Annotated in this window: 59 protein-coding genes (2 of these 59 running past the window's edge); 41 read left to right on the top strand and 18 right to left on the bottom strand. The window is 43.9% G+C overall.

Annotation, left to right across the window (positions count from 1 at the left end):
* The 3 genes from ACXADT_RS19640 to ACXADT_RS19630 all read left to right on the top strand — a co-directional run.
* Nucleotides 1-28 carry the 3' end of a sulfatase family protein gene (locus tag ACXADT_RS19640; protein ID WP_474832467.1) on the top strand. 1,781 nt of this gene lie to the left of the window's left edge, so only the last 28 of its 1,809 coding nucleotides appear in the window; the start codon falls outside the window, past its left edge; it ends in the stop codon at nt 26-28.
* A 93-nt stretch (nt 29-121) separates the two neighbouring features.
* The gene (locus ACXADT_RS19635) at nt 122-625 is read left to right on the top strand and encodes a hypothetical protein (protein ID WP_474834597.1); all 504 of its coding nucleotides are present in this window, start codon (nt 122-124) and stop codon (nt 623-625) included.
* A 257-nt stretch (nt 626-882) separates the two neighbouring features.
* On the top strand, nt 883-1,380 hold the full coding sequence (locus ACXADT_RS19630) for a DoxX family protein (protein WP_474834595.1): 498 nt from the start codon (nt 883-885) through the stop codon (nt 1,378-1,380).
* Nucleotides 1,381-1,423: 43 nt separating this feature from the next.
* On the opposite strand, the gene ACXADT_RS19625 is transcribed toward ACXADT_RS19630, so the two are convergent.
* Entirely contained in the window at nt 1,424-2,947 is a 1,524-nt protein-coding gene (locus ACXADT_RS19625) for a BCCT family transporter (RefSeq protein WP_474813385.1), read from the bottom strand.
* 373 nt (nt 2,948-3,320) lie between these two features.
* Here ACXADT_RS19625 and ACXADT_RS19620 point away from each other — a divergent pair, with 373 nt between their 5' ends.
* Complete coding sequence (locus ACXADT_RS19620) at nt 3,321-3,518, top strand: hypothetical protein (RefSeq protein WP_474813383.1); 198 nt, start codon at nt 3,321-3,323, stop codon at nt 3,516-3,518.
* Nucleotides 3,519-3,542: 24 nt separating this feature from the next.
* Here the strand turns inward: ACXADT_RS19620 and ACXADT_RS19615 are convergent, their stop codons facing one another.
* From ACXADT_RS19615 to ACXADT_RS19605, 3 genes are all read right to left on the bottom strand, one after another.
* Nucleotides 3,543-3,989, bottom strand: coding sequence for a hypothetical protein (locus ACXADT_RS19615; protein ID WP_474832466.1), 447 nt, complete (start codon nt 3,987-3,989; stop codon nt 3,543-3,545).
* Nucleotides 3,990-4,084: 95 nt separating this feature from the next.
* A complete protein-coding gene (locus ACXADT_RS19610) occupies nt 4,085-4,534 on the bottom strand; it encodes a hypothetical protein (protein ID WP_474832465.1) in 450 nt (149 codons plus the stop codon).
* A gap of 17 nt (nt 4,535-4,551) precedes the next feature.
* The gene (locus tag ACXADT_RS19605; protein ID WP_474813379.1) at nt 4,552-4,734 is read right to left on the bottom strand and encodes a hypothetical protein; all 183 of its coding nucleotides are present in this window, start codon (nt 4,732-4,734) and stop codon (nt 4,552-4,554) included.
* 219 nt (nt 4,735-4,953) lie between these two features.
* Here ACXADT_RS19605 and ACXADT_RS19600 point away from each other — a divergent pair, with 219 nt between their 5' ends.
* The 9 genes from ACXADT_RS19600 (at nt 4,954) to ACXADT_RS19560 (ending at nt 12,777) form a co-directional block, all read left to right on the top strand.
* Nucleotides 4,954-5,811, top strand: a complete 858-nt coding sequence (locus ACXADT_RS19600; protein WP_474832464.1) for an ABC transporter permease subunit — start codon at nt 4,954-4,956, stop codon at nt 5,809-5,811.
* Complete coding sequence (locus ACXADT_RS19595; RefSeq protein ID WP_474835858.1) at nt 5,808-6,836, top strand: peptide ABC transporter permease; 1,029 nt, start codon at nt 5,808-5,810, stop codon at nt 6,834-6,836. Before ACXADT_RS19600 ends, ACXADT_RS19595 begins: the two co-directional genes overlap by 4 nt.
* A 72-nt stretch (nt 6,837-6,908) precedes the next feature.
* Nucleotides 6,909-7,529, top strand: coding sequence for an NUDIX hydrolase (locus ACXADT_RS19590; RefSeq protein ID WP_474832462.1), 621 nt, complete (start codon nt 6,909-6,911; stop codon nt 7,527-7,529).
* A gap of 15 nt (nt 7,530-7,544) precedes the next feature.
* The gene (locus ACXADT_RS19585; RefSeq protein WP_474832461.1) at nt 7,545-8,108 is read left to right on the top strand and encodes a GNAT family N-acetyltransferase; all 564 of its coding nucleotides are present in this window, start codon (nt 7,545-7,547) and stop codon (nt 8,106-8,108) included.
* A 119-nt stretch (nt 8,109-8,227) separates the two neighbouring features.
* Nucleotides 8,228-8,350 carry a hypothetical protein gene (locus tag ACXADT_RS19580; RefSeq protein WP_270181008.1) on the top strand — a complete coding sequence of 41 codons (123 nt, stop codon included), beginning with the start codon at nt 8,228-8,230 and terminating at the stop codon, nt 8,348-8,350.
* 138 nt (nt 8,351-8,488) lie between these two features.
* Complete coding sequence (locus ACXADT_RS19575) at nt 8,489-9,223, top strand: MerR family transcriptional regulator (protein WP_474832460.1); 735 nt, start codon at nt 8,489-8,491, stop codon at nt 9,221-9,223.
* Between the two features lie 144 nt (nt 9,224-9,367).
* On the top strand, nt 9,368-10,789 hold the full coding sequence (locus ACXADT_RS19570; protein ID WP_474832459.1) for an alanine/glycine:cation symporter family protein: 1,422 nt from the start codon (nt 9,368-9,370) through the stop codon (nt 10,787-10,789).
* 147 nt (nt 10,790-10,936) lie between these two features.
* A complete protein-coding gene (locus tag ACXADT_RS19565; protein WP_474832458.1) occupies nt 10,937-11,635 on the top strand; it encodes an ABC transporter ATP-binding protein in 699 nt (232 codons plus the stop codon).
* On the top strand, nt 11,632-12,777 hold the full coding sequence (locus ACXADT_RS19560; RefSeq protein WP_474832457.1) for an ABC transporter permease: 1,146 nt from the start codon (nt 11,632-11,634) through the stop codon (nt 12,775-12,777). Before ACXADT_RS19565 ends, ACXADT_RS19560 begins: the two co-directional genes overlap by 4 nt.
* Before the next feature lie 96 nt (nt 12,778-12,873).
* Here ACXADT_RS19560 and ACXADT_RS19555 read toward each other — a convergent pair whose 3' ends face one another.
* Nucleotides 12,874-14,349 (bottom strand): flavin monoamine oxidase family protein, encoded by a 1,476-nt coding sequence (locus ACXADT_RS19555; protein WP_474832456.1) that lies wholly within the window; start codon nt 14,347-14,349, stop codon nt 12,874-12,876.
* 220 nt (nt 14,350-14,569) lie between these two features.
* On the opposite strand from ACXADT_RS19555, the gene ACXADT_RS19550 reads away from it, so the two are divergent.
* From ACXADT_RS19550 to ACXADT_RS19540, 3 genes are all read left to right on the top strand, one after another.
* Entirely contained in the window at nt 14,570-15,196 is a 627-nt protein-coding gene (locus ACXADT_RS19550) for a sigma factor-like helix-turn-helix DNA-binding protein (protein WP_474832455.1), read from the top strand.
* 16 nt (nt 15,197-15,212) lie between these two features.
* Nucleotides 15,213-15,794: an ATP-dependent Clp endopeptidase proteolytic subunit ClpP gene (gene clpP, locus ACXADT_RS19545; RefSeq protein ID WP_270181014.1), complete on the top strand. Its 582-nt coding sequence runs from the start codon at nt 15,213-15,215 to the stop codon at nt 15,792-15,794.
* 65 nt (nt 15,795-15,859) lie between these two features.
* Nucleotides 15,860-16,216 carry a hypothetical protein gene (locus ACXADT_RS19540; RefSeq protein ID WP_474832454.1) on the top strand — a complete coding sequence of 119 codons (357 nt, stop codon included), beginning with the start codon at nt 15,860-15,862 and terminating at the stop codon, nt 16,214-16,216.
* A gap of 35 nt (nt 16,217-16,251) precedes the next feature.
* Here the strand turns inward: ACXADT_RS19540 and ACXADT_RS19535 are convergent, their stop codons facing one another.
* On the bottom strand, nt 16,252-17,211 hold the full coding sequence (locus ACXADT_RS19535) for a sodium:calcium antiporter (protein ID WP_474832453.1): 960 nt from the start codon (nt 17,209-17,211) through the stop codon (nt 16,252-16,254).
* A gap of 442 nt (nt 17,212-17,653) precedes the next feature.
* Here ACXADT_RS19535 and ACXADT_RS19530 point away from each other — a divergent pair, with 442 nt between their 5' ends.
* Complete coding sequence (locus tag ACXADT_RS19530; RefSeq protein ID WP_474832452.1) at nt 17,654-18,091, top strand: NUDIX domain-containing protein; 438 nt, start codon at nt 17,654-17,656, stop codon at nt 18,089-18,091.
* A gap of 21 nt (nt 18,092-18,112) precedes the next feature.
* Here the strand turns inward: ACXADT_RS19530 and ACXADT_RS19525 are convergent, their stop codons facing one another.
* Entirely contained in the window at nt 18,113-19,087 is a 975-nt protein-coding gene (locus ACXADT_RS19525; RefSeq protein ID WP_474832451.1) for a DMT family transporter, read from the bottom strand.
* 93 nt (nt 19,088-19,180) lie between these two features.
* Between ACXADT_RS19525 and ACXADT_RS19520 the strand changes: the two genes are divergently transcribed.
* The gene (locus tag ACXADT_RS19520) at nt 19,181-19,762 is read left to right on the top strand and encodes a helix-turn-helix domain-containing protein (protein ID WP_474832450.1); all 582 of its coding nucleotides are present in this window, start codon (nt 19,181-19,183) and stop codon (nt 19,760-19,762) included.
* Between the two features lie 347 nt (nt 19,763-20,109).
* Here ACXADT_RS19520 and ACXADT_RS19515 read toward each other — a convergent pair whose 3' ends face one another.
* Nucleotides 20,110-20,556, bottom strand: a complete 447-nt coding sequence (locus ACXADT_RS19515; protein ID WP_474832449.1) for an RrF2 family transcriptional regulator — start codon at nt 20,554-20,556, stop codon at nt 20,110-20,112.
* Between the two features lie 192 nt (nt 20,557-20,748).
* Here ACXADT_RS19515 and hmpA point away from each other — a divergent pair, with 192 nt between their 5' ends.
* From hmpA to ACXADT_RS19500, 3 genes are all read left to right on the top strand, one after another.
* Nucleotides 20,749-21,963 (top strand): NO-inducible flavohemoprotein, encoded by a 1,215-nt coding sequence (gene hmpA, locus ACXADT_RS19510; protein ID WP_270181021.1) that lies wholly within the window; start codon nt 20,749-20,751, stop codon nt 21,961-21,963.
* A gap of 131 nt (nt 21,964-22,094) precedes the next feature.
* Entirely contained in the window at nt 22,095-22,541 is a 447-nt protein-coding gene (locus ACXADT_RS19505; RefSeq protein WP_474832448.1) for a pyridoxamine 5'-phosphate oxidase family protein, read from the top strand.
* Between the two features lie 48 nt (nt 22,542-22,589).
* The gene (locus tag ACXADT_RS19500) at nt 22,590-23,213 is read left to right on the top strand and encodes an HAD family hydrolase (RefSeq protein WP_474832447.1); all 624 of its coding nucleotides are present in this window, start codon (nt 22,590-22,592) and stop codon (nt 23,211-23,213) included.
* Nucleotides 23,214-23,268: 55 nt separating this feature from the next.
* On the opposite strand, the gene ACXADT_RS19495 is transcribed toward ACXADT_RS19500, so the two are convergent.
* Complete coding sequence (locus ACXADT_RS19495; RefSeq protein ID WP_474813342.1) at nt 23,269-23,415, bottom strand: hypothetical protein; 147 nt, start codon at nt 23,413-23,415, stop codon at nt 23,269-23,271.
* Nucleotides 23,416-23,931: 516 nt separating this feature from the next.
* Here ACXADT_RS19495 and ACXADT_RS19490 point away from each other — a divergent pair.
* Nucleotides 23,932-25,206 carry a histidine--tRNA ligase gene (locus tag ACXADT_RS19490; protein WP_474834593.1) on the top strand — a complete coding sequence of 425 codons (1,275 nt, stop codon included), beginning with the start codon at nt 23,932-23,934 and terminating at the stop codon, nt 25,204-25,206.
* Nucleotides 25,207-25,288: 82 nt separating this feature from the next.
* Complete coding sequence (locus ACXADT_RS19485) at nt 25,289-25,726, top strand: cell wall hydrolase (RefSeq protein ID WP_270181026.1); 438 nt, start codon at nt 25,289-25,291, stop codon at nt 25,724-25,726.
* Between the two features lie 57 nt (nt 25,727-25,783).
* Here ACXADT_RS19485 and ACXADT_RS19480 read toward each other — a convergent pair whose 3' ends face one another.
* Nucleotides 25,784-26,386 carry a cupin domain-containing protein gene (locus tag ACXADT_RS19480; RefSeq protein ID WP_474835856.1) on the bottom strand — a complete coding sequence of 201 codons (603 nt, stop codon included), beginning with the start codon at nt 26,384-26,386 and terminating at the stop codon, nt 25,784-25,786.
* A gap of 148 nt (nt 26,387-26,534) precedes the next feature.
* Nucleotides 26,535-27,083 carry a hypothetical protein gene (locus tag ACXADT_RS19475; protein ID WP_474832445.1) on the bottom strand — a complete coding sequence of 183 codons (549 nt, stop codon included), beginning with the start codon at nt 27,081-27,083 and terminating at the stop codon, nt 26,535-26,537.
* Between the two features lie 190 nt (nt 27,084-27,273).
* Here ACXADT_RS19475 and ACXADT_RS19470 point away from each other — a divergent pair, with 190 nt between their 5' ends.
* The 4 genes from ACXADT_RS19470 to ACXADT_RS19455 all read left to right on the top strand — a co-directional run bounded on the left by ACXADT_RS19470 (nt 27,274) and on the right by ACXADT_RS19455 (nt 28,394).
* Complete coding sequence (locus ACXADT_RS19470; RefSeq protein WP_474832444.1) at nt 27,274-27,531, top strand: hypothetical protein; 258 nt, start codon at nt 27,274-27,276, stop codon at nt 27,529-27,531.
* Between the two features lie 182 nt (nt 27,532-27,713).
* Entirely contained in the window at nt 27,714-27,932 is a 219-nt protein-coding gene (locus ACXADT_RS19465) for a DUF1659 domain-containing protein (protein ID WP_270181030.1), read from the top strand.
* A gap of 37 nt (nt 27,933-27,969) precedes the next feature.
* Nucleotides 27,970-28,185, top strand: a complete 216-nt coding sequence (locus ACXADT_RS19460) for a DUF2922 domain-containing protein (protein WP_474813335.1) — start codon at nt 27,970-27,972, stop codon at nt 28,183-28,185.
* 59 nt (nt 28,186-28,244) lie between these two features.
* Nucleotides 28,245-28,394 (top strand): YvrJ family protein, encoded by a 150-nt coding sequence (locus ACXADT_RS19455; RefSeq protein ID WP_270181032.1) that lies wholly within the window; start codon nt 28,245-28,247, stop codon nt 28,392-28,394.
* Nucleotides 28,395-29,398: 1,004 nt separating this feature from the next.
* Here the strand turns inward: ACXADT_RS19455 and ACXADT_RS19450 are convergent.
* Nucleotides 29,399-29,893, bottom strand: coding sequence for a GNAT family N-acetyltransferase (locus ACXADT_RS19450; protein ID WP_474832443.1), 495 nt, complete (start codon nt 29,891-29,893; stop codon nt 29,399-29,401).
* Nucleotides 29,894-30,251: 358 nt separating this feature from the next.
* Between ACXADT_RS19450 and ACXADT_RS19445 the strand changes: the two genes are divergently transcribed.
* Entirely contained in the window at nt 30,252-30,383 is a 132-nt protein-coding gene (locus ACXADT_RS19445; protein WP_474832442.1) for a hypothetical protein, read from the top strand.
* A 111-nt stretch (nt 30,384-30,494) separates the two neighbouring features.
* Here ACXADT_RS19445 and ACXADT_RS19440 read toward each other — a convergent pair whose 3' ends face one another.
* From ACXADT_RS19440 to ACXADT_RS19430, 3 genes are all read right to left on the bottom strand, one after another.
* Entirely contained in the window at nt 30,495-30,680 is a 186-nt protein-coding gene (locus ACXADT_RS19440; RefSeq protein WP_224877835.1) for a YjzC family protein, read from the bottom strand.
* A 165-nt stretch (nt 30,681-30,845) separates the two neighbouring features.
* The gene (locus tag ACXADT_RS19435) at nt 30,846-31,025 is read right to left on the bottom strand and encodes a hypothetical protein (protein WP_474832441.1); all 180 of its coding nucleotides are present in this window, start codon (nt 31,023-31,025) and stop codon (nt 30,846-30,848) included.
* Between the two features lie 73 nt (nt 31,026-31,098).
* Nucleotides 31,099-32,781, bottom strand: a complete 1,683-nt coding sequence (locus ACXADT_RS19430; RefSeq protein WP_474832440.1) for a M20/M25/M40 family metallo-hydrolase — start codon at nt 32,779-32,781, stop codon at nt 31,099-31,101.
* Nucleotides 32,782-32,956: 175 nt separating this feature from the next.
* On the opposite strand from ACXADT_RS19430, the gene ACXADT_RS19425 reads away from it, so the two are divergent.
* The 5 genes from ACXADT_RS19425 to ACXADT_RS19405 are packed head-to-tail and all read left to right on the top strand — an operon-like array spanning nt 32,957 to nt 35,466.
* Nucleotides 32,957-33,631 (top strand): GntR family transcriptional regulator, encoded by a 675-nt coding sequence (locus ACXADT_RS19425; protein ID WP_474832439.1) that lies wholly within the window; start codon nt 32,957-32,959, stop codon nt 33,629-33,631.
* Between the two features lie 15 nt (nt 33,632-33,646).
* Nucleotides 33,647-34,093, top strand: a complete 447-nt coding sequence (locus ACXADT_RS19420) for a GNAT family N-acetyltransferase (protein ID WP_474832438.1) — start codon at nt 33,647-33,649, stop codon at nt 34,091-34,093.
* Between the two features lie 26 nt (nt 34,094-34,119).
* Nucleotides 34,120-34,356 carry a hypothetical protein gene (locus ACXADT_RS19415; RefSeq protein ID WP_474832437.1) on the top strand — a complete coding sequence of 79 codons (237 nt, stop codon included), beginning with the start codon at nt 34,120-34,122 and terminating at the stop codon, nt 34,354-34,356.
* Between the two features lie 40 nt (nt 34,357-34,396).
* Nucleotides 34,397-34,573, top strand: coding sequence for a hypothetical protein (locus ACXADT_RS19410; RefSeq protein WP_270181041.1), 177 nt, complete (start codon nt 34,397-34,399; stop codon nt 34,571-34,573).
* A gap of 20 nt (nt 34,574-34,593) precedes the next feature.
* Complete coding sequence (locus tag ACXADT_RS19405) at nt 34,594-35,466, top strand: DUF4097 family beta strand repeat-containing protein (protein ID WP_474832436.1); 873 nt, start codon at nt 34,594-34,596, stop codon at nt 35,464-35,466.
* A 77-nt stretch (nt 35,467-35,543) separates the two neighbouring features.
* Here ACXADT_RS19405 and ACXADT_RS19400 read toward each other — a convergent pair whose 3' ends face one another.
* Nucleotides 35,544-36,314: an SDR family NAD(P)-dependent oxidoreductase gene (locus ACXADT_RS19400; protein ID WP_474832435.1), complete on the bottom strand. Its 771-nt coding sequence runs from the start codon at nt 36,312-36,314 to the stop codon at nt 35,544-35,546.
* Between the two features lie 91 nt (nt 36,315-36,405).
* Here ACXADT_RS19400 and ACXADT_RS19395 point away from each other — a divergent pair, with 91 nt between their 5' ends.
* Nucleotides 36,406-36,774, top strand: a complete 369-nt coding sequence (locus tag ACXADT_RS19395; RefSeq protein ID WP_474832434.1) for a MerR family transcriptional regulator — start codon at nt 36,406-36,408, stop codon at nt 36,772-36,774.
* 72 nt (nt 36,775-36,846) lie between these two features.
* Nucleotides 36,847-37,251 carry a VOC family protein gene (locus ACXADT_RS19390; protein ID WP_270181045.1) on the top strand — a complete coding sequence of 135 codons (405 nt, stop codon included), beginning with the start codon at nt 36,847-36,849 and terminating at the stop codon, nt 37,249-37,251.
* Nucleotides 37,252-37,280: 29 nt separating this feature from the next.
* Here the strand turns inward: ACXADT_RS19390 and ACXADT_RS19385 are convergent, their stop codons facing one another.
* Nucleotides 37,281-39,308, bottom strand: coding sequence for a sigma-54 interaction domain-containing protein (locus ACXADT_RS19385; RefSeq protein ID WP_474832433.1), 2,028 nt, complete (start codon nt 39,306-39,308; stop codon nt 37,281-37,283).
* Between the two features lie 184 nt (nt 39,309-39,492).
* On the opposite strand from ACXADT_RS19385, the gene yfcC reads away from it, so the two are divergent.
* The 3 genes from yfcC to ACXADT_RS19370 all read left to right on the top strand — a co-directional run bounded on the left by yfcC (nt 39,493) and on the right by ACXADT_RS19370 (nt 43,841).
* Complete coding sequence (gene yfcC / locus ACXADT_RS19380) at nt 39,493-40,998, top strand: putative basic amino acid antiporter YfcC (RefSeq protein WP_474832432.1); 1,506 nt, start codon at nt 39,493-39,495, stop codon at nt 40,996-40,998.
* An 18-nt stretch (nt 40,999-41,016) separates the two neighbouring features.
* Complete coding sequence (gene iadA, locus ACXADT_RS19375) at nt 41,017-42,183, top strand: beta-aspartyl-peptidase (RefSeq protein WP_474832431.1); 1,167 nt, start codon at nt 41,017-41,019, stop codon at nt 42,181-42,183.
* 128 nt (nt 42,184-42,311) lie between these two features.
* On the top strand, nt 42,312-43,841 hold the full coding sequence (locus ACXADT_RS19370) for an HD domain-containing protein (protein ID WP_474832430.1): 1,530 nt from the start codon (nt 42,312-42,314) through the stop codon (nt 43,839-43,841).
* Between the two features lie 41 nt (nt 43,842-43,882).
* Here the strand turns inward: ACXADT_RS19370 and ACXADT_RS19365 are convergent, their stop codons facing one another.
* Nucleotides 43,883-44,500 carry a CYTH domain-containing protein gene (locus tag ACXADT_RS19365; protein WP_474832429.1) on the bottom strand — a complete coding sequence of 206 codons (618 nt, stop codon included), beginning with the start codon at nt 44,498-44,500 and terminating at the stop codon, nt 43,883-43,885.
* A gap of 217 nt (nt 44,501-44,717) precedes the next feature.
* Here ACXADT_RS19365 and ACXADT_RS19360 point away from each other — a divergent pair, with 217 nt between their 5' ends.
* The 3 genes from ACXADT_RS19360 to ACXADT_RS19350 all read left to right on the top strand — a co-directional run.
* Entirely contained in the window at nt 44,718-46,055 is a 1,338-nt protein-coding gene (locus ACXADT_RS19360) for a cyanophycinase (RefSeq protein WP_474832428.1), read from the top strand.
* Between the two features lie 289 nt (nt 46,056-46,344).
* Complete coding sequence (locus ACXADT_RS19355) at nt 46,345-56,631, top strand: carboxypeptidase regulatory-like domain-containing protein (protein WP_474832427.1); 10,287 nt, start codon at nt 46,345-46,347, stop codon at nt 56,629-56,631.
* Nucleotides 56,632-56,754: 123 nt separating this feature from the next.
* Nucleotides 56,755-57,255: the beginning of an aminoglycoside phosphotransferase family protein gene (locus ACXADT_RS19350; protein WP_474832426.1), read on the top strand. 501 nt of this gene lie beyond the right edge of the window; only the first 501 of its 1,002 coding nucleotides appear in the window; the start codon lies at nt 56,755-56,757; its stop codon lies beyond the right edge, outside the window.

Below are 57,255 nucleotides of genomic sequence, written 5' to 3'. Positions count from 1 at the left end.
AGGTATGCCTTCGTGTGAACAGGGATAGAACGCTTCGAATAAGGGCTCGGTACGAATTTTTTTTATTCATGAGGAGATAGTAAGAGTGATTGAAATAATTACTATCGAGGTCGATGCCCTTATGACATCAAAACGGCACGTTGTATTCAATTTTGCGATGATCCTGATCCCGTGGTTCTCTTTACGATTTATCGGAAAGCGACATATCAAGCGGTTTTTCTTTGCGAGCTTTATCATTTTCCTATTCGAAGTAATCAATCATTTGTACGGCCGAAAGCGGAAATGGTGGAAATTTTATGATAAGCCGAAGTCGTTCTTAAGAGATGAATTTCCATTCGACATTGGTCCATATATGCCCATATCGATGTGGATCTTAAAGCATTCTTACGGTAATTTTAAAAAGTTCGTGGGATTAAATGTTCTTGCGAATGCACTATTCGCTTTTCTGTTCCTTCCCTTTTTGAATAAGATAAAGATCGCTCGGTTGCATAAGTTAACGTACTTTCAGTTCTTTCTCTATATCCACTATAAAGCGTACTTGCTGTACGGATTGCAGGTTTTGTATGAAAAGTTTCGCTTAAGAAAACGAGGAGGAGAGAAAACGCAGCTTGCAGAAGAAGGCTGAGAATGTTCTTCGTGAGAAGCATTTCGCTAGGTTTACGCATAGGCGTAGCGAAATGCTTCTTTTCTATTGGAAATAGAAAACCATTTTAATGGGAGTATTGTCCCGTAGTTCGATGAAATAACGGGGGCTTTTGGATTAACTATAAAAGGTTTTATTGACGAACTATTCTACAGTCGTTATTTTAAAGATAAGAAATGTTTCCTTAGGTCAACTTTTTGTCTTGAGGTAAAAAAGAGAGGAGTAGATAAACTTTGATAATGAACTGGTTTCGAAATAACGTTGTTGCCGCCTCATTACTAACAGTGATTCGCGTTTATGTCGGATATACGTTTTTGATGGCAGGGTGGGGAAAAATTTCAGGTGAGGAGAAATTTGATGCTTCAGGATTCCTACAAGGAGGAATCGAGAAATCGACAGGAGAGCATCCAGCTGTGCAAGGATGGTATGCGAACTTCCTTGAGAACGTTGCTTTGCCGAACGTATCGATCTTTAACGTATTGGTTCCCTGGGGAGAGTTGTTAGTAGGAATTGCATTAATCCTAGGGTTATTAACAACTTTTTCAGCATTTATGGGATTAATCATGAACGTCAACTTTTTACTTGCAGGTGCGATCAGCACGAATCCAAACCTTATGATCATGGAGTTTTTACTATTAGTTGGAGGATGGAATGCAGGAAAGATAGGACTCGATTACTTTCTACTTAAACTGAAAAAGAAACGCTTTGAATGTGAAGAAAGAGGAGTTGCAGCGTAATAAAAAATGAGCAAGGAGACTGCTAGCTCCTTGCTCGTTTTTATTATTTATTGATCCCTTGTTCCTTCGCCATCTTTCGAGCGACTCTCGGTGCGAGCCAAACCATCGGAAGGAGAAGGAGTGAAACCGGAACAGCTGTTACAACGATAAAGTTCTGAAGCTGCGTGATTCCACTGTCACCCGTGATCAATAGGATGACGGCAATAGCGCCGAGAAGCACTGCCCAGAATATACGTAACCAGCTCTTAGGATTGCCTTCACCTGTAACGGCCATCGCGATCGTGTAGGACATGGAGTCCGTCGTCGTCACTACGAATAGGATCGTGAGGATCAAGAACAGTGGTGAAACGATCGCTGCGAGCGGGAACTGCTCCGTGATCGCAAACATTGCGGCTGGATTACCAGCTGCGTTCAAAGCTTCAGAGATCGAGCCAGGGTTTGTCAGTTCAAAGTGAATGCCTGATCCACCAAGAACGGTGAACCAGAACGTTGAGATAACAGGCGCAAAGATCGATACTGCGACGATGATATCTCGGATCGTACGACCGCGAGAAATACGAGAAACGAGTATCGCCATCATTGGACCGTATCCGATGAACCAGCCCCAGAAAAACACTGTCCAGAACGAAAGCCAACCCGTGTCACCACGGAACGTTGACATCGTAATAAACTGATCAACATAGTAACCGAATCCTGAGATGAAGTGGTCGATAATAAATCCACCTGGTCCGAAGATTACGATGAAGACCATCAATACGATTGCGAGCTGTACGTTGAAGCTACTTAGAATTTGGATTCCTTTGTATAGCCCCGTTACCGCAGAAATCGTAGCGATCACAACAACTGCTAAAATGATCGAAAACTGTGTGCTAAACTGATTCGGAATGCCGAAGATCTCCTGCAGGCCATAGCTTGCTTGAAGACCTAAGAATCCGATCGGTCCGATCGTTCCAGCTGCAACAGCGATAACAGAAAACGCGTCGATTACCGTTCCGATCCAGCTGTGTCGAAGTCGTTCGCCGAAGATCGGATAAAGAAGCGTACGAGGCTTCATCGGCATGCCTTTATGATAGTGACCGTACATCATCACGACAGCACTGATCGTACCTAGGATTGCCCATGCGAGGAAACCCCAATGCATAAAGCTTTGTGCGAGCGCTGGGTCGATCGCAGCGTTCGTGCCTGCTTCGATCCCAGATTGAGAAGGTGGAACGGTTAAGAAGTGGTACATCGGCTCAGCCGCTGCCCAGAATACACCGCCACCTGCGAGAAGTGTCGCCATGATGATGGAGAGCCACTTGTATAAACTTAGTTCGGGTTTGTCTAAATTACCCATTTTGATTTTACCGTATCGGGAGAAAGCGAGTCCGATTCCAACGAAGAACGTCGCTAACATAAGGACTTGCCAGAAAGCCCCAAAGTAGGTTGCTGACCATGAGAAACTATTACTAACGATTGCTTCTACAAGACTGATATCGAATAGTGCGAGAACAACGAAGAGAACGAGAATTCCTCCGCTTATACCAAATACCGGCCAGTCGATCCGGCCTGATTCTTTATTTTTCATATCGTACTCCTTTAAATTTTCTAGAAATGCTTTAGGCACAAAAATTTACTCTACCACCTGAATATTGCGGATGCAAGAATTTTGTCGTATTGTGATGTATTTTGTCCAGCTTTCTTCCAAATCATGAGTGAATTGGTAGAGAAATACGGTTTCGCTGATATATGTTGGAATTCGCTGATAAAAGAGTGATTTTCGCTGATATATAGTTTGAAATCGCTGATAAAAATGATATTTCGCCGATAAAATGAAATTTTCGCTGATAAGAGGAGAGGAGATGATCCGCAGTCTGGATTTTTCCTTAAAAAAGAAACTTTTGGTAGGGGATCTACGTAGTAACTAGTAGAAGATGGATAAGATATAGAGGTGAATCACGATGAAAGGGAAATTCTTTTTACTGTATGTGTCGGTTACGATCATTACTATTTTTGGCGGAGGATTTGCGATCAGGTATTTTAGGGATGGCGACTTGTATGTTGATCATCTTATAGCTGCGATAGTCGGGGTGATCGGTGTACTGGTGTTTTTCATCTTGAAGGTGAAAGAAAAGTCTAATGCGACGGAGGAAATGTGAAAGAGGGGGCTCGCTGCCCCCTCTTTACGTGTGTATATGGTCTTTTTTTCTCCATTTACCGTTCTTCAACTCATAGCCCAGGTCTCTGATTCGAATGTAATATCCTAAGAAATAGATGCCGAGCAAAAAGAAGTAAATGAGTGTAAAGGTGAGATATGTCTCAATACCTGCCCCTTCAGATGACGTAACGAAAATCAAGCCGATAAACAAAAAATAGATCGGCAGCCAGATGGTGAAAGGGCGTTTTTTTAGATTGAACGAGCGGTCGATCGGTGCAAGGTAGTTTTCGTCCGTACTTTTTACATATAACTTTTTTATAATGATTGGAATTAAGATGATAAACAACCCTAATAAGCGCGCATAGTTATTGAAGAAGGTTATTGCGATCCAGTATAGCCCTAGAATTGTTACGAACATCGTTGTTAAAAGAAGAATATGCTGCCGAGCAGTTAGTTCTCTTTTCGTTGGCATAATGCACCTCCGGAAGTTTCTTCTTTTACAAGCGTAAAGAAAGCACTAAATTATGTAAATAGAATCACAAAAAAACGAAGGCTCTAATTTGAGCCTTATGCATCCGTTTCTACTCCTTCTTTGTCCCATTTTCCGTTATTCAGGTGATAGCCGAGTTTCTTCATTTTGCGGAAGTGAAGCACTGTTGGTATCCCGAGCAATATGGTGGCGCGAATCAACCCTAAAATGGCGCCAAGTATGACACTCGATCCGATCGTGAATGTATCCCATAGTACGATAAAGATAAAAAGAGGGATAACGAAAAACCAAAAAAGGATTGTTATGTTCAACTTCCGGTCTAGAGGTGCAAGGTAATGTTCATTCGTGACGTCAAAGTATCGTCTGCCGATCAAACCGATGATGACGATCATGATGAGGAACGTGGGAAAGCCAACGGAAAGTCCAAAAAAATAAAAGGCAGTCGTAACGCTGCCTATTAATAATAAAACAAGCCCGATTAATAGAAGTAGCTGTTGCCCAAACGATAAGCCGCTTTTTTTCGACATCTACTAGCCTCCAGATTTCATCGTTTTTTAGGTGTACGTCTGTTCATATTTAGCAGCATGTATCCAACTGCGATGGCGATTGAAATCGAAACGAATGGTGACATCGCTACGTTCCCATGTTGAAGGGAATCCACGTAAACGATGATGGCTGCAGGAAATAAGAAGAGAAATAAAACAAGGTTCAGCACAATTTCTTTCATGATCGTAACTCCTCTCTACCCTCTAAAGTGATAAAAACAGCCGAGAAACTGGTCACCAAAAAGAACAAAAGGTTCTCTATCTTGTTACTATCTTCTTACCTTTTATTTATGAAATATAAACCAAAAAATGTAAGTGTTTTTATTGAAATAACATAATATGGGAACTTTTTCTCGTTTCATTCGTCTTTCCTTTTGTGGAGAATGTTTGGAGGAGATTATATGAGAACGGGAATGAAGTTTGTCTCGATTATAGTGAGTATATTACTGATCGGAAGCTTTGCTGGCATGTTCCAAAATGGAATTGAGATGAGTCTCAAGGAATTTTGGAATCAGTTCGTCCAATTAATAAGAGCAATTCTTAATCCAGGGGAACTAACTTATGAACCATTGTTCGGAAGCACGACGGTATATCCAGTTTTCCCAGGGATATTTGAATACTATGGCTATTCCCTTTTTATCTTGGTTGCAGGATTTTGTATAGCGTTGATCGGAAGCTTAGGGTTAACCTATATCACGTTTTTTCTTCCATATCGATTGAGGAAGATGTTTATTAGAGTAACGGGCATCCTTGAGGCCATACCTGATCTTTTTATCATCGTAATGTTTCAGATTGCGATCGTTTCATTGTACAAAGAGACGGGATTATTAATCTTTGAAGTCGTTGGGGGATTCGAACGTCCAGTCGTTCTTCCGCTTATTACGTACGCGGTCTTGCCGGCTATTCTTCTTTACCGAGTCATGCTGCTCACGTTCGAGGATGAATTAGTTTCGCCTTACGTAGAACTTGCGAGTGGAAAGGGACTTTCAAAGAGTAGAATCTTGTGGAAGCACGTGTTACGAAACGCGCTTTTTACCGTTGTAAATCACTCGCGAACCATCATTGTTCTCATGCTTTCGAACCTGGTGATGCTTGAAATTCTCTTTAATTTATATGGACTAGTGTGGTTTATGGTGAACAACTTAAGAGTTGAAATCGTAATAATCGGCATACTGATGATATTCGTACCGCTCTTTCTTATTGAAGCTTGCTCGAGATTTTTCATTCAGCGTATAACCGGAAAGGAGTTGGCTGATTGATGGGAAAGGCACTGATAAAAAACGCGGAATTTATGATCGGCTCGACTTTCTTTTTCAGTGTACTGGCGGCAAGCTTTCTTTACACGATTTTCTTTCATGATCATATTCCCGTTGCAGAGCTAACGTATGATCAAAACGGAGATATCCTTGCGAGGCCTCCTTATTCGCCAGTTGAGCACCCTCCTTTTGGAACAGATAATGTTTCTCAAGATTTGTTTTTCTTGTTGCTCGTTGGAGCAAAATACACGCTCGGCATTGCTCTAGTGATCGCTTTAGCGAGATTTGTACTATCCTTTCTGCTTGGGGTTGGGATGCAGCTGTATGCTGCGCCGATTTTGAAAAAATTCAAACCGTTACTAGAAGGGTTCTTTTATTTTCCTGCACCGCTTCTTGCTTATTTGATTTTAAGTTATGTTCTAATGAGAGATTTGTTTATGGATGGTGAGTTTTCGACGACATTTACAGAGCGAATGGTGTTCGAAGTCATTGTCTTGATCATGATCGGCGTGCCGATTACGATGACCACGATTGCGAGAGAAGTAGAGCTTTTACAAGAAAAGGAGTTTATTACGAGTGCAAAGGTTTTAGGTGGAAGTCGCTTCCATATGTTGATGAAGCATCTCATGCCATACTTAAAACCACAGCTTTTCATCATTTTTATTAGAGAAATCATTCTCGTCCTGTTGTTGTTAGCACACCTTGGGATTTTAAACGTTTTGTTCGGAGGAGTTGCAATCGAAGAAGATATGTTTGGGAACAGTGTGTTTGTTTCGCTTTCCAACGAATGGTCCGGTTTGATCGGAAATAGCCTTAAGTTCTTGTTCACAACCTATTATTGGATTCCACTCGTTCCGATCATTTGTTTTACGGTAACGATTCTCGCTTTAAAAATGATGGTACAAGGTTTTCAAGAATCAGCACATGCTTCGAAAAAGGGTATGGTTGTTCGGAAAGAGAAAAAGAGTCTAGAGGAGTATGATCAGAAAAAAATTGATAATCGTTCGTTCAAGTCGCTGAGCGGCTAGAAAGAAGGGAGATTTTTTGTTGTTACGAGAATTTAAAATGGAAGACGTAGATGAAGTAAAAGGAGTTTACATATGGAACAAGAACAACTGAACATTTTCGACGAAAAACATAACCATATCGGTGTGGCATCACGAAAAGAAGTACATGAAAAAGGCTATTGGCATGAGGCGTTTCATTGCTGGATTGTGAGTATGGAAGATGGGTGTCCGTTCGTTTATTTACAGCTTCGTAGTCGAGAGAAGAAGGACTACCCTTATTTGCTAGATATTACGGCTGCGGGTCACCTTTTATCGAATGAAACGGTGAAAGATGGCGTGAGAGAGGTGAAGGAAGAGATCGGGATCGATTTGGCGTTTCAGTCACTGTTACCGCTTGGTGTCCTGAATTATTCCGTTCATCAGGGCGATTTCATAGATAAAGAGATCGCGCACGTGTTTCTCCACCTTGCATCGCTTAGGTTCGAAGACTTTACGCTTCAAAAGGAAGAAGTGGCCGGAATGGTGAAAGTAGAACTCGATGAGTTTGAGGCGCTTTGGGATGACACTGCTGAGACAATTCAGGTGGAAGGATTTGAAATCGATCAAGAGGGACGTAAACGGTTGATCAATGAAAGAGTTGGAAAAGAAAAGTGCGTGCCACACGAGGTTTCTTTTTATCAAGCGGTGATCGAGCGGATAAAGAATGAATGGTAGAGCGGAGGTGAAGTGATGAACAACGAGTTACCAACACTCGAAACGAAACGGTTGTTGCTGAGAGAAGTGAGAACGGAGGATGCTGAAGCGATGTTGGGCTATTTGTCTGACTCAGATGTGGTGAAGCACATGGGGCTAGAGCCGTTTCGGTCGATCGACGATGCGTTAGATGAGATTAACTGGTACAAATCCATACATAAAGAAGGTTCCGGAATGCGGTGGGGACTGATACTGAAGGAATCGGATGAAATGATTGGCAGCTGTGGTTTTTTAAATCGTAGACCGAGACACAGGCGGGGGGAGATAGGTTTTGAGCTAAATAAGAGTTACTGGGGAAAAGGGTTAGCAAGTGAAGCGCTTCATGCCGTTATTGCGTTCGGCTTTCGAGAGCTCGAATTGGAACGGGTCGAAGCGTTGATCGAGCTTGAGAATCGTTCATCTCAAAAGTTAGTTGAGAAGCAAGGCTTTATGAGAGAAGGGTTATTGAGACACTATGAATATACGTGTGGAAAATTTGATGATCTCTATATGTATTCAATGCTGCGTGGGGAGTATGAGAATGGCGAAGATGATGTTTAGCGGCCGATGGCCAGGACGTTTCAATTAAGTATGCGACTCTCGTAATGAGCAATTTTTACTGTTTCGTTTTGAAATAATTGGGAATTAGACAGTAAGAACTCATTTATAGGAGGGTGCACGTGAAAATAATAAAAGCGTTCGCGGAAGGAAAAAAGTTTTTTCGATCTGTTATCATGGCAGGTATCGTCTGTTTTTTTCTAGTTGCTTTGATCGTAGCGTTTGTTCAGTTCCTTTTTAAATGAACTGGTGAAGCCGTATTCGGGAGTCGAATACGGCTTTCTTTTATGTTTTTTACTAATAGGAGAATATAGTGATAAAACCCATTGACCCTCACGTTACGTTATACCCTATAGTGAAGAGTAAGGAGGTGCTGGCCGAAAATGAAAGTGAAAGAGGTAGCGAATCTTGTAGGAATCAGTGTTCGTACGCTCCATCATTATGATGAAATAGGATTGTTAACGCCAGAGACGACTGAAGCAGGCTACCGGATTTATTCTGAAAATGATTTAGAGACGCTGCAGCAGATTTTATTTTTTAAAGAACTTGGGTTTTCTCTGAAGGAAGTTCAGCGAATTCTTGAAGACCCGGCTTTTGATCGAAAGGAGGCGCTGGAGTTACAGCGGAGGATGCTTGTTGAAAAGCGCAGTCATGTGGATCGGATGATTACGACAATCGATAAAACGATAAAACAAATGATGGGAGAGGTCGAAATGACAAATGAGGAAAAGTTTGAGGGGATGAACTTTGATCATAACCCGTATGAAGAGGAGGCGCGTATGCGCTGGGGTGATAAAAAGGTCGATGAATCGAATAAGAAGGTGCGAGGAATGTCTAAGGAAGAGCAGCAGAATCTATCGGAGGGCTGGGATCGGATTTATACGAGACTTGCGAAGCTGCGTCACGGTGCACCTGATTCGGCTGAGGCGCAGGAAGCGATTCATGAATGGTATGAGTTCTTGAAGAATTTTGGAGATTATTCTTATGAAGCGTTCCGCGGGCTAGGGCAGATGTACGTGGATGATGAGCGATTCACGAAGAATATCGATAAATACGGTGAAGGATTAGCGGTGTTTATGTGCGATGCGATGGCCGTTTATGCGGATCGAAAAGCCTGAATGAGAGGGGTGCTTGTCGTAGTGACAGGCACCCCTCACAATTCGTCGAAAAATGTATTGCATTCCCCGGAATTACTTGTATAATAAAAATATACAAATTTCTGAAAATTTAAAAAGAATTAACAAAAAGGGGCGAATGTGTAAATGGAAGGGTTTTTGAATGGGATTATCGATGCATCAAATGGCATTCTTTGGGGTTACGTACTCATTGCAGGATTACTCGGTATAGGCATTTACTTTACAGTGGCTTCTCGTTTTGTGCAATTTCGTTTCTTCGGAGAAATGATCCGGGTGATGTCTGAGAAACCGGAATACAAAGATGGATCGAAAAATATCTCACCATTTAAATCTTTCTGTGTTGGAGCAGCGACTCGTATCGGTACTGGTAACTTAGCGGGGGTAGCAGTAGCAATCACGCTTGGTGGACCAGGTGCAATCTTTTGGATGTGGATCGTCGCTTTACTGGGAGGAGCAACAGCGTTTATTGAAAGTACATTAGCTCAGGTTTATAAGATCAAAGATACAAAAGCGTTCCGAGGAGGACCAGCGTATTACATAGAAAAAGGGTTAAAGAAAAGATGGTTAGGAATCATATTCGCAGTCTTAATCGCGATTACGTTCGGACTCATTTTTAACTCCGTTCAAAGTAATACGATCGCATTAGCGTTTGAGAATGCGTTCGGCATGAACCGTATTATGGTTGGGGTAGTGATTACGGTTGTGACAGGTCTCGTTATTTTCGGTGGGGTACACCGTATCGCGAACTTATCGAGTATCATCGTTCCAGTAATGGCAGTGCTTTATCTTACGATTGCGATCATTGTGATGTTGATCAACATTACTGAACTTCCTGCCGTCATCGGATTAATCGTACAAAGTGCATTTGGATTTGAGCAAGCTGTCGGTGGTGCGATCGGTGCAGCGATCATGAACGGTGTAAAACGTGGTTTGTTCTCGAACGAAGCTGGTATGGGTAGTGCGCCAAACGCTGCAGCTACTGCAACAACGTCACACCCGGCGAAGCAAGGACTTATCCAGTCTCTAGGTGTATTCGTCGATACGATTCTTGTGTGTTCCGCAACAGCTTTCATCATCTTACTTGCTCCTCAGTTCCGTACAGGAGAAGTATCTGGAATCGAGTTGCTGCAAAACTCACTAAGCTCTCATATCGGTGGATGGGCAGCAATCTTCATCTCAGTCGCAATCTTCCTTTTTGCATTCAGCTCGATCATCGGTTCTTACTACTACGGCGAAACGAACATCGAGTTTATTAAAGAAAGTAAGTCTGCGATTCTTGGCTACCGTATCCTTACGATGGCATTCGTGATGATCGGATCGATTTCAAGTCTATCTCTTGTATGGAAGATGGCAGACTTGTTCATGGCACTGATGACGATCATCAACCTGATCGCGATCGGCATGCTGGCAAAAGTAGCGATGAAGGTTCTGAAAGATTACGAGGTACAGCGTAAAGCAGGAAAGAATCCAGTATTTAACCCTACAGCGCTCGGTATTAAAGATACTGAAGCATGGGAGACGAAGCAGGAAGAAAAGAAGGTTGGTTAATTCGATAGTTTAGCGAAAGAGCCTGTTGTATCAGGCTCTTTTTTTGTTTCGACAGAAACCGGGTGGTACCAGGCACCAGAATAGAAACGGAACCAGAAACGCGAAACCTTCAGCTGTCACAGTCGTACTAGTAAGTGAGGTGATACCATGCTGAACGTAGCGATTGAGAGTGCAGGATATCAGGATAATCGGAAGGCGGTTCGAAACATTGCATTTGACGTAGGTGCAGGAGAGCTCGTCGGTCTTCTTGGTGGTAACGGAGCAGGGAAAAGTACAACGATAAAGGCATTACTTGGTCTATTGAAAGGGTGGAAAGGTAATGTTGAGATAAAAGACGGCGCTCGCTATGCATACATACCAGAACAACCCGTTCTATATGATTACTTAACATTTTATGAGCATCTTGAACTTGCCGCTGCTTCCTCGCTAGGAGGGGAAGAGTGGGAAAGAAGGGCGAAAGAGCTGATCGCGTATTTCCGTATGGAGAAGGTGGTGGATGACTATCCGTCGAGTTTTTCAAAAGGGATGAAGCAAAAAGTCATGTTGATTACAGCGTTTATGTTAAAGGCAGATCTCTATATTATCGATGAGCCTTTTCTTGGACTTGATCCTCGTGCGACGAAAGATTTTCTAACGCTTATCGAGATGGAAAGAGAGAGGGGCGCAGGTATTTTAATGTGTACCCACGTCTTGGATACGGCTGAGCGAATCTGCGATCGGTTCATCCTTTTGAACGATGGAACGCTGTTGGCGCAAGGATCGCTGCATGATTTTCAGTTAAAGTCCGGAGAAAAAACTGGCTCGTTGCTTGACTGCGTAGATACCTTGCTGGAGCAAGAGCGATGAAAGCTCTTCCGCTGTTAAGGAAACGAATCAAAAGCGATTTTGACTATAAATATCGAGATCTTCGTACAGCGATCGATTGGACGGTCCTTCTGTATATCCTTATCCCAGCAACCGTGATCTTCATCGCGATGTATCGATCATGGTGGATTGAAGCACCCGAGTGGACAGCGAGTGTGCCAGAGGAAGTCGCTTTGATCGGGTTATTTTTCTTTGCAACGACACTTTCCTTCAGAACATATGTAGAAGAGGCAGATCAAGTGTTCATTATGGGCAATACTGAGCTGATGGTCACTTACCAAAAGTGGTATACGCTGTTTTCACTAGTAAGGACTGTCGGATGGGGAATCATTGGGTTAGGAGTTCTCCTCCCATTACTCATCGTAGGATGGGGATGGTCAGTTTCTGAGGTTGCGAGTCTTGCTTCCTATATTCTTTTGATGAGTGTCATCGTGACGTTAGGAAAGCATCTTCTTCAAGTCACCATCTCAATCGTTTGGATTAAGTGGGTGATGATTGGGTTACTAACCACCCTTGGCGTGGGAACGGTTCTCGTCTTACATACCGTAATCGATCGTGAAGGTATTCTAGTTTTCGTATGTGCTGTTCTCGCCGTTATCCTCTCTCTCCTCATTCGAATGCGCCTTACATTGAAGGGAACGTTTTTTCAAGATGTCATTCTTGAGAGAGGCTATAAACAGCACTTCACAAAGCTATTCCTAGGACCGAGCGGAAGTGTTTCTAAGCCGCTTATCGAGAGACGAAGACCGTTACTTGTTAAGGGGAAATGGATTAAAAAAGATGATCCGGTCTCACGTATTCTCGATCTCTACTTGAAGTGGCTAGTTCGATCGTTTGATAAACTTCAGTTCTACCTGCAGGTTGTAGGGTGGAGCAACGTAGCAATCTATCTGTTGCCACTCGTGGTCAAATTCATTGTACTTGGTTTTGCTCTGTACGCGCTTACGAGTTTATCTCGTTCAGATTGGAAAGAGTTTAGTGATCATCAATACGGAAAATTGTTTCGATGGGATGAAAATGTTCGAAGGGATGCGGAGGGGAAAGTAGTGAAGCTCATCAGTATGCCAGCCTTCTTCTTACTCTGTATCGTAACGGTTGGTGTGGTATGGATGCAGGTCATGTGAGTAAGGAAGTAAGCAAAGGGTTCCGAGTCAGCGCTGACTCGGAACCCTTGTTTCGACAGAAACCGGGTGGTACCAGGCACCGTACTGGCACCGTATTCAACAGCTGTTATTCACTTCATACGCTGCTCTTACCCCGGATTGGATGGCGCCCTCCATCCAGCCGTGGAAAGAGGAGGTGTGCTCGCCGGCAAAGTGAAGCTTTCCTTCTGGCTGTCTGATGATTTGCCCTAAATTTGCTTCCTGTCCTGGGACAAAGAGTGTAAAGCAACCGGCGGAGTATGGGTTCTCGCTCCAATTGAACGTAACCGAATTCTTATATTCTGTGTAGACTTTGCTTCCGTAAATCTTCGCTAAGTCTTTTAGTACCATCTGAATGCGTTCTTCCTCGGTTAAACTGCCCCAAAGGACAGCGTCATTTCCCCAGCTATAGCTCGCTAACAACACACCAGAACCAGGCGAACCGATGGCATGGCTTGGGACATAGGTGAAACGGGTTGGCAAATCACTGAGCGCATTTCCGACTCCGTCATCCTCCCAGAACCTTCTCCCGAATTCGATTCCGATCTTTACAGCTGGTACGTTGACCAGTTCTCGGATTGCCTGCCATTTTTTGAACGAAATCGAATCGTATGGATATACATCGATAAATTGAATTAGAGGGAACGGTAACGTAATGATGGCCGCATCACCAATATAGCTGAACCGTTGCCCAGTTAGTGGGTTCTCCGCTTGAACGCGTACCCCCTTATCGTTCTGGACAATCTTCTCAACTTTACGATTGAAGTAAATATCTGACCGCAGTTCATTGAAGAAGGCATACGGCAAACGATCATTCCCGCCTTTTATCTCATAAAACTTTATGTCATTACTGAAGATCGGATAGATGATGTCAGTTAAAATGTCAGTAAAAGCAAAGTTAGGGAATCCTTCGATGCCGAGCATTACGGCAATACTTCTTATCGCATTGAGAGAAAGAGGGCGTCCGAAGGGGTTGCTCCGTAAAAACCTTCCCATTGAGTAGGACCCATACTCCTTGATCAAGTTCTCCTTTTCTTCGTCTGAGCTGTTTTGATAAAGGTCGATAAAAGGCTGTGTGGCCTCTAGAAAAAGCTCTGTTGCCGTTTTTCCTTTTTCATCTTCATCCACTGGGAACCTTAATATATCTGGGTTTTCCTCGTATTCTTTTCGTGTCGTGAGGACATTGTTCACATAGATCAAATCATTTAGAGAAGCGTTTTTAAACGGATTAACAGGTAGTTTGAACCGCTTGATGTATTCAAACACGAGGGCATGATTATCAGGGATTCTCATCGCCCCAGCATCCATGTATTTGTTCTCTGAAAAAGGCTCTCGAATCGTGTACACTCTTCCACCGATTCTGTTGTTTGCTTCAAGAATCGTGACGCGATGACCAGCCCTTTTTAATAATGAAGCCGAGACTAATCCTGACAAACCCGCCCCGATAATGATGATGTGTCGAGGAGGACAGGAATTCGGCAAACCGTTTCGAATAATGGATAGTAAATCATCAGGGTACTTTAATGAAGAAAACGATTCTGTCACCACACCCACCTACCTTCCCACCTATACATATGAATAAAGTAAGACGGTTATGAGATATTGGCTTTGTAAGAACCATATAAGTTGGTTGGCATAGGGCTATAGGGTACGATGAGGAGAGGTTGGTTCGAGTATGCATTCCAAAATAAGGTAGAAAAAAGTTTTCTTCCCACCCATATCTTTTAGTAAGGTTCATCCGTTATAGAAGTGAGAGGATAAAGGAGTGATGATGGTGGAAAAGACATTCCCTTCAATGAAGAACGGTAAGGAAAAGCAGCTAGAGACCCTGCTGCCGAAGCTGTATGCGTACTGCACCTTTCTCACAAAAGACAAATGGCTTGGAGAGGACCTCGCTCACGATGCAGTAGTGAAGGCTTTTAAGACGTATGGAGGCGAGATTACACCAGCCCTTTTGAAGAAAATTGCCTACCATGGGTGGATCGATCACATGAGAAAGGCAGAAAAGGAAACCCTTGTTTCAGACGAAGGGTTTGAGGGGCAGGCAACTGAAAAAAGCGATGTTGATCCTGAAATACTTGAGAAACTGTTAACGTTAACCGCAAAACAGCTCGTGACGTTCGTTTTAAAAGAAGCGTTTCAGTATAAAATTTCTGAAATCGCGGAGCTGTTAGAGATGTCAGAAACAGGTGTGAAGGCATTGTTGAACCGAGCCCGATCGAGGGTTCAAAAGGTAGCGGACGCTGATGAACAAAACGCTTATGACGAGGTGCTGTACCGGTCATTAGTGAAAGCGATCGCGATTCAAGACCCTGCCACATTCATCAAGCTGATCCCAACCCTCATTCCAAGGGCGTCACGCCTGTCGTCACCTTCCATGATCCTCTCATTAGCAGCATAGCGAAGGAGGCAATAACGTGAATGCGATACCTTACGTAGTGGAACAGACGAATCGAGGTGAGCGGTCGTACGACATTTACTCACGTTTGTTAAAAGACCGCATCATCATGGTGAGTGAAGAAATCAACGATCATATGGCGAACAGCATTGTAGCTCAACTCTTATTTTTAGCTGCAGAAGATCCTGATAAAGACATCTCGCTCTACATCAACAGTCCAGGCGGCTCGACATCAGCGGGCTTCTCGATCTTAGATACGATGCAATACATCAAACCAGACGTTCAAACGATCTGTACGGGTTTGGCAGCTTCATTCGGAGCGATGCTGCTCCTGTCTGGAACAAAAGGGAAGCGGTTCGCTCTTCCGAATAGTGAAGTCATGATCCATCAGCCGCTTGGAGGCGCGAGGGGGCAAGCGACGGACCTTGAGATTTCAGCAAAACGAATCATCAAGCTTCGTAAGCACATCAACGAAATCATCGCCGATCGAACAGGTCAGCCGATTAAAAAGGTTTCAGAAGACACGGATCGTGATTATTTCATGAGTGCACAAGAAGCGAAAGAGTATGGTATCGTCGATGACATTTTGAAAAGGAAGTAACAGGAAGACAACAGCGCGCTGTTGTCTTTTTCATTGTTATAAAAATGACATGATTCTCCTGATCGATGAATAAGATAGGTACATCATCCAATAAGTTAAAGGGGTTGAGTACGATTTATTGGGTCTTATACGTCATCGTTTTTTTGATGCTGTTGTTTTTTACCCGGATCGAGTTTGCGCTCACTTTTATGATCGGAGCTTTCTTTGCGATTCGGCATCTACCACGTCGGGTTCGTGTAGCATCAGGCATGCCGAGTGAACAGGTCACTTCACCCATCCGAAAAGTATCGAACGTTGAATATGAGGATGAGTTTGATTTTTATGAGAACCACCCAGAGGAAGACCGAATCTATGAAGAACAAGGTTACGTACACGAGTCAATGCAGGAGGAAGTCGTTGAAGTAGGAAGGGATGAGCGGTAAAAAGCGTGCTGCCCACATGGACAGCACGCATTTTATTAGAACAATACATATGAAATAACGACATACATCAGAGCCATCACGAGTGACGGGGCGGCATATCGCCACTGACTTAGGGTACGAGCTGGACGCACGAGTAGGTAGATGATCACGAGCGTCATGACGAGACCGAGCCCTGCGATGAACATGTTCGACGCATCGACCGCTGCGAGGATCGGTCCTTTTCGGTAAAGGATGTCCGTTAATGCAAGAAGTTGGATGTTGAAAAGGTTGCTTCCTAGAATCGAACCGATCGCCATGTTGTAGTTTGCTAGTTTAAAAGCAGCGAGTACTGTCACGAGCTCTGGTAATGATGTAGAAGCAGCGATGAGAAAGCTTCCGACGAAGCTCGCGTTCATGCCGGTTGCTTGCGCAAGACGGTCACCTGTAATCGATAGAAGACTACCAGAAGCAAAAACAACAACCGCTGCGATGATGAAGCCGATCACCGCTGTTCGAAGGGAGACATCCTTTGCAGGAATCTCTTCTTGCTTCTCATCATCACTTGAAATGAATTTCATACAAAGGACGTAAGCGAGAACGACGATGATCATTTCGATTCCAACTCCAAAGATTGAAATGGAACCGGGAATTAGGAACGATGCGATAATGATCACAAAAAAGAGTAAACCGATGAGCGCGGATGGGACATTCGCCTTCGTATCGATTTGTTGAAACAATCTTCTTCTTCGATAGATCAAGTCGACAACAGCGAGAATTAGTAGGTTAAAACCGTTACTTCCTAGCATGTTTCCGACCGCGATATCCGGATTATCGATGTACACTGCGGTTAAGCTCGTTGTTAACTCTGGAAGTGACGTTGCTCCTGCGATCAAGAACGTACCGACGACTGCACCGCTCAATGACGATTTCTTACTGATGACGTCACCGAACTGGTTCAGGTAAATAGCGGCAATGACAACAACTGCTGCTGCGAGTATAAAGGATAGGATTAGCATGGTGAACTCCTCTCTGCCAGTGCATACAAAAAGACCCTGGCACGTTTTGTACCAAGGTCTTGCGTACTAAAAGTTTAGCGTGATGGACCAGGTATCGAAATACCGTAATGGTGATCCACCAACCGTATCGGCCGCTACTCCCCTTGTTACTTTAACTATAGCTCGAACTGATTTCTAAGTCAATTTATAAGGGACAAAATACACGTCCGCCCTTCCGCAAAACACTTTCATCACCTCTCCATCCGTAGTAGACTAGTAGTGAACTGGAAAACTGCAGCTAGGGTTCCGCTATTCGATAGGACTGTGACCGAGGGCTGCATCTTTTACGAAAGTAAAAGGCACCTATTGACATAAAAGGTCCGAGGGGAAAGGTTCAGCGTATTTCGCATGCGCTGAAAACTTTCTCTTCGGGCCTCTTTTTATTTTTAAGGAGGTTATTGAGATGAAGATCGATGCGTTAAAAGCAGGTGTAGCGGTGATTATTCTGAATGAGAACAATGACGTGCTGCTTCAAAAAAGGAAGGATGTAGGACTTTGGGGTATTCCTTCCGGGCATGTCGAGATTGGAGAAACAGTCGCTGAGGCAGCGGTAAGAGAAGTGAAAGAAGAAACGAATTTAGATGTTGCGGTTAAAAAGCTGATCGGCGTTTATTCGGAGCCGTCCTCACAAGTATTTCATTACCCAGGTGGAAAAGTCGTTCATTTTATTACAACGTGCTTTCTCGCTGAAATGATAGGTGGAGATCTCAGATGCAATTCAGACGAATCACTTGACGTGAAGTTCTTTCAGGCATCTAAGCTTCCGGAAAACTTATTAACGATGCATCCGAAATGGTTAGAAGATGCACTCGAACAAAGAGAGGAAGCTTTTATCCGGTAAAGCAGGTTTTCCTTTTCAAAATCATTGTGCTTTCGACGCCCTCGGCACCTCAACTGTACTCATCTTTTTCATATTAAACGTGTGAAAAATGATTCCTAAGATGATGAACAGAACGCCTACTAAAGCGAGTCCAGTTGGGAGTGGACTTGTTAACAGGAGCGTCTCACCCATGATCACAAACAGAATCTGCGTCGACTGCGTGGCTTCCACTGTTGCGAGCTTTCCTTGGTGATGCTTCACGCGATTCGTTGCGATGAAGAATAGCGTTGTCGCGATGACGCCTGAACAAATCGCGACGATAAACGATTGTGTCACTTGACTCGTGCTCGGTAAGCCGACTTTGGCGACTGCAACCCCGCTTAAAATCAACCAAAATGGTAAACTAGCGATCGTCATGCCTAGTATTCTCTGAAACGTATCGAGCTTTCCTTCACATAACTCCATCATCTTGCGGTTTCCGAGTGGGTATGCGAATGCTGCTAGAATAACAGGACCGATACCGATCATAATCTGAACGATCGTGAGCTCACTCGCTTTTTGCTGTTGAATCAAAAGGACTCCGATCAAGATAATTAGCGAAATGGCGAGTGATTTTGTTTGGATGCGGTGTCGTCGTTTCACGATGCCAGTGGATGTTCGTTCTACTTTGAAAAAGAAAGGAGCGACGAGGATCCCACCGATAATCGTGAATTGCCATGTGCCTGCGACTAACCAGCCTGGTCCATATGCCGCTGCGTATGTTAGAGGGGCGTAGAAAAGGACGAAACCTACAAAACTCCATGTCAGCCATTTCCACGGTTCTTTTTTTAGTTCGATGAAAACTTGTTTTCGATTGCTTCTCATCAGTACAATGAGGAGTAGAAAAGGAACCATGAAGAGGAAACGGAGGGAAGAACTCCACATCCAGCTTCCACCTTCAAGTTCCATCGAGCGGTTCAAGATAAATGTAACGGCAAAAAACATCGACGAAAGAATACCGAGGGCTATCTCTTTCAATAAAATCGCTCTTTTCTGTATGGTATAGTTAATGATATGTATATTATAGTATATGTAGTAGTTTGTAAAATCAAATCATTGTGAGGTTATCGTATGAGTGAAAAAAATAACTGGGGAGACCCTGAGAAATTATCGAAGCAAGTCGGTGCAACCCTACGATCGATTAGGAAGGAACGAAATCTTTCGTTATCAGAGCTAGCAGAACGAACGGATGTTAGCAATCTAACGTTAGGGAAAATTGAAAGAGGGGAAGCGAATCCATCGTTAACGATCATCTGGAAGATTGCGAATGGACTCGCGATTCCGATTTCATCGCTGCTCGCAGAAAAACAAGACGTGGTGATATCGAAGAAACATGAAGGGCAGAAAGTGCTTAGCGCAGATGAATTTTTAGTCCTTGAACCGATGTTCAACATGAAGGGGTACGGTTCATTAGAAACGCATCGAGCGTTTCTTGAGCCGAACAGCGAGTACAGCGCAGATGCCCATCAGCAAGGTGTGATCGAGTATATCACTGTGATGGAAGGCCGTGTGAACGTGAGGGTGCAAGATGAGATCTATGAGCTAGAACGGTATGATTCGATAAAGTTCCAGGCTGATCAAGAGCATGCTTACATCAATCCAGACTCAGCTCGGGCCGTTCTACATTTCGTGATGATCTATACGCAGGCATAGAAAAAGCTGCCGATTCGGCAGCTTTAGCTTGTCGATAACCCTATGTCATTATTCAGTGCTCCCTATGCCGTAGTCGATGACGATCGCATGCTTTCCGCGGACGAACGTCCAAGCCCGAGGTGAAACCCACACCCCGGTCTCGGCCGCCCGTACTACCGCAGGAGTCCGCGATCGTCTCTCCTACTTGAAGGAATAAATTCACAGTCAACATTCCGTCCCAATGGTTTAACAGACGAATATGGCAATTCTGACCTCCCTTTTAACCATCAACGTTATATGGAAAGGAATTGATCGACTACTCTTTTCCCAATACCGATTTTCTCTACACTCTAAAGCTGCCTATTCGTCTATCTTCCTTTGTTGAGATCGAACAATTGTCGCAGGGTGTCATCATTCACGATAAGATCATCGAGCGTATAGCCATCGAGAACCTTAAAATACGCTTCGAGCGCGTCATTGAGCACATGTTTTAATTGACACGCGGGTGTGATGATGCACGTGTTCGTTTCTCGGTCAAAGCATTCGACTAGATGAAAATCTTCTTCCATGCTTCGTACGATCTCCCCAACGTTTATGTCTTTAGGGTGTTTTGCGAGTCGTAGTCCGCCGTACCTTCCTCGGATCGTTTCGATATACTTCTTCTTTCCGAGCTCATGAGCGACTTTCATCAAATGGTTTTTCGAGATATTGTAAGCATCTGCGATTTCCTGGATGCTCGCTAATTTATCATTCTTCATACTCCCAAGATAGATCAACATTCTTAATGAGTAATCCGTATAATTTCTTAAACGCACGATCGTTCATCCTCATTTCAGTCCACTTTCCCTTTATTTTAGCACATCTGCCATTATGAAAACTTCTGTAAGGTTTTAAACGAAATGTGAACACTTTCGTAAAGATGTATTTTTTATATTGCTTTAAAAAGAGATCCCCTTTACCATAAAGATGTAAACAAAATACTTCTTTAAAATTATGGAGGTTTTCTTATGCTATCACCTAAAACGATTGCTACCATCAAATCGACTGTGCCTGTGTTGGAAGTCCACGGAAATGCCATCACAACACGTTTCTATGACATGCTTTTCACAAACCATCCTGAACTGTTAAACATCTTTAACCATGCGAACCAAAAGCAAGGACGTCAACAGCAAGCGTTAGCGAATGCCGTTTACGCAGCAGCGAAGCACATCGATCAGTTGGAATCGATCCTTCCTGTCGTAAAGCAAGTTGCGCATAAGCATCGAAGTCTTGGTGTGAAACCAGAACATTATCCAATTGTCGGGGAGTATTTATTAAAAGCGATTAAAGAAGTGCTCGGGGATGCGGCGACAGATGAGATTTTGAGCGCGTGGGAAGAAGCATACGGCGTCATCGCAAGTGTGTTCATCGACGTTGAGGAAGAAATGTATAAAGAAGCAGAGGCACAGGTAGGTGGCTGGCGTAACGATCGCACCTTCGTAGTGGAGCGTAAAGAGCAAGAGAGTGACGTGATCACCTCATTTTATTTAAAACCTGTTGACGGTAGACCGCTCGCACCGTTCAAACCAGGGCAATACATCAGTGTCAAAGTAAACATACCGGGAGATACTTACACACACATCCGTCAATATAGTCTTTCAGATGTTCAGGGTAAACCGTACTACCGCATTTCTGTGAAAAAGGAAGAAAACCCTACGAAGCCTGATGGCATCGTTTCAAACTTTTTGCATGAAGGGGTAAAAGAAGGCGATACGCTGAGCGTTACTGCACCAGCAGGAGACTTTTATTTAGAAGAAGGTACGAATCCAATCGTTCTATTGAGTGGTGGAGTAGGGATCACGCCACTAATGAGTATGGTGAAGGCTAGTGCAACACAGAACAGAAACACGACGTTCATTCATGCGGCGATCAATGGGAATGTTCATGCATTCGATAAGGAAGTGAGGGCACTGGATCACTCTGCTCTTGATTATTATACGTGCTATGAATCGCCTACGAGTGAAGATCGAAGGATGGGATTGTTTAATAAAGAAGGCTATGTAACAGGTGAATGGCTAAAAGAAATTCTTACGTTTGATCAGGAAACACATTATTATTTCTGCGGCCCATTAGCTTTTATGAAAGCGGTGAGGGAAGCTCTTGAATCGCTCGGTGTGAAAGAAGAACAAATGCATTATGAATTCTTTGGACCAGCAGTCGCACTCGAGCCATCGATTCATTAAAATGCTGTTAAGACATTTCCGTTAATGTGGAAATGTCTTTTTTTCAATTGTTGAGGGTTGGTTGCCGGTTTGAAATAATTGTTAGAAGGCGGAGTCAGGTACGTACCTGACCCCATAGATAGGAGGGTATCATGAGAATTGTCAACGGAAAGCGAACGTTCGAGCTGCGTATGTTGTTAGACAAACCTTTATTCGCTCATCTTTCAACATCATCTGAAAATGGACCAAGAGAATCACCGGTGTGGTTTCACTGGGAAGACGAGTTTTTATGGATGATCGGCAACCCCGGAAACACCTTCCCGTTACGGCTTAAGGAAGAACCGAAGTGTGCCATTGGAATCGTTGATTTTGATCACAACACTGGGAAAGTTTGGCACGCTGGTTTTAGAGGGAAAGCGACGGTCGAACCGTTCGATCAAGCACTAGCAGAGCGCTTACTGTCAAAATACTTAGGTGAAAATAAAGAGGTTTGGGACCAAAGGTTTCAGCACCAGGATGAAGAGAATGTTTTGATTCGCTTCGTACCTGAAACAGTTGTAGTGAGAGATCAATCGTATGGCCCGAGTATTTCCAAATGAATCCATCTACTATATACTGAACAATAGCTTAGAGGGGAGAAATTACATATGGATAGTATAATTTTTGATCTAGACGGAACGATATGGGATCCGATCGATACGGTGATCGATGCTTGGAATGAGAGTATCAGTCAAAGTCCTCACACGGACAAACAGCTAACGCGTGAAGATTTCGAACGGTCGATGGGATTGCAGATGGATGAGATCAGTAAAATGTTTTTTCCAGATGTTCGTGAAGAAGAAAGAAAACAGCTCATCGATGCATGCGGGAAGAATGAACTAGGTACGATCGCCGAAAAAGGTGGATCTCTTTATGAGAACGTTCCTGAGGTTCTGAAGGTTCTTGCTCAGTCGTACAAGCTTTATATCGTAAGCAACTGTCAGGATGGGTATATCGAGGTGTTTTATGACTATCATCAACTAGGTGAACACTTTTTAGATTATGAGAACCCGGGTAGAACAGGGCTTTCAAAGGGTGAAAACATTAAGTTGATTATGGAACGAAACAACCTTCATAATCCTGTTTATGTAGGCGATACGGAAGGGGACAGAAAGGCTGCCAGGTTCGCTCAGATTCCATTTGTTTATGCAAAGTATGGGTTTGGTCAAGTGAGTGAGTATGACGAATCGATCGAAAGGTTCGATGATCTTTTAACATTGTACGGGAAATAGATGGGTAAAATAAAATAACCGCACTGCCTTTAATAAGGTGCGGTTTCCAAGGGCGTTATCGCGTTGCAACCTTGATCGTAAACGATGGAAAGTTAGCTCTTTCTGCATAAGATGCAGCTTCTTTGTACGTACTGAAGCAAACATCTAACGTGGTCCGAGCACCGTTGTCTTCGAGTACTGTGATCACCCACACACCGATCATCTCCGTAATCATTATTTCTTATTTTATTCAATAAGTATCCTCCATGTTCGGTGATTTTCGATAAAAATATACGTGTACAGACCAATTTTTTTATGAAGGGACACGATGAATTGGCATGGTTCTTGTTTGAGGTAACGACAGCAATAAGCCGATTTTGTGAAAGGTGAAAAAGCGTGAAGAAAAGCCGTATGGACCGAAGAGCAGGTAAGAACGTGAAGCTGTTTTATGGCATCGTGCTCGTTTTGTTTTCCATCTTGATCGCAAGACTATTTTACATACAACTTTTGCATTGATTTTCCAGCAAGGTTCTGATAATGTAATTTGAAATAGAGGAAAAGGTGTGAGTTCACATGGTCAACGAACGATTGTCATTCACACAACTTCATCATAACAACTAGCCTTGCTATTCGATTTTCTAAAAAGAAATCGCACATAGGAAGGCTATTCTTCATGAAACCGCATCGATTAAGTGACGAACTTAACTCGATGCGGTTTTTTTATACTTTTTTAGGAGGAATGGATATGAAGAGTTTTCAAAATGTAAAAGGAACGCAGGATTTTTTGCCTAAGGATCAGAGGGTAAGAAGGCAGATCGTCCGAACCCTGGAAGATTTGTTCATTCAATACGGATGCCAGCCGCTTGAGACGCCAATCTTGAATGAAACGAGCTTGATGGCTTCGAAGTACGCGGGTGGCGATGAGATTTTGGAGGAGATGTATCGATTATCGGATCGGGGAAATCGAGACCTTGCGTTACGATATGACTTGACGATTCCGTTCGCAAAAGTGGTGGCGATGAATCCATCCTTAAGCATGCCTTTTAAACGGTACGAGATCGGAAAGGTATTTCGAGACGGTCCCATCAAAGCGGGGAGGTTCCGCGAGTTCACGCAGTGCGATGTTGACATCGTTGGTGTCGATACACAGCTTGCTGAAGCAGAGTTGATGATGATGGGGTTAGAAGGCTATCGTCGGTTAAACCTCGATGTGGTGATTCAGTACAACAATCGGAAGCTGTTGATCGGCATGCTGAACGTTCTCGGAACGCCGCGTGACAGGGTGAACGATGTGATATTAACACTTGATAAGCTGCCGAAGATTGGTGTGGACGCTGTGGTGAACGAGCTAGAAGACAAAGAAGTATCACCTCAACGTGTAACGGCGATAAAGCAGTTTCTTGAAGATGAGGGGAATACGGAGCTTTCTTATTTTGAACGGTTCAGTAAGTCTGAGAGTGTGCTGAGAGAAGGGATTGAAGAGCTTAGGGAATTGCAATCTTATCTAACTTATCTCGGTATCGATGGGAAATGCGTCTTCAATCCTTTTTTAGCGAGAGGGTTAGATATTTACACGGGTACGATTTATGAAGTGTTCTTGACGAGCGGCAGTGTAACATCGAGCATTGGAAGCGGGGGAAGGTATGACAATGCGATCGCTGGCTTGATCGGACGTGATGAGCCGCTTTCAACGGTCGGAATTTCTTTTGGACTCGACGTGATTTATACCGCGATGAAAGAGGAGGTTCAGGTAAAAGAAAGCGCGATCGAGTATGTTATCATTCCTATAAACACAGGGGTGCAGGCGTTGAAGCTCGCGAAGGCTCTCAGGGACAAAGGAAATCGTGTTGAGGTTGATATGAGTGGACGAAAGGTAGGGAAAGTGATGAATAAAGCGGATCGAGAAGGCATTCCTTACGTGATCATCATCGGTGAAGAGGAAGTGAAAAACGGAACGTACAACGTGAAAAACATGGCAACGGGTGATGAGAATACAGAGCGGTTTGAATTTTGATGACGAGCCCATCGCTACTTTTCTTTCATTATTAGTGACATCACCATGGGCATTCATCATACACTATCTTGGGGTGAGGAAAATGCCAAGAGTAAAGTACAAAGATTCAGATGTTGCTTTGATGGCAAGGATGATGAGAGCTGAAGCCGAAGGGGAAGGGAAACAGGGGATGCTCTATGTAGGAAACGTCATCGTCAATCGTGCGCAGGCCGATTGTTTGGATTTCCAGGGATTACGAACCATTCCTCAGGTGATCTATCAGGTTCAGGGAGGCAACTATTCATTTGAAGCTGTCCAAAAAGGGAACGTTTTCTACCATCGAGCGCGAGAATCTGAGAAGCGATTAGCGAAACAAAATTTGGATTACTGGAGGCAGCATCCAGGGAAATACGCGCTCTGGTACTTCAATCCTTACGGGCCATGTCCTTCAACATGGTACGGTCAGCCGTTCTCTGGTCAATACAAAAACCACTGTTACTACGAGCCAGAAGGCGGCACGTGTGCGAGTGTTTATCGATAGGTGTTATTTGTATCAAATAAACCATAGTGAACGGGCTCGCTCGCTATGGTTTTTCTGTTATTTTCGCTTCCTTGAGAGTGGAGGTGGTGGTCCGATGACAACTGCGCCAGCACCTTCGATCGGCTCTAGTGCTGCAGCCATTTTCTTCGGCTCAATATTGTATGCTTGTTCGTAAACAGGAAGTGGCGTTTGCGTTAACATCGTAGAACCTTCCTGCGTTTGAAACTGATCATTGTTAAAGAATAGAAGCAGTTTTGTATCGTCAGAATCAGCTGAGATCCAGTGCCAGTAACCCATTGGGATGAACACCGTTTCGCCTGGTTTTGTCAGCTTGTACGTTTGTAGTTTATTGTTGTTAGGGTCAAGAATGCCAACGGTTGCTGAACCAGAAATAAGGTAGTCCAACTCCCATGCGTTCGGATGCCAGTGAGGTTCTCTAATAAACCCCTTCGACATATTTAGTTCTGCGACAGATCCGCCGATCATGGCAGGCATCTGAGTGGAAGATAAAAGATAGACGATGTTTTCTGGATCTCTTTCAAACAACACGCTGTTGTTTATATCAAAAAACAAATTTGGTGTACCTTTTCCACCGACTAGATTTCGGTTATCGGTGATATACCCTGAAACGGGACTCGTCATATGATTTCCTCTTTTCATGTCAAACTTCTCTATTATCATATGTACGTAAATTTATTTGGACTAGTTAGGGGTCTAGTTTCTAGCGAACTATGTTCTTGTCCTTTGCATCCTTCATTATAAGAGAGCTTACCCTGCTTGGATAAGCTCTCTTATACGTGGGAAGCGTTCATTGCTTTGAACTCTTGATGACCTTTGGTCTCTTGTATTTACTCTTTTTGGAGGAACTATTTTGCAGCTGCTTCATTTGGAGCTTCTGAGCCAGGTCGGTTTGACCGTTCTCGCTTCGACCGTTCTTTGTTCGTTCGTTATTAGTACTTGGAGCTACTTGAGGCTCTGGTGTTCGAATCGTTCCGCTACTCTCGCCAATAACACGAACCGTCTCTGATACCCGATCGATCGGTGCGTTCGATGTTTCTTCTAACAAAGCGAAGTGAAACTCGTAGTTGCCAGGTTCTCTAAATGTACCGAGGATCGTTGCACACGTATCCGGGTTAACGCCCTCGAACACAAACGTACCGAGGCTATCGAACGTGATCGGTGTACCATCCATAAAGAATAAATCAATATTCTGGGCCTGATCGGGATTGCCCAATGAAACGAGAACGTTTGTATTTAATGTTGGATTGCAGTCGATTGAGAATACACAGATAGACAAGATGTTTTGTACATCCGTATCGACGATAGAAGGGTTTCTGACGACTAAATAAAGAGACAACCGAATTAACCACCTTTCATAATCTATCTTAAAGTATATGCAAACGGGCTTTTATTGGATTGGATGACTTGCGTCTATTTTTTGGGAAGTGGATAACGAGGGTGGGTTCGACACCATTCGGGGAGTGACAGGCACTCCGCTAAGCCGTAGATAAGGTAGAAGATCTTTAGCCTATCAGGAGGAAGCGCTTATGTTCACAACCATCATGTCACTATTACTCGCGATCGTTCTTATTGCTTCAATCGTTCTCGTCATAAAGAAACGAAGAAAGGCGGGGCAAACTGGATTGAAGAGTGCGTTAACACCGATTTGCTTCTTTTCAATCGCCATCATCAACTTGTTCGGAATGTGGTTTGGTTTTCTTGGAGTGTTCATATGGTCCCTAAACATCATCTTATTGTTGGTAGGGGCATACTTTACGAAATACTCACTTGTCCAAGAAAAATGAGTTTCATAATCAATAACTACATATGAGGTGAAGAGGGTGTTATGAGATTGTCTCGCAACACCTTCTTTTACGTTCGACAGGATTCGGGGAGTGACAGGCACCCGAATCTTTTTTTTTCGGACATGCCCCTTTTTGCGCTTTCGTTTCGATATATAGGGTGAAAGCGAAAGGAGGTGACACACATGGCAACAGCTTCTCTTAATAGCACGCAGCTTCGTATGGTGCTTGACGTTGGAGTCGATGAGAAAGGTAAGACGATCTTTCGCAGCAAGAACTTCAACAACATCAAAGTCACAGCTTCGACGGATGCATTGTTCACCGTTGCAGCAGCGCTAGCTCCACTTCAACAGCACACGATGTTTGCGGTTGAGCGCAATGATTCTTCTGATCTACTAGGCTAGTACGCTATCCAACTAAATAAGGAAGGAGGTACCCGACATGGCAAAAACACTAGAACTTCAATTTCTTAACGCTGACAACAAGCCGTTCTCGATCTCACTTAGCGATCCGGTCGAGCCGGTAGATGCGGCAGCGATTTCCGCTGCGATGGACACATTGCTTCAACAAAACATCTTCTCTACTAGCGGTGGTGATCTTGTATCAAAACGAGGCGCTAGAATCGTTGAACGTAACACGAGCGACGTGATCATCTAATCTACCTGAGAGAGCACTTGCTCTCTCTTTTTCCAGTAGCTAAAAAAGGAGGGATTGTTATGGAGTCTTGGATGACACTCATCAGTGATGTTGGTTTTCCGGTCGTAGTGACGCTCTACTTGCTTCACCGCATCGAACAGAAGCTCGACACGCTGAACGATACGATTCTACAGCTGCCAGAGAACATCTCGTTACGTAACGATCACTAACCGGAGGATGGTGAGGGCTCCCTCACCACCTCACGCTTATACATATTGAAATACCAACTTCATAGTGAACAAGTCCTCGGCCTTTTCAAAAAAAGCAGAATGGTGCGAGGTGTCTTTCGTAATGCCTTTTTTCCGAAAGCTGTTCAGAACGTGGAACCCCTAGTAACACGTTTAAAATCTAAACTTGACAGGTTAGCTGAAGCCGATGAAATAACTTTAGCGTTCCCGCAGAACACGCAGTTCCCGATTTCTGCGGCGGGAGACTATGGCGTGAACAGCCCTAATGGTTCGGTGAGGTAACCAGGCGTACTACGGTACGGGTAGCAGGGAGAAGACGACGCACATGGGACTGGTTTCATGTGTAGAAAGCTCTCTGTTGAAGGAATTCAAGCGTTCAAATCGGGTGATACGGTGGCCCCCTCAGGCAAACTCAGTACCATTCAGGACGTCTGCTTTTTCTACAGTACTTCGTGCTGTAGAAAAGGTAGTCTTTCTCTGTCCAATGTTTCCTTATCAAATCTAGTTCATTCAGGTATTTGAAGAGCGGAAAGTCAAGGGAATCGTAACCGGTATGATAATAGATAGAGAGAAGTAAAGAGGGAAACGGATCGTTGATACAATGGAGATGTAAAAGCAGCTGTGTAAACAAAAAGGATGTTAGGTAGGGTGAGGGGCCGAGTCAGATTTGAGAGGGTTGAATGATACGAGAGGTGTAAGCCTAATCGGATCTAAATAAAGCAATAAACCGTATTGTGTGCTCTAAGGTTAGAATGAATTGCGCAAAGTTTTTAAGTAAAGCACCACAAAGAAATAAGAAAGGAACTTTAAGACTGTTGACGATTTAAAAAAGAGTTTTATGGCCCTTCTGTTTAACTTAAAGAAAGATGAATATCTGTAAATGCTTAGGGATTGGGAGCTTTCGAGTAAGAAATATGGTAGTTGAGAAGAAATAACCTATATAAAGCCGCCTTCTTAGAAAAAAGAGAAGGCGGCTTTTATCCTACCTAAACACTTAAGTGCAAGATATGTTGTGGTCCCTTTGGGCCCTCATAAATCTCGCCATGGTCTACAAAGCCAGTTTTCTTATAGAGACTAATAGCTGCTTGATTTCGTTGATTAACTCCAAGCACAACTTCGTTTATGGTAGGGAAGTGTTTGTTGATGAAACTTGGCAGCATGTTAAGTCCAGACTTTGCTAACCCTTGGCCTTGGTTTTCTTTATTGATTGAAAATGCAGTTAATAGCCTTGCATTTTCATTATTAGAATAGTTTAGTAATCTTGGCCCTTGCTCTAGAGCAAAATAACCTATTGCTTTTTCATCTTTTAAAATTAAAATATGTAGTGTCTGGTCTGAAAGTTTAGGGTCATTTATTTTCTGTAAAGGTAAAGCAGTGAACATTAATTGGTCATCTGGAAGGTGAAAGTTCGAAAGGTCTTTATCATAATTGCGATTGTATGTAATTAATTGGACAAGAGAATTTGTAGTCGGTGAATTCAAGGTTTTTACCTCCATTATTTGTAATATAAGTTGAGTATAGTCTAGTCATTCTCACGTTACAAACAACTTTTGCAACTTTGTTATAAATAAGTATCCGATACTGAGTTAAGCGATTAGGATCACATACAGCCGAGTTGGATTCCGGTTGAGAACGAAAACGATTGCTGTTTTGACAGTTCTTAATTGCTGAACCAATATGAAAAGGTATTGAAATCGAGCCATCTCTCGCTCCACCCATCGTCGTGTTGCCGGTAAAACTCTTCACTCTCTCCTCAATCCTATGAAATAACCAATAGCTCTGAATGTTCCTCTGAAAAAGGATACAGGGTAGAAAAGGAAGCATAAGGAGGCACGTGAGTTGGAAGAATTATTGAATGATTATATTGCAGAAATCGTTAAAAGCTGTCCACCGTTCTCGTCAAAAAGAGCAGTCCAAGAATACATCCAAGGGAGCGTTAATTGGGAGCGGGTTACGCTTCTTTTTGGTTAACTTAATTAGGGGGAGTTTGGAGTAAGTAACGGAATGAGCAGAAAAGGGGTAATGATCTAACGTGTATCCAAGCAAAAACCCTAAGGACTTATACCCTCAGGGTTCCACCTTTTATGCCTTCTTCCAGTATGCTGATTCCTTACTAGAACGTACAGGAGGAAACGTTTCCCCACTTTCTAGGCTGATGTACTTTTCATCTTCAGTTACGTTCCCACTGCCATTTCCGTTTGTTAAACCATCAAATTCATACTTTCCGTTCTCAGGTGCTTTTTCTCCAGTTTTGTAACGATCTGCCATGATTTCATCACTCCTACGTTTAAAATTTAGTTAGCTACATAGCGTATGTATCACGATACGATCGTTTTCAAACTGCTGAATGTGTAATTAAAACAAAAAGGCCAGGGGCTGCTGCCTCTGGCCTTTTTGAACTGCTTTACTCACAATCTTCTGTGTAAAGGTAGCCTACATCTCACTTTCCTCTTTCCCATTCGCATACTTGTAAAGAATTATCCCGATTGTAATGACCATGCCGATGGCTTTCAGAAACATATAGCCAAAGTCCCCTCTGGTTAAGTCAAAGATGATCGCCCCTAAGAAGAAGATAGCAGCTAGGATGAAAACAATCAGTTTTGCCTTACTCATTTGCACACCACCTTGTTTTTTATCCATTACCCTCTTCAGGTAGAAAAAAACAATATTTGTAAGGAAGTAGCATCTACTCAGTGACTACCTTTTTTCCGTGCCTTTCATTCGATTGATCGAGCAGCATTTTCGTAGTATCTCGGATGAGTGTTGGCAGGACATCGAACGAATAAGGTTTATAGACACGCTCTGTCCATTTGTGCCCGTCCTTTCCGTACACGCCCATGTTCACAGACGGAATGTTTAATTCACGTATGGCTTTGATTTGAATCGGATACGTTTTTGAGAGCTCAGGAAAGTTCTTCACGAGTGCGTCGATTTCATCATCCGTCTCATGCAGCGATAAGAAACTACCATCTGCAAGGTATGGAAAGAACTTCTTCACTGCGAACGTTTCCCCTGTGCGCTTTGCCGTTTCATCAAGATTCCGTTTCACAACATCAAGCAAAAGCTGGTCACGCTCACTTTCTCCCAAATAATTGTGGGGAAGGTAAGGAGGACCGAAGAAGATGATCACTCTTGGTTTCTTATCTGGATCAAGCTGTTGAAGTGCTTCTACAATTTTAAAACAAAGCATGCGTGCCTCGAGGTCTTCGTTTTCCTCGATGACTTGGGCAGTCACTGTGTCGACATCTGCGCCTTTTCCCTTCAACTCATCGATAAATGATTCAAGACTCGTAACTTCGATATGCCACGAGAGGTTTCGAGTCGGAAGACCCGTCCGCTTGATGAACGCTTGATAGTTCCCTGAAAGCGTTGCTTCGACCTCTATACAAGCATCCACCGTCAGTTCCTCAAGCTTTCTCATCACATCCTTCGCCGTCGCTTCATAAATAAAATAGTTAAAATACAAGTAGCTGCTTTTCGCGGTCTGAACGTTATAGAAATCTTTCGTGTCCTTCTGGTACAAACACGAAGGAGGTAGGATGAGCTCCCCAGGAATATTTTCAGCTAAGTTGATGTTGTTGTTGATTCTTCGATTGATTTCAGCTGAGATCAACGTTGAGTCGATTCCAGATAGGGTGTCACCAACATGCGTTTCTCTTCCATAAATATAAAAGCTCGGTAAAAGCTTTCCGGCTGAACCGGTATAAATATAGCGATGGGGATCACCGTCGTATTGAGGCGTCATAAAGTCAGCGTTGATTGCACAAACAAAGTTCAGTCCTTGCCGCTTCAATCGATTTAACTCTGATATCGCAGTTGTGATCCCTTTATGCTGGCTTTCTTCATCAGGATTGCCCATGTAGAGGATGTTTCCATTGAGCTCTTCTTGGTGCATCGAAAAATAGAGTAAGTTTACAAGATGCACCGCTACACCGCTCTGCATATCGAGTGCCCCTCGACCAAACAGCCAATCACCGGACTCAGCATCTTTCTTTACGTCTTGATCAAACTGATAGTCTTTGAAAAAGGTCTCTAACGCATCGGAGTTCAGCGCATCTTTTTTCAAGCTGCCATAATCATTCGTCCCTACTGTATCGAGATGCCCATGGAAGAGTATCGTGTTCTTCGTATCGTTTTGACTTTTAAGGAGTGCGAAGATATTCTTTCTGCCTAGTTTCTGATCGACAACCTGCTCCCAAACAAGGTGAGGATTCTTTTTGAAATATGGAAAGGATAGCAGCGTATCTTTAATAAAGTCCGCAACAGCTGCTTCTCCTGATGTACCGTTGATGCTTTCGATCTCAACCAAAGCCCGAGTGAGTATTTCTACTTGCTCTGGTATCGTTTTATCGACCAATTTATGATACATGAGCTTGTGCCCCCTTACTTGAGTTCACTAATGTAGTTCAAAATTGTACTACAATTTTATTGTAAGGCCTTTCTTTCGATTTGAATAGCCTAAATTTTTCAAGCAAGTGCTTGGCTTAGAAGCGTGGGTCGCTTATGCTAGTAGTACCGTACATTTAAAGTAGAGGGGATCACCTATGACAAAAAAGTCTGCTGAACAAAGGATTGTCGATAAGTTAAAACAAGCTATCTTGAGGAGAGAGCTTGCGCCCGGAACGAAATTAGTGGAAGCGATCATATCTGAAAAGCTGAACGTAAGCAGGACCCCGATCCGTCATGCGTTTCGGAAACTAGAAGAAGAAGGCTACGTGACGCTTGTGCAGAACAAGGGGGCGTACGTGGTACAGCCCGACATAAAGGAGATCATTCAGGCGTTTGAACTGCGGATCGAGCTAGAGTGTATCGCAGTAAAGTTCGGGCTCGATAAGGTCTCAGATCACGATATCTTAAGGTTAGAAGAGACGCTCGAAGAAGAGGTGAGCGTTTATAAAACAGAAGATATCCCAGAATACATCGCGCTTAACAAACGATTCCACATGCTTCTAGCAGACAGGAGCGATAATAAATACATAAGTGAATTTTTGCGTAAGGTGATCGATCAAATCGATATTTACCTGCGAATTTATGATGTCGTCGATACGAAGAGTGAGGAAAAGAACATAAGTCTCGATGAACATCGGAAGATTATCGAAGCGATTAAGAGCGGAGACGTCGAAGAAGTGCAAATCGCAATTCGCCATCATTTAGAGAGTACGCTCGATACATTGAAGCAAACTGCAGAAGGGTATAAATCACTTGATCAAATGTTGTAGGAAAGGAAAATAACGATGACGTATACATTTGTTCCAATGACATTGGAATACGCGAAAGAAATTGACGCATGGGACTATGAAGGCCGCTTCGAAGACCTCTTTATGAAACCGTACTTTACTTCTTATGAGAAAGACGGTGTGCTGATCGGGCCTGGTGGGTGTGATGGGTTCGTGGCTCTTGAAGGGGAAAAAGTTGCTGGACTGTTTGAGTTCACAGTAAGCGGTAATACAGTGGAGATCGGACTTGCTCTTCATCCTCGTCTAGTTGGGAAAGGGCTCGCCGTCGATTACGTGAACGAAGGAATTCAGTTCGGCTTAAATTACTATGACGCGAGGATCGACGTGGTTAGGTTAGAAGTGGAGAAAACAAATAAAGCAGCCATCCGAGTCTATGAGAAAGCAGGATTTAAGAGAGTGGACGAAACGGATGACGACATTGTCATGAAGCGAGATGTAGAATAACAAAAAATGATTGGAAGGTTAGTTGATTGAATAAGGCAAAGGAATCTAGAAAGTACGTATTATTTGTCATGGCATTTTTTATTTTGATCACGATCGATCGGTTTCTGATCGAAGCGAAATGGTTCGATTACCTTTATTATTTCTTCATGCTATCTGTGCTCGCGTTGATCAGCGTCATCCATTTCAAACAGAAAAAATGGGTGTATGCAGGGATCTTTACGATTATATTATTTTGGTATGTTTATGGGTTTCAATTCATTTAATACAAAAGACAAATTCATAGCAGCAAGGGGGAAGTGAACGATGAATGTCAATCGATTTAAGTTATGGCTCGGTGCTGTGATATTTGCTCTCGTTGCTTTTTTCATCACGAAGCTCGTTTGGAGTACAGTTCCGACTGCGTTCTTACTCGTTTATTTAATGGTTGGGTATCTTGTCATCTTCTTTTTAACGGTCATTATACAAAGTAGGAAAACGTAGCGGATGGGGGATGTGCGGTAGTGAAAAAGTTCGTTCTTTTGTTGGGAATCATCTTACTTCTTATAGCGGGGGTTATGTACTTTACCGATGTGGGAGCAGAAAAAGTTTCGTTAAATGTAAATGAAGAAGTTACGGTAGAAGGAATGAGCTCGCTCGATGTCAAAACAACGTCAGCAGACATTATTTTTCGTTCTACAACAGAGGAGAAGCTTTCTGTAACATTGGAAGGAACAGTCAAGAAAGATGGCGATAACCAGGAGATCGACGTGACAGAGAAAGATGGAAAGCTTCAAGTTGCGTATGTACCTGACAGTAAGCTTGGAGTTAATCTTGTAAGCAAAAATGTAACGCTCATTATCGAAATACCAGAGAATGCTTTTGAAACGTTGAACGTTCGTTCCACGTCTGGGGATATTGATGGTGAAGCACTTACGACCGATACCGTCATGATCGAGTCGACTTCTGGTTCTCATACGCTTGAAGGATTTACAGCCGCAACCGTTTCGTTAGCAGCTACAAGCGGAAACATAGAACTAGGCGAGAGCACAATCGAAGATCTTTCGATAGAGTCGACGAGCGGAAGTATCGAGGTTGATCGTCTAACTGCAACCTCTGGGGAGATCGAGGCAACGTCTGGAGATGTCACGCTCGTAACGGAAGAAGAAAGCGAAACGTTTGAGATCGAAACGACGAGCGGCAGTGTCGAGGTGATCTATTCAAAGAAGCCTACAGACCTTGAGGTAACGTTCGATGGAAACTCAGGAGAAGCTGATAGTAGCCTGAAGGATCTGTTATACAAGGAGAAAGAAGAGAACGAATTTCATGGTGTGATCGGAGAAGCGAAAAATAAGCTAGTGGTCGAAACTACGTCAGGAGATTTCTCGGTAAAATAAGTCACTCTGTCCTCTTGATTGAAACGGTTATTTGAAAAAGGGAGCTCGTCAACGTACTGACGAACTCCCTTTTCGTTTTATGAATCCGAATTTGCTGCTCTCGACGCGTAGGGATAGATCGGATCACGTAATGAGAACTCATACGTGTACCCGTCAACGATGCCGACGACTTTATCGCTTTTATAGAGATCGAGCATGAACGCGGCCATTTCTTTTGCTGTGTGATACTGCGGAACAGCTTGTTCATAGCTAAACTCATCTACATCCAACGAGCGTTCGGCAAATTCTGTTTCAGTTGCAGCAGGTGCCAGGACTTTGGCTTTCATCTTCGCCCCTTTTCCTTCGAGCTCTTGCGCTAACCCTTCTGTAAATGCACTAACGAAAAACTTTGTTGCACAGTACGTCACGGCATCGGCGACAATCGTGTATCCTCCCCCTGACGAGACATTAATCAGCTGTGTTCCTTCTTTATCCGCATAATCGCGAACGAAAAGAGACGACAGAATTGTGAGCGCTTCGTTATTTAATCGAAGCATCGTTTCGATCTTCGGTAAGTCTTGATCACCTACAGAATCAAAGTTCCCGAACCCGGCATTGTTGATCCACGTGTCGATTTCATATTCCTTAAGGTTTTCGTAAAGGTTATACACTTGTTCGTTGATCGATAAGTCGGCGACGCGCACGACGACGTCCAATTCTGAATTGATGTTTTGGATTTCCTTTTTTAGTGCTTCTAACTTTACTTCTCTTCGTGCGACAAGAATAAGATTCTTACCCTCTCCTGCAAACGTTAACGCCGTTTCATAGCCTATCCCTGAGCTTGCTCCAGTAATGACGGTGTATGTCATGTGAATTCCTCCTTTATTTGCTATGATCATAGCGTAACTGTTAAAGTTCACTTTAAGGCAAGCCGTTTGTTTTAAAAAATTGGAGGTTGCTATGTATTCGATAAGTGAAGTTGCCGCAAAGGTCAATATAAAGCCGCATACAATACGCTATTATGAAAAAGAAGGAATCATCGAGCCACTTAGGGATGAAAATGGTGTCAGAGAGTTTGATGACGCCCTCATCAAATGGCTCATGTTTATTAAAAAGTTAAGAGAAACCCAGATGCCGATCACGGACTTAAAGAAATATGCCCTTCTGTTTAAAGAGGGTGATCACACTGCACGAGAGAGGCTCATGCTATTAGAGAATCACCAAAAGAAGATTCAGCATCAGATTGAAACGCTCAAGGCAACAGACGAGATGCTCGATGGAAAGATCGCTGCATACAAAAAACATGTCCTAAATAAAAGTCATCGTTGAAAAAAGGGTTCCAACGCTTCATGTAGAAAAGTGAGTGGGGTGGGATTGAAAATTTGAAGATGAGGTGATGGCATGGCGTTACAAGTCAATCAAGTTTACTTGAACTTACCTGTAAAAGATCTTGATCGATCGGTATCCTTCTTCACTGAACTAGGCTTTGAATTCAACGCTGAGTATACGGATGATAAAGCAACATGCATGGTGATCAACGACAATACTTACATCATGCTGCTGGTAGAAGAGTACTTTAAGACGTTTACAAAAAAAGAGGTCGTGAATGCAAAGGATGGAACAGAGGCAATCGTCGCGATATCGGTGAGTAGCCGAGAGGAAGTCGACCGCGTTGTGGAGAAAGCTCTGAATTCTGGAGGAAAAGCGTCCTCAGATCCAGTCGATCACGGGTTTATGTATGCATCGAGCTTTCAAGATCCTGATGGTCACATCTTTGAAGTGCTGTCGATGGAGCAACCCGCGTAAGTTCTGATACAGGAAGCCGCTAGGAATCCCTAGCGGCTTTGTGCTTGCAATTGAGCTAAATACCGTTCCCCTTCTAACGTGATGTGAGTACCAGCTCGTCCGCGTCCTTTGATCACGTATCCGTCTCGTTCGAGGTCATTCAGGCGGAGACGGACTTGTTGTGGACTGAGTGGGGTGGTGGAACCTTTACTACTCTCGGATAAGTGGTTTCGGCTTGCAGATTTTCCTGCGTCGTTTCTCTCTTTAATCCCTTTTAAAATCATCTCATGTTCGTTTGCTTCCATACTGCTTTCGGGTAGTGTTGAAGGCTCTGGCGAAATTTTTTGCAGCCTGTCATGAGGCAGATCGTTCAATGTAATCGTTGAACCGCTTGCAACGACAAGTGCATAATCGATGATGCTTTTTAGCTGGCGGATGTTTCCTGGCCATTCGTACGTCTGAAATCGCTGAATCACATCATCATCGATCTTCATCCAGTTGCCGCTCTTTGTGACAAAATAATTCATCAGAAGCGTAATATCACTCACACGTTCTCTGAGTGGTGGGATGGAGAGATGTAGGACATTCAGGCGATAAAACAAATCTGACCGAAAAGACCCTTCTGCGATTTTATCCTGAAGGTTTTTATTCGTGGCAGCGATCACCCTAACGTTAACGGGGATGATCTTTCTTCCGCCGATCCTTCTGATTTCTTTCTCCTGCAGTACACGAAGGAGATGAGCTTGAACGGTCGAACTGATATCCCCGATTTCATCAAGAAAGATCGTGCCGTTATCGGCGAGTTCAAACAATCCTTTCTTACCGCCTTTTTTGGCTCCAGTAAACGTTCCTTCCTCGTACCCGAACAGTTCACTTTCAAGCAATGTCTCTGTTAATGCACTACAGTTGATGGCGATGAAAGGACCGTTTTTCCGAAGGGAGTGGCGGTGGATCGCATGAGCGAAAAGTTCTTTCCCGACGCCTGTTTCGCCGTGAATGAGAACGGGGTGCTCTGACATCGAGAGCTTCTTCGCAATCCGTTTGCACTCTGTTAAATGAGGATGCTCCCCTAATATATCGTCGAAGTCGTATTTCGCTACGAATCCTTTCTTATGCTGCTCTCGCTGGGCAGTTTTTTCAATTTCAAACGCTTGGTTTACACTTTTAAACGTTACGACGATGGTATGCTCACCTTCCATGTGCTGTCTGAACGCGACGACGTCGACGCCGTTCATCGAAAGGTACTTGTTTTCTTCTGTATCGTGAAGAATGAATTCATACAGTTCTTCATCGACGACGTCCTTTAGTGGCTGGTCGACGACTTCTTTTGCTGAAAGCTGAAAAAGGGCTTCAAGTCGATGGTTGAAAAGGGTAATTCGTTCTTTTCGGTTGATCGCAAGGATCCCATCATCAACTGTATCTACGACGTTTTGATAGTGTTCAGTCGTCCTCGTTGCTTTTTGTTCAGCGAACAGGATCTTTCGATGTAACGTGATCATACTGCGAATGTAGCGCTCAGAGACTTTAGAAGAAATCACGTCATCAAGATCGAAGTGATCGATCATCTTAAGGATAGTGGCCATATCAAAGGGCCTGACGCCGATGTCGATCACCGTATCGATGTAGGCGGGGCATAGGTGCGTTTCACCAGGGGATATGGCGATCGTGATATCATCATAAAACATCTTTCCTTTTTTATAAGGCACGAATTTGATGTGGTTGATGCCAAGCTGGTAGAGCGATTCGATCACGTCGACCGTCGTTTGATCGTCGTCGTTTACCATTAGAACGGTTTCGCCATCGGGGAGGGTCAATAGTTCTTCGATGTAATCGTGACGAATCGTTCTGTTGCCAACGACGACTTTTGGACTTTGGATCGTTGAGAGAGCTTCCGCTTCCAGTTTAGCGGCTTCAGAAGAATACAGAATGATCTTATCAGACCATTCGAGCGGGAGCCCTTCATCGACTGCGAACGAAGTGACAGAGATGTAATCTCCAAGCAGCTGGTCAAGCTGCTCTCGTAATACTTCCTTTGTTCGACTACTCCCAGCAATGAGCGTAAGGGTAGGCTGACTCATATAGACCACCTTCTTTTTCTTATTGGTTCTATTGTATCACCAATTAGTAACAAATGAACCCGATAGCAGGACGTATTTTCGTGATTTTTCTGACGATTAAGGAAGGTCAAAACTTGGCATGGAACTTGCATTGTATATAGTAAGCAGTCTAAAACCAATAGTAGTAACGGAAGGAAGGGGAAACATGAAGAAAGAAAAGAAAGAGATTAAAATGCCTCATACGTTTGTTATTGTCTTTTTTGTCGTATTGGCAGCGGCGGTTCTTACGTATTTCATCCCAAAGGGAACGTTTGAAACAAAAGATGTTACCTACGTACACCAGGGGCAGGAGCAAACGAAGACCGTACTTATTCCTGATAGCTTTTCTTATGTAAAGGACGAAGAAGGTAACGCTGTACGTGAAGGTGTGAGTCTGTTTGAGCCTTTTGGTGAAGCAGGGTTTCTAAACTATGTATTCGAAGGTCTCGTATCAGGGAGTAAGTGGGGATCGGCTGTTGGAGTCGTTGCCTTTATCCTCATTATCGGTGGTGCCTTCGGGATCATCATGCGAACGAAAGCGATCGACCAGGGAATTCTCTCGATCATCGATAAAACAAAGGGTCGAGAAGTATTGATCATCCCTCTAATGTTCGTCTTGTTCTCACTAGGCGGCGCGATTTTTGGAATGGGAGAAGAGGCGATCGCGTTCGCGATGATCCTTATCCCGCTCGTCGTTGCGCTTGGATATGATGCGATCACAGGTGTCATGATTACATACGTTGCGACACAGATTGGGTTCGCAACATCGTGGATGAACCCGTTCGGCGTTGCGATCGCTCAGGGTGTTTCCGGAATTCCTGTATTGTCAGGAGCACCGTTCAGAATCGTAATGTGGATCGTCTTCACGCTTGTAGGCGTTCTTTACACGATGTGGTACGCGAACCGCATCCGAAAGGACCCATCGAAGTCTCTCTCAACAGATTCGAATCAGTACTTTAAAGATTACAATAAAAATCAAGAATTGGACTCGCGATTTAGTCTCGGTCATGGACTCGTTGTGATCACGTTGTTTGCTGGGGTTGGCTGGATCATCTGGGGCGTTATTAAAGATGCCTACTACATTCCGGAAATCGCGACACAGTTCTTTACGATCGGTCTTGTTGCCGGTATTATCGGCGTCATCTTTAAACTGAACAACATGACGGTCAATGATATCGCAGATGGGTTTACAGATGGAGCGAAAGACCTGTTACCTGCCGCGCTCGTCGTTGGGATGGCAAAGGGAATCGTCATCATACTTGGAGGCGATGCAGCTGGAGAACCATCCGTTCTGAACACGCTTCTTTACAGTGCTGGGAACGTTGTGGACGATTTCCCTCAGGCTGTTTCAGCGTGGTTTATGTTCCTGTTTCAGTCGATCTTTAATTTCTTCGTTGTATCTGGTTCAGGACAAGCTGCACTCACGATGCCACTCATGGCTCCGCTCGCAGATATCGCAGGTGTAACGAGACAGGTTGCCGTTCTTGCATTCCAGCTCGGAGACGGATTAACGAACATCATCGTTCCGACGTCAGCAGCCCTTATGGGAACGCTTGGTGCTGCGAGAATGGACTGGGGAACATGGTTTAAATTCATCATCAAGTTTCAACTCGTGCTGTTTGCACTAGCATCCATTTTTGTCATCACAGCGTCACTCATGAATTTTCAGTAATAGCTTGGAGGATCGTACATGTTTACTATCATAAGAAATGCAGAAATCTACAATCCTAATCATCTAGGGAAAAAAGATGTGCTGATCGCGTTCAGTAAGATCGCGATGATCGGTGAAGGCATCGAGCTTCCTGAAGACATTCCACACAACGTGATTGAAGCAGATGGCAAGCTCCTTTTCCCAGGCTTCATCGATTCACACGTCCACATTATGGGCGGAGGCGGGGAAGGAAGCTACCGCACGCGAACGCCAGAACTCACGCTTAGTCAAGCGACGTCTTCAGGCGTCACCACATTGATCGGTGTGATCGGAACGGATGGCACGACGAGAACGATGCCAGATCTTATCGCAAAAGCAAGAGGGTTAGAGGAAGAAGGAATCACCTGCTACGTTCATACGGGAAGCTATCAAGTTCCGGTAAAAACGTTAACAGGTAAAATCGAGGATGACCTCATCTTGATCGACCGCGTGATCGGAGCAGGAGAGATTGCGATCAGCGACCATCGCTCCTCACAGCCAACAGTGGAAGAGATGGCGAAGATTGCGTCTGCAGCGCGTATCGGAGGCATGCTTTCTGGTAAGGCCGGCATCGTAAATATCCACGTGGGAGATTCCCCTACGAAACTAGCACTTCTTGAAGAAGTGGTAGAAACAACGGATATTCCGATCAAAACGTTCCACCCGACGCATATCAATCGAACGGAAGAGCTATTCCGTTCAGGACTAGACTATGCGAAAAAAGGTGGATACATCGACTTTACGACAAGCACCATCCCGCAATTTTTAGAAGAAGGGGAAGTAAAGTGCAGCACTGGGTTAAAACGAGCGCTAGAAGCAGGTGTACCTGTGGAACAGATCACGTTCACCTCAGATGGCCAGGCAAGCCTGCCAGCGTTTGATGCGAACGGTGAATTTGAAGGATTGCAGATCGGAACGGTTGCATCTCTCTACAAAGAGGTGAGGGATGCGATCGTGCAAGATGGCGTTCCAATCTCTGATGCTATCAAAGTGATTACGAAAAATCCCGCTTCCCTTCTAAGACTGAAGGATAAGGGTGAAATTGCGGTAGAAAAGGATGCTGACCTCGTTCTTGTGAACAAAGATTTTGAAGTCGATACCGTGTTCGCAAAGGGACAGCTGATGGTAGAAAACAAAGAGGTCCTGGTGAAGGGGACGTTTGAATAAAGAAGTAAAATGCACAAACCGATGTTTGTGCATTTTTTTGTGCTAATAACAAAAATTTACATTTTAAAGGTATTGTTCATCTAATGTTGAATGGTAGTGTAACAATATCAAAAAAGGGGGAAGGTAAAATGATATTTTTGACTGAAAAGCTCACAAAAAGTATTTTAGACCCAATACATGGCTTGATCAGAATGACAGAAGAAGAAATGCATATTATATCTCACCAGTTATTTAATAGGTTGCGAAAAATAAAACAAAATACATTTTTGTACTATGTGTTTCCGTCCGCAAATCATACAAGGTTTGAGCATTCTATAGGTGTTATGAACCTTGCGAGTGAGATGTTCATAAATGCATTTTATAATGCAAATACTCTAATTCAAAAGAAGAAGAAATATAATATTGATGATAATCGTACTGTCCTATGTATTGATGAAGTTGAAGATATTGAAAGTATTTTTTTAGATTTAAGAATTGCTGCATTATTACATGATATAGGTCATGGTCCTATGTCACACCTTTTTGATAAATTTGCAATGAAAAACAGACATTTTATTGAGATGATGAAAGAAGAAAATTTCAAAAATCAAGGAGAAGAAATAGGGCGCGAATTAGCAAGTTCTTTTAATTCTATCTTTGAAACAAATAATTTATTTGATAAGAATATTGAGCATGAATATGTTTCATATTATTTTTCGTTAAATGTACTATCTGATATAGGAGTAAGTAATAAGCGAATTAGGCGAATCCTTACGATAATGAATGGTCATTTAGACTTGGAAGAGATTAGTATTACTAAGGGGGAAAAAACATTAAATATCCTCCCCTTACTAAATGACATTGTTGCTGGTGCACCTCTTGACTGTGACAGAATGGATTACTTACTTAGAGATAGTTATTTTTCAGGAGTTAAATACGGTACCTACGATTTGAATAGACTTCTAAAATCTTTGTTGCCATTTATTCATCATGAGCAAAACTCCGTTAAGTTAGGTATCAAGAAAAGTGGATTACCTGCAATAGAAAATTTTTTACAAGCAAGGTATGAATTGTTTGTGCAAGTTTACTTTCATAAAACTAACCAAGCTTGCAATACAATGCTAGATCATGCTACAAGAAATATAAAGGAATTAAATTTCTTAAACTTTGAAAACATAAGGGAATTAAAGGAGAAATATCTTTCTCTATCTGATGAAAAATTTTTGGAATCTATTTATGATGAATTAATTGAGCGGAATAACTTAGTTGACTCAAAAACTATGAGTAATTTACTTTCTAGAAAACTTTGGAAGAGAGTGTTGGAGGTTCATCCAGAACCTGGAAAAGAAAGAAAAGAGGATTTGAACGAAATTCTTATAAGTAGTAAAAAATATATTTTGGATAAAGATCCTGCATTTGAACCATATGTTAGGGAAAATTTGAATACTTCAAATCCTGTAAAAGATTTAGATAAAGAAAAAGCTGTTCTTTTGGTAAAAGATGACGATGAAAATTATATAATAGAAAAAGATACTGATTGGGTAAGTGATTCAATAATCTTCAAGGCATTATCCAGGAAGTATATGGTGGGAAGAATCTACATGGAAGTTGACACTAGTAATAATGAAAGTAAAGAAAAATTCCGGGCTTATAAAAAAGAAATAAGAAATAAATTGTAAATGTAAAAAATGTAAAAAATCTTAAAAACAGGAGACTATGCTTAAAGCGATAGTCTCCTGTTTTTATATAAATTAATAAATCGCTGATACTTACTATAATTAGTAATTTCATAATTACATTCCAGATTATTTAAAGTATGAATTATTCTTAAACATTCCTCATTTGAAACTACATTTTCCACTTCTAACTCATAACTAGAAATTTCTCCAAAGAAGAGAGTATGGTCAAGTTCAAATGTGTTGTGATCGAGATAATTTAATTTTGTTCTATTGTTTTCTATCATTCCTATGTATTTAATCTCTGTTGGTTTAGTGTTAACACTTTCTAACAAACCAATGATATCTTTACTGATAAAGCTTCCAATGTTTTGGGAATTTTCTTTTAAATTATTCAAATTCTGTTGGTTAACACTGAATGAGTACTCAAAAGATGATTTAATCAAACTTTCTTTTAGAGATTTACTTTTTAAGCACCCAAGGATTTTATCTTCTTCAATTCTTATTCTAAGAGTACATCCATTTTTGTATAAAGTGAACTCGTCAGTATCAAAGTAATGGTTTATCTGGGATTTATAATCAGAATGTTTGTTTAAAGCTAATATCTTATTAAAAGATTCCTTATCAAGCAAAACTTTAAATTCGTTCTCTACTAATATCATTTTTTCCTCCTTCGCCCAAAATAGTTTGTTTTACTTATTCAATTTCTATCAAGCAAAACCTTCTCTCAGAATGATGGAATTTTTAATTGGTTCATTATGGTTTTTTTTTTATGACCAATAGTAGTATTCAAAACTCATTTTCCGTACAAACACGTGTGGAAAAGCTTGGCACGGAACTTGCATAATAGTTTGACAATAGAAGAAGGGAGAGAGTGTCATGAGTAGATGGAAACGAACGACTGCTTTACTAGCAGCGGCCTTTTTAGGAATCTTTTTAGTCGTACAGGGGATTCAAAAGCCTGAGCCAAAAGCGAGTGCTTCCAGTGGAGGCGAAGAAGGAGCGCTTGTGATCGTTGGAGGTGCACTTAGCCCGGACAATGAAGAAGTGTACAACAAGTTCCTCGCGCTAGCTCAAGCGAAAAGAGGCGTTGAAAAGGAAGACCTTAAAATCGGTATCCTGCCAACAGCAAGCTCAAGCCCGATCGAGAGTGCAACTTCTTATAAGAAAGACTTTGTGACGTACGGTGCAACGGAAGGAAACATCGACATTCTTCCGATCGCAGTCAACGATGACCGCTCGACAGAAGAAGACGAATCGAAGTGGGTCGATAACGGCTCCGATGAGGAACTAGCAGAACAAGTAGACCAGTACGATGCAATCTGGTTCGTTGGAGGAAATCAGCTACATTATACGACGACGCTTCTTAAAAATGACGAAGAAACGCCGGTGCTAGAGGCGATCAAAGACATCCGTGAAGAAGGAGCGGTGCTCGGTGGTTCGAGCGCTGGTGCTGCGATCATGAGTGATCCGATGATCGGAGCAGGCTCTAGCCTTGGTGCGTTGAGCGACGGTGTGACGGATCGTGATAACTACGGTGACGCGGAGGATAATCGCGTGTTCTTAACGGAGGGGCTAGGATTTTTTGAAGAAGGGATCGTCGATCAGCACTTCGTAAAACGTGGCCGATTCGGTCGATTGATGGTTGCGGCATGGGAATCTAATCATGAAATGGCGTACGGAATCGATGAGAACAGCGCGATGGTCGTTTACCCTGAACGTGAAACGATTGAAGTGGTTGGTGAAAGTGGACTCGTTATCGTCGACCTCGCTGATGCAAAAAAGACGAAAGACTACCCTGCTGCGATGAAAGATGTAAAGATCAGCTATATTGAAAAGGGAGACCGCTACAACTTTGAGTCGAAAACCTATGAGATTACAGAGGACAAGCCACTCATCACCGATCCTTATTATCAGCCGAATTCTGCGAACACAGGGATCTTTGGTGAAGATGCGCTAAAGCAGGTGTTAACCTATGATCTTATCGATAATACCGCAACGACAGCCGTTGGACTAGCGATCGATTTAACGGATGAGGACCGTGGTGAAGGATTCAAGCTGACGTTTAAAGAAACGAAGGACACAAAGGGCTACTGGGGTAAAATTGACGGCGTCGAATCGTACGCTGCCGTAAATGTAAACCTCGACCTTGCCCCGATGGAAGTGAAGTTGAAAGTAGATAAGATAAAAGAAAAGAAGATGGAGGAATTTGAGTAACGGCGACGATAGAATAGTTACTTCGACAACCTTGCCACTAGTAGTTTACTAGTATCTACATGTGCAGGTTACCTTTCAAAACCTTAACGCTTCAATTTTAATATGGACATGATTATTAGAAGCTTTTCCTAACTGGAAGAGCTTCTTTATATTGGAAAAAACGATGTCATGGAATTCTATTTCGGTCATAACGTTATTACGTAGAAGTTTAACTTTTTCTAAATTCTTACTTCCGGATTGGGCATTCGTGCGTATAGTAAAAAGATTGAATCCTATTGGAGGTGTTCGTGTGCCGTTTCCTAATAACAATCAGTTTACGCCGATCTTGGTGGGTGGGGAGGTTTATGCAGATTTAATCAAGGATATGAATCCATCTCAGACTGATATCGTTGGGGATGAGAGCAATCCGTCGTTTTATTATGCCTATGATACGATCAACGTCTATTTTCGCATGCGGGTCAGAGCGGATCCACGTAACCGGTCAAAAACGTCGTTTAAACGAAATGCATGGGGCGTGCTGCTCAATACTTCAGGAGTAGCTGGAACCTACGACTGGATGCTTGCAGTAAATGGATTGAAAAATCGCGTGAATTTAATTCAAAACGTAGACAAAGAATTTAACTCATGGAAAGACTCAGCCGAAGGAACGAATGGAAAAGGGGAGCCGAATTTTCAACGACAGATTATTAACTTTGATGTTGCGAGGGTAGTACAGGCGGATACGACGTTTGGGGATTCACAGAACTTCTTTATTGATTTTCTTATCCCAGCTTCTACTTTTTTCTCTTATCTAGATATCAAGCCAGCAGATCCAATCCAAATGGTAGCTTTTACTGCTACAAATAACAACAACTATAACAAAGATTCATTACGTACAAAAGAAGACTATGAATTTAAGGATGCTCTTTCTGATCCAACGACGGTGAACGATGGGAATGTAAAAGCAAACCTGCAAATCACTAAGACGATGATCTCAGGTCCTACTGAACCAGTAGCAGGACAACACTATGAGTGGACCGGTAGAATCACGCTAACGAATATAGGTAAAAGTCAGGCGACGATCTTGAACGTTGTGGATGTAGTCGCCCTTGATGTCGTGTCCGTTTTTCAAGCTACATCCGTTTCTCAAGGATCGACTGCTTATAACGAGGGGAATAAAACGCTCACGTGGACGGTTGGAGACCTTGAAGCAGGTGAGAGTGCAACCTTAGATTTTATAGAAAATGGCTTGTTTTATACATCCGGAAACCAGGTTTTGAATGTCGCAACAGGCATCGGATTTGATTTGTTTACAGGTCAGGAGCTGGCGATCGTTCGGTCACCGGTTACCGTCGATGTTCAGGCAACGGGTGGCGTCGCTGGAAACGTGCTCAATCAGGTGAACGGACTTCCAGAAGAAAACGTTTCGGTGCGCTTGCTTTCCGGTGCAACGGAAATAGCCACAACGCAAACTGATGCGTTTGGGGATTACAATTTTACGAATATCCCGGCAGATACGTATACGCTTGAGTTTTCAAAAGCTGATTTTAACGGTGTTACAAGAGTTGTAGAAGTCACGGAAGACAACGTTACGATCGTAAATCTCTATCTTGCCCCTGTACTAGGAAATCTAGCTGGGACCGTTAATTCAGGCGGTGTTCCGATCTCAGGTGCAAAGGTAGCGATCTCGAACAATATTGGGCAGGAAATTCTTGCGACGACGACAAACGGTGCAGGTGAATATACGTTAAACAACCTTCAGCCTGGTCATTACGTGATGACGGTCACGGCTGATGGGTTTCAGTCTCAGTCGATCGGGAAAGATGTGATCTCGAACGCCACAGCGACGGAAAACTTCTCGCTAGCTCCAAACCCTGGAATAGTGGAAGGCACGGTGACGAGCGATGGGGTGCCGATTGCCAATGCAACGGTCGACATCATCGGGTCGACAGGCCTTGTCGTTGCTTCAGCTACGACAGATGCAGCTGGTGAATGTGTCATCAACCGCCTAGCTCCTGGCACGTATCGATTCAGAGCAAAAGCAGCTTCTTACCAGACCTTTAACGTAGGGTTTACTGTTCTTGCAGGTCAAACGGTTGAGGTAGATGTTGATCTTCTTCCTAATCCAGGTTCACTCGAAGGTCGGGTGAAAGATGAAGACACGAATGAAGATTTAGAAGGCACGACTATTAAAATAACGAACGCCTTCGGATTAACGATTGCGAACGCGACGACGGATGCGAGCGGGGAATTTGCAGTTGGTTCACTCGCTCCTGGAAACTATGTTGCAACGTTCGCTTCTGATGGCCACGGAGCGAAGAACTTCGGCTTCTATATTCGGTCTGATGAGACAACGACGCTCGACTGTTTTCTGAAGCGTTTAACGGGAGTTCTGGCTGGTACTGTCGTATCGGACGGAAGTCCAGTAGGAGGCGCGAAGATCGATGTGGTCGCGAACAACGTCGTCGTCGCAAAAACCGTCGCAAACGATGACGGTACCTATACGATTAGAGGACTTTCTCCTGGGCGTTACACGTGTATTTTTACAGCGGATGGTTATTCGACAACAACGTTAGGTGCATTGATCAGCAATAATCAAACGTTTACCCTCGATGCTGAGCTTCAGCAGATTTTTGGGTCGTTAACAGGGTCTGTAACGACAGATGGAGGCGACCCGCTTGCTGGAGCCGTGGTTCTCGTGAATAACTCTGATTCTGATGTTCTCGTGTCGAGGCGCGTCACCGACACGAACGGAGACTATTCAGTGAGTGATCTTAATCCGGGAAGCTATTCGATCACAGCCTCATTTCCGAACTATCAATCGTTATTAGGCGGAGCGATCATTACTTCTGGAAATGAATCAGAGCTTAATTTTTCACTAACACCTAATCCATCCACCATTGTCGGAACGATTATCAATGAAGAGACGGGCGATCGTATTACAGGTGAATCGATCCAAATGCAGCTGATCGACTCGAACGGCGTGTTGCTGTCCACAACGTTCTCAACGAATGAAGGGGAATTTACGTTTGAGAATGTGCTCGTTAATACGTATACGATCAACGCGAATACAGACGCGTACCGTAGTTCATATGCGAGCGTGAAAACAGAGCCTGGTCAAACGGTGACAACAAGCGTAGGGCTTGTCCCATTACCTGGGTTTATTACCGGTACGTTACGTGATGCGGACACGAATTTGCCGATTGCCGGTGCAACGATCAACATCAGTAATGCACTTGGGTTTCAAGTAGATTCATTGATTACGAGTGGAAACGGGGGATTTTTTACAGTAGGGCTGCCTGCAGGAATTTATACGATGGCTGTTGTCGCTCAAGGATATGAAACGGCATTGATCGGAGAAATCGTACCATGGGGTTTTACGAAGAGCATCGATATCGAATTAAAAGCAAATCCAGGTTCAATCATCGGAACCGTTACGCCGGTAGCTGAAAATTTAATCGTTCAGCTATATTCGCTCGATAACCAGCTCGTAAACGCAACCGCGGCTGACCCAACAGGTGCATATCAATTTGAAAATTTAGCGCCTGGAAACTATATTTTAAAAGCTGCAGCACCGAATTATTCCGTTGCTTGTACGGGGGCTTTCGTAGAATCAGATACCGTTTCGAACGTACCCATGACGATTAAGCCAAATCCAGGTTCGATCAGCGGAAACATCGTGAATGATTTAGGTACGACATTAGCGAACGTGACCATTTCGCTTCTCGATGAAAATGAAACGCCGATTGCATACGGAAATACGGACGTTGATGGGAACTATTTTATCAGCAACGTGCCACCAGGAAGTTATGCTCTCATCGCGAAGCTGATGATGCATACGACGACATCAGGAACAGTATCCGTCGAAGCGGGTCAAGAGGTGCAAAACATCGATTTTGTCATGGCGAGGGTACTCGGAACGATTTCAGGCGGGGTCTCTGATTTTCAAACGGGCGAGGTCATCACAGGAGCTTCAGTTCTTCTTAGAAACAGTCTCGGAATTCTCATCAAGTACACCACAAGTGATCAGTTCGGAAAGTTTCTGTATCGAAACATCGGTCCAGATTCCTATACGATTACGTGTTCGGCACCGAATTATTCAACTGAGATTACAGGTGTAATCGTACCGCCTGGGGAAACGACAGGTGCGAACGTAAGACTGAAAACAACGGTTGGAGATATTCAGGGGCAAGTTGTTGATGAAAACGGTGATCCGATCAGTGGAGATAACATCCAGCTAAAGTTACTCGGGGCAAACAAAGAACTGTTGCAAGCGCTGTTGGCAAATCCAGATGGTTCGTTCGTGATTCCAAGTTTGTCGGAAGGAACATACTTTGTTACCGCAACATTAGCAGGGTATACGGCAAACCTTGTGTCTACGATCATCACTGCGGGTGAAGTAAGCAATGCGACCGTTCAGCTTTCACCGATCCTTGCGACGGTTGCCGGGAATGTCGTCGATGCGAATACAGGTGCCCCGATCACAGGAACCGCTGTTTTTCTATCGCTCACAAAGAGCACGGGCGTTTTTGTGTCGAGTATCTATCCGAGTGAAAATGGTGTGTATCTATTCGATTCGGTATTGCCAGGTTCCTATTTATTGAACGTGAATGCAGAGGGATATGGGAACGAAGTCATCACGGTTACCGTTCCGCTTGAAGGCGTTGAAATGGATATCGCTCTTGAACAGAACCCGGGTGCGGTCACTGGGTTCGTGACGAATCAATTATCGAGTGAACCGTTAAATAATGCAGTCGTCACGGTAAACAATTTCGGTAAAACGTTAGAAAGTAAAGTAGTAACAGATAGCTTCGGTCAATTTACGTTCCCGAATTTATCGCCAGGTTTATATCGTGCGATCGTTGCTGCTGAAGGGTTTTCAAGTCAGAGTGCTACGTTTGAAATCTTACCAGATCAAACGACGTCTTTAAGCTTTATTATTACGCCAGAGCCAGGTGATCTGATCGGTACCGTAACAGATATTGAAACAGGCGATCCGATCGGTGGAGTCAACATTCAAGTGCGTTATTTAACACCGACTGGCCCTGTTTATGCGACAACGTTGACAGATGCTTCGGGTGTGTATCATACCCCTGGATTGTTTGCGGGAACGTATACGGTGATCGCTTTCGCAGAAGTGGGTTATGGTTCTTCGAGTGCGTCCGTTAAAGTTCCTGCGAATGGATCGCGGACGTTAGATTTCGAGCTCGAACCGTTTCCTGCGATTGCAGAAGGAACGATTCGCGATGAAACGACTGGTGAACCAGTGCCAAATGTCTTTGTGAGGTTACTAGATATACACGGAAGTTCCATTCAAACAGTGAACTCAGATATGAACGGTTTCTATCGTTTTACGAATTTCACAGCGAGTCAGTACTTGATCTCTGCTATTTCACCGAATTACCAGCGTGTGCAAGTATCGATCAATCCGCTTCCGGGTGAAACGGTCGTAAGCGATATCTTCTTCACACCTGAACCAGGTGGCATCTCGGGGATCATTCTCGATGCAGAAACGGATTCACCGTTAGTTGGAGCACAGGTTGAAGTGTATTCTCCAGGATCCACTGTACCAGTAGCGCGTCGAACCGCAGGAGCGAGCGGAGACTTTTCGATCACTGGGGTATTTCCAGGGTCCTTTTCGATCAATGCGTACACGATTAATTATAGTCAAGAAATAAAGGGGATCACCGTTGAAGCAAACGAAACCACGACGTTAGAATTCCGCCTTGTCCCAGATCCTGTTACAATTTCAGGCACAGTAGTGGATGATACCGGTCAGCCATTAGGAAATGTCAGTGTACGAATTATCGATGAAAATGAAGTCGAGGTAGGGAACGGGATTTCAGATATTGATGGGAACTTCTCGGTGGGTAATCTGCCTCCAGGTTCTTTCACAGTTATAGCAGGAATCGATGATTATGCAGAGTTTACAACGGGTGTATCGGTTCCACCAGGAGGAGAGTACAGTGATCTCACGGTTGTCATGATCCCTCTCGGGGGAACATTTACCGGGAGCGTCGTTAATGCATCAACTGGTGAAGGGATCCCTGGTGTGTTGATTTCCGTGAGTACACCTGAAGGAATTCCGATCATTTCTACAAACTCTGAAACGAACGGTGAATTTGTATCGCCGCTTTTATCGCCTGGCATGTACACCGTCATCGCGAGCTCACCATATTTCGTTCAAGATCAGACAGGGGTTATCGTTGTATCCAATCAGTCGACAGAGATCAGTTTTTCACTTGAAGAAGTCGGTGGCACCATCTTTGGAACCGTTGTTGGAGTGGACGGCGATCCGATCGAAAATACTTCGATCGCTATCAGGGTGTTAAACGACAACGGTGCACTGCTGCAGACGCTCCAAGCTTTATCGGATGGAACGTTTGAAGTCCTGAACCTTCCTTCTGGATCATATCGCATCAATGTGATCGCGGATCGCTATCAAGCAGCTACAGTCGGTGCGATCGTAGAGAATGGAGAGATAACGGAGCTAACCGTTCCTCTATCTTTAGCGGGAGGATCGATTCAAGGTACGATCACCGATACGAGCGGCGCGCCGCTTCCGGGAAGCTTTGTTGAGGTAACGAATGTGAATGGCGTCCTCGTTGCGACGATCACGACGGATCAGAATGGAGAATTTCTTCTTTCAGATATTAAGGTAGGGCAGCTCAATGTAAAAGCCACTGCCCCTGGCTATGGCGCTACAACGATCGGAGTGATCGTGGAGCCAGCTGAAACATCATCTGTTCAACTCGCTCTGTCAGAGATTACGGGTACCATTTCAGGTGTCGTCACAGATACCGATGGGACGCCGATCGGCAATGCGACAGTCACCGTGACGGACGGTACGAACACGTCAGTCGCAACGGTTATTTCAAATAGCGATGGCTCTTATACGATCCCTCAGTTAGATCCTGATCAGTATACCGTGACCGCTAGTGAAAGCAGTACCGGTGCAAATGTTGTAACAGGAACAGTAACTCCTGATGGAGAGACTGTCGTAGATATTTCATTGATTCCGACAGGCGCAGTTGTTCAAGGAACGATATTGGATGTCGGCGGGGAGGTCGTTGTAGGAGCAACGGTGGAACTGAGGTCGGTCAGTCCGTTCGGGCCGGTCATAAGTACGGTTTTGACCGATAGTGACGGAAATTACGATTTCGGTACGATTTCGAATGGAACGTATACCCTCGTCGTCACCGCTGAGAATTATGGAAGCGAAAGCGGCTCTGTCCTTATCGAGGCAGGTGTGCCAACGATCCAGCAATTTGCACTTGCGCCGGATCCATCTAGCGTGGAAGGTGTAGTTACGACTGACGGAGTTCCTGCACCGAATACAGTCGTGCGATTGTTAGATATCACGGATACAAATCTATTCGAGGTCCAAACGGATGCAGAGGGCAGGTATCTCATTCAAAACATTAATCCTGGTATCTATTCACTCGTGGTCAACAATCCTGATTATCAATCTGAAAAGCAAGGGTTTACGATCGGAGCTGGGGAAACAACAACCGTTAATTTTGATCTCGTCCCACGTCCGAGTGCCATTTCTGGAAGGGTTCTGAACACACAAACGAACTTCCCTGTGAGTGGTGCGATCGTGCAGATTCTCTATGGAGATAGCGTGCAGCCATCAGAACGAGCGGTTACAGATCCTGCGGGTGAATACACCGTTACAGGTCTTGCACCTGGTGCGTACACGGTCATCATCACCTCCCCGAACTTTGATACGTTCACCGCCGGAGCAACTGTTGCAGCGAATGAAACAACAACGATCGATGGCTTTCTCACTCCAGATCCTGGTGTCGTGACGGGAACAGTCGCTGGACCAGACGGAGCGGTAGCGGGTGCTTCAGTAAAAGTCATCGATCCGAACGGCAGCGTTATTGGATCAGGTGTGACGGATGCGAACGGCACGTGTTCGATTGGAAATCTGCCGGAGGGAATTTATGTTGTTTCCTGTACTGCCCCTGACCATGAAAATTCAAAGCAGGGTGTAGCGATTACACCAGGAGAAGTGGTGACGGTGTCGTTTGAACTTGGAGCAAACAATGGATCGATAGATGGAATCGTAACAGATGCAGATGGTAATCCTCAACCTGGAACCGTTGTGAATATCGTATCGCCTGATGGAACAATTGTTGATTCCGTTGTAACAGATGAAGAAGGATTTTATACCATTCAGAATCTAGAGCCTAAGACGTATCAAATCATTGCTGATAAACCTAATCAACCAACCACATCAGTAGGGGGAATTGTAGAACCAAATGACACCACAACATCTGATGTTCAAACGCCTGAAGCGTTTGGAAGTATTACCGGAACGATCACGAATGCTGATGGAGACGTGCTTACAGATAGAACCATTCTGGTCAATTTGTTTGACCAGAACGATGCCTTGATCACGTCAGTTCAAGCAGAGACGAATGGCACGTACACGATACCGGACATAAAAGAGGGCAACTACCTTCTTACTGCGACAACCAAAGGGTTCAGTCCAGCAAGTTTTGCCATTCCGGTCGAAGCTGGTGAAGAGAGCACGCTCGGAGTACCGTTGAGTCCTCGTGCTGGCGGATTATCCATTCTCGTTGTCGATGACGTAACGAGCACACCTGTAACGGGCGTCGTGACCAATGTGAAAAATGAAACCGGCATTCCGATCACGTCAGCTGTGACAGACCAGGATGGAATCGCTGTTGTTGAAGACTTAGAACCAGGGACAGTGGTTGTTTCAGCAGCCGCATCTAATTATACGAACTCCTCGCAAGGAGCGATTATTGAGCCCGGTGTTACAAAAGAGGCCACCTTGGTTCTATCTCCTGAAACCGGTGATTTGGCAGGTGTTATTACAGATGCGAACGGTAATCCGATCGCAGGTGCAACCATTCAGATCCTTGATTCGAAACGTTCCGTGATCACGACGGTGTTAACGCAGAGCAATGGAGCGTATAAGGTGTTCGACCTTGCGCTAGGCATCTATACGATGCTCGTGAACAGTCCAGGATATGAACAGCAGTCGTTAAGTGCAAATATTTCTTCAGGTGAAACGACCGCGACGAGTATCTCGCTTCCATCCGTACCAGGATCCGTGAAGGGTGTTGTCACAGATTCCGAAACAGGTGCGCTTTTATCGAGGACGAACGTGGAGCTACGTCTGATTAGCTCCTCAGGTCCAGTCATTGCATCCACGTTGACGGATTCACAAGGCATGTATGTACTTCCAGACATTGAAGCGGGTAACTATACGGTCGTTGCGAGCAGTCGCTTCTACGGTGACGACGCTGATGCAGTATCTGTTGAGTCTGGTGAAACCACGTTTGCTGATCTTCAGCTTTCCGTAACAAAAGCAAGTGTGGTAGGACGCGTGACAGGAGAGGGTACGGAACCTTTAGCGAATACGCTCGTTCGAATATCTGATCAAAATAAAGTAGTTGTAGCAGAAGTTCAGACGGATGCTGACGGGAACTTCCAGTATGAAGGGCTGAACCCTGGAGAGTACAACATCTCAACGATCAACCCAGATTATCGAGCGAACGTCGTATCGTTCCAGGCTGAACCTGACGCCCCGACTGTCGTGAACAGTGCACTCGTAGCGATTCCAAGTCGATTTACAGGACTCGTTACAGATGCTCAAACAGGTCTTCCGATCGTAGGTGCGATCGTTGAAGTGTTCGATCTCATCAATCGCCCGGTTGCGGTTGCGCTAACGAACATCAACGGAAGATACACGATCACAGGACTCAGTGATGAAACGTATGCACTACGAGCATCAGCGCAAGGATATGGCTCTGAAGGAAGGCAGTCCACGTTGTTTGTGAACGATACGAATGTAGAGAATTTTGCGCTTGGAAAGGCTGCAGCATCCATTTCAGGTACAGTACGATCTGCAACGACGGAGGAGCCGATTACTGAAGCGACCATCAGTGTTTTCGATGAAGAAGGCGTGCTCGTTGGAGACACATTCACAGATGAAAATGGTGCGTATACGATTGGGAACCTTAGCGCAGGGACCTTTTCGGTCGCAGCCGATGCGATCGATTATCTAGAAGATCGGCAGGTAGTGGTGCTAGCAGCTGGTGAAGAGCGTCAAGGAGTCGATTTTGCACTTCGCCCTGGTGAGGACGGAGGAATCGCTGGCCGGGTAACTGACCGAGGAACAGGAGTACCGATCGATGGTGTGTTGATCAGGCTTTATAATGAAGATGGGACGCTGGTTCGAGAAGTGAGAACGAACGAAGAAGGAGTTTATTCACTTTCTGGTCTTCCTGTTGGCATGTATGAAGTCAGGGCGACGAGAGCAGGATATGAACCGTTCAGCACGACCGTTCGCGTTCGTCCGAATGAGGAAGTCCTCCTTGAAATCAGCTTGGTCTCAACGTCACCAGTGCCGCCACCGGTTCGTGACGAGTATTATATTACGACGAATAGAGGAGAGTTCTTACGATTAGATGGAGGGATGGTTCCAACGCTGTTCAGGATGGAGAGCATCAATGAATCAAGAGGATGTGGAACGTTCTCGTATGTAAGTGAAACGGGAGCGAGGAGAACGATCACGCTCGATCTGTCTTCAATCACGATTAGTCCAGTAAGAGAATAACAAGTAGCCCAGGGACGTTTGTTCCTGGGCTTTTTCATTTTTATAACGAAATACGGCCCTCGTTTTATAAGCAAAAAAGTTGTATGCTACAGGATAGAGATTCTTTATAAAGGAGGACGGCAGATGAGCCAACCCGATTTAGAACGGATGTGTGAGATATGTGGGCTCGGTAAGCAGACCACGCTACCTGAACGGATTCATGGCGGGCTCTTACACCGGATGTATGCTGTTTTGACTACGAAAGGCAAATACGCGATTAAAGTGTTGAACGAGGAGGTCATCACGAGACCTTCTGCTGTAAAAAACTTCTTGAATTCAGAAGAAGTGGCAACGGTCGTGTCGAACGAGATCCCAGCCCTTCCTGCTCTGTGGCTTAACGGTACGTTCCTTCAACAGCTCGATGGACAGTACTTTCTTGTTTACGACTGGATTGAAGGAAAAAGCCTCAAACCGGTGTCGATCACGAGTGACCATATCAAAAAAGTTGGCGCGCTGCTTGCAGACATTCATCGGACTGATTTTTCCACGTTACACATCCCGTTTAACATTGAGGAAAGTGAGGTGACGGACTGGGAGTACTACTTGCACCTCGGTAAAGAAGCCGATGCGCCTTGGGTTCCGCTA

It is taken from the genome of Anaerobacillus sp. ABR4_321 (assembly GCF_056158505.1).
The sequence above is the reverse complement of the archived record's forward strand: the minus strand, read 5'-3'. Positions and strand labels throughout refer to the sequence as shown.

Bases quoted from the DNA above. Each gene is read 5' to 3' on its own strand.
- ACXADT_RS19635 (WP_474834597.1), top strand. From the start codon at position 122: ATGACATCAAAACGGCACGTTGTATTCAATTTTGCGATGATCCTGATC.
- ACXADT_RS19630 (WP_474834595.1), top strand. From the start codon at position 883: ATGAACTGGTTTCGAAATAACGTTGTTGCCGCCTCATTACTAACAGTG.
- ACXADT_RS19625 (WP_474813385.1), bottom strand. From the start codon at position 2,947: ATGAAAAATAAAGAATCAGGCCGGATCGACTGGCCGGTATTTGGTATA.
- ACXADT_RS19620 (WP_474813383.1), top strand. From the start codon at position 3,321: ATGAAAGGGAAATTCTTTTTACTGTATGTGTCGGTTACGATCATTACT.
- ACXADT_RS19615 (WP_474832466.1), bottom strand. From the start codon at position 3,989: ATGCCAACGAAAAGAGAACTAACTGCTCGGCAGCATATTCTTCTTTTA.
- ACXADT_RS19610 (WP_474832465.1), bottom strand. From the start codon at position 4,534: ATGTCGAAAAAAAGCGGCTTATCGTTTGGGCAACAGCTACTTCTATTA.
- ACXADT_RS19605 (WP_474813379.1), bottom strand. From the start codon at position 4,734: ATGAAAGAAATTGTGCTGAACCTTGTTTTATTTCTCTTCTTATTTCCT.
- ACXADT_RS19600 (WP_474832464.1), top strand. From the start codon at position 4,954: ATGAGAACGGGAATGAAGTTTGTCTCGATTATAGTGAGTATATTACTG.
- ACXADT_RS19590 (WP_474832462.1), top strand. From the start codon at position 6,909: ATGGAACAAGAACAACTGAACATTTTCGACGAAAAACATAACCATATC.
- ACXADT_RS19585 (WP_474832461.1), top strand. From the start codon at position 7,545: ATGAACAACGAGTTACCAACACTCGAAACGAAACGGTTGTTGCTGAGA.
- ACXADT_RS19575 (WP_474832460.1), top strand. From the start codon at position 8,489: ATGAAAGTGAAAGAGGTAGCGAATCTTGTAGGAATCAGTGTTCGTACG.
- ACXADT_RS19570 (WP_474832459.1), top strand. From the start codon at position 9,368: ATGGAAGGGTTTTTGAATGGGATTATCGATGCATCAAATGGCATTCTT.
- ACXADT_RS19565 (WP_474832458.1), top strand. From the start codon at position 10,937: ATGCTGAACGTAGCGATTGAGAGTGCAGGATATCAGGATAATCGGAAG.
- ACXADT_RS19560 (WP_474832457.1), top strand. From the start codon at position 11,632: ATGAAAGCTCTTCCGCTGTTAAGGAAACGAATCAAAAGCGATTTTGAC.
- ACXADT_RS19540 (WP_474832454.1), top strand. From the start codon at position 15,860: ATGAATAAGATAGGTACATCATCCAATAAGTTAAAGGGGTTGAGTACG.
- ACXADT_RS19535 (WP_474832453.1), bottom strand. From the start codon at position 17,211: ATGCTAATCCTATCCTTTATACTCGCAGCAGCAGTTGTTGTCATTGCC.
- ACXADT_RS19530 (WP_474832452.1), top strand. From the start codon at position 17,654: ATGAAGATCGATGCGTTAAAAGCAGGTGTAGCGGTGATTATTCTGAAT.
- ACXADT_RS19520 (WP_474832450.1), top strand. From the start codon at position 19,181: ATGAGTGAAAAAAATAACTGGGGAGACCCTGAGAAATTATCGAAGCAA.
- hmpA (WP_270181021.1), top strand. From the start codon at position 20,749: ATGCTATCACCTAAAACGATTGCTACCATCAAATCGACTGTGCCTGTG.
- ACXADT_RS19505 (WP_474832448.1), top strand. From the start codon at position 22,095: ATGAGAATTGTCAACGGAAAGCGAACGTTCGAGCTGCGTATGTTGTTA.
- ACXADT_RS19500 (WP_474832447.1), top strand. From the start codon at position 22,590: ATGGATAGTATAATTTTTGATCTAGACGGAACGATATGGGATCCGATC.
- ACXADT_RS19495 (WP_474813342.1), bottom strand. From the start codon at position 23,415: ATGATCGGTGTGTGGGTGATCACAGTACTCGAAGACAACGGTGCTCGG.
- ACXADT_RS19490 (WP_474834593.1), top strand. From the start codon at position 23,932: ATGGATATGAAGAGTTTTCAAAATGTAAAAGGAACGCAGGATTTTTTG.
- ACXADT_RS19485 (WP_270181026.1), top strand. From the start codon at position 25,289: ATGCCAAGAGTAAAGTACAAAGATTCAGATGTTGCTTTGATGGCAAGG.
- ACXADT_RS19480 (WP_474835856.1), bottom strand. From the start codon at position 26,386: ATGAAAAGAGGAAATCATATGACGAGTCCCGTTTCAGGGTATATCACC.
- ACXADT_RS19470 (WP_474832444.1), top strand. From the start codon at position 27,274: ATGTTCACAACCATCATGTCACTATTACTCGCGATCGTTCTTATTGCT.
- ACXADT_RS19465 (WP_270181030.1), top strand. From the start codon at position 27,714: ATGGCAACAGCTTCTCTTAATAGCACGCAGCTTCGTATGGTGCTTGAC.
- ACXADT_RS19460 (WP_474813335.1), top strand. From the start codon at position 27,970: ATGGCAAAAACACTAGAACTTCAATTTCTTAACGCTGACAACAAGCCG.
- ACXADT_RS19455 (WP_270181032.1), top strand. From the start codon at position 28,245: ATGGAGTCTTGGATGACACTCATCAGTGATGTTGGTTTTCCGGTCGTA.
- ACXADT_RS19440 (WP_224877835.1), bottom strand. From the start codon at position 30,680: ATGGCAGATCGTTACAAAACTGGAGAAAAAGCACCTGAGAACGGAAAG.
- ACXADT_RS19435 (WP_474832441.1), bottom strand. From the start codon at position 31,025: ATGAGTAAGGCAAAACTGATTGTTTTCATCCTAGCTGCTATCTTCTTC.
- ACXADT_RS19430 (WP_474832440.1), bottom strand. From the start codon at position 32,781: ATGTATCATAAATTGGTCGATAAAACGATACCAGAGCAAGTAGAAATA.
- ACXADT_RS19425 (WP_474832439.1), top strand. From the start codon at position 32,957: ATGACAAAAAAGTCTGCTGAACAAAGGATTGTCGATAAGTTAAAACAA.
- ACXADT_RS19420 (WP_474832438.1), top strand. From the start codon at position 33,647: ATGACGTATACATTTGTTCCAATGACATTGGAATACGCGAAAGAAATT.
- ACXADT_RS19410 (WP_270181041.1), top strand. From the start codon at position 34,397: ATGAATGTCAATCGATTTAAGTTATGGCTCGGTGCTGTGATATTTGCT.
- ACXADT_RS19400 (WP_474832435.1), bottom strand. From the start codon at position 36,314: ATGACATACACCGTCATTACTGGAGCAAGCTCAGGGATAGGCTATGAA.
- ACXADT_RS19395 (WP_474832434.1), top strand. From the start codon at position 36,406: ATGTATTCGATAAGTGAAGTTGCCGCAAAGGTCAATATAAAGCCGCAT.
- ACXADT_RS19390 (WP_270181045.1), top strand. From the start codon at position 36,847: ATGGCGTTACAAGTCAATCAAGTTTACTTGAACTTACCTGTAAAAGAT.
- ACXADT_RS19385 (WP_474832433.1), bottom strand. From the start codon at position 39,308: ATGAGTCAGCCTACCCTTACGCTCATTGCTGGGAGTAGTCGAACAAAG.
- yfcC (WP_474832432.1), top strand. From the start codon at position 39,493: ATGAAGAAAGAAAAGAAAGAGATTAAAATGCCTCATACGTTTGTTATT.
- iadA (WP_474832431.1), top strand. From the start codon at position 41,017: ATGTTTACTATCATAAGAAATGCAGAAATCTACAATCCTAATCATCTA.
- ACXADT_RS19370 (WP_474832430.1), top strand. From the start codon at position 42,312: ATGATATTTTTGACTGAAAAGCTCACAAAAAGTATTTTAGACCCAATA.
- ACXADT_RS19365 (WP_474832429.1), bottom strand. From the start codon at position 44,500: ATGATATTAGTAGAGAACGAATTTAAAGTTTTGCTTGATAAGGAATCT.
- ACXADT_RS19360 (WP_474832428.1), top strand. From the start codon at position 44,718: ATGAGTAGATGGAAACGAACGACTGCTTTACTAGCAGCGGCCTTTTTA.